Genomic DNA, 57671 nt, shown 5'->3' with positions numbered 1-57671 from the left:
GTGTTATTTCCAACGGTCTAACTTACGCATGAATTTTTTTGTATACATTTTAGATAGAATCATTTTTTGAAATTTATTCATGTCTGACTCTTGAAATCTTTTCAAGTTGTAATCATACATCTCATCAAAACTTAAATCCAATGTCCATTGACCATTTTGATAACAGTGTATACAGTATTTGAGTGATAAACTGCCATCTTCTTCAGTACCCTGTGGCGTATTTTTATCTAGAGGGATTCCGCAACTTTGACATTGTTTTTCTTTTTTCATCATATAGTGCTCCTTTTTTCTTTTGATTATAGCATGATTTTTAAATGTAGTTTTGATACGCAATATTTATTTAATTTGAACGTTGCTTTGGGATTATTTTTCATATTATTTAAATATATGGAGCGTGTTATTTGTTAATAATTATTAATTTAAAATGTTAACTTTTCGCTTATTATAATTCTTTATAAGAGTAAAAAAAGGAGAATTAATGTAGAATTGACACAGACACAAATTTATCATGGTTTTGTGTTGTGATAGAAATAAAAGAAAGGATGGATTCTATGACAAATAAAACAGTATTCGATGTCATTGACTTAGGGGTCAATTATTTACTCTCAGGCTACGAGAAGTGGGGGGTTGATGAAGTCATTGATAATAAAGCTGAAGTATTTCCAAACACAATACTTTGGCAGTATGGTCATGTTTTATCTGTATTTGAATCAGCCTTATCACTTTGTGAACAAAATGTTGTTGACGTTCCTTATTATTCAAGTATATTTGGTTATGGGTCTAGCCCAGAAAATTGGGGTGACCAAGAAATTCCAAGTTTAGATGAAATTTTTTCACATATCAAAACATTGCCAGAACGCGCTCGTACGTTAACGGACGTACAATTATCCCAAGAATTAACAGAAACTATTGCAGGCTGTGATACACTAGACGAATTGTTAACTTTAAATGCAGTACATATTCCACTGCATGCAGGTAAAATTGAAGAAATGACACGAGTGTTAAAGGCGCATAGATAAATAAAAAGCATTTGGTGAACAACGTATTCACCAAATGCTTTTTTTATTCTTGTAAATCATCAATACCTTGCGCAATAGAATCAAAAACGTGTGGAATATCATCTTTTTCTACACAACTGAATGCAATACGAATATCTGTATCATTTAATGCAATAATACCTATAGAGTAATTATCAATTAAATGGATTCTTAATGCTTCAGGATCTACACCTTTGACTTGTAAGGCCATAAAGTAACCTGAATTGAAATCGTATGGTTGCCAGAATTTTGTATATTTATCAGCATAAACCACTTCTTTAGTAACTTCATAACGTGCTTGTAATGTTTCCATGTTATGTTGAATTTCTTTATCAAAAGTTTCGTGGTTTTCTAAAACATATTTAATCGCACTCTGTGATGGCAGAGGTCCACTAGAAATATTACTACGAATAAGACCTTTAACCTTTGCTTCTAACACATTTTTAGTTGCATCGTCATTAATACCAAATGTGAGGAATCCTACACGTAAGCCCCAAGCGAAAAATTCTTTTGTAGCACCATCTAAACGGATAGGTAATAAGTTATTCAAGTGTAAGTTTGTTAATGCTGTAAATATTGATTGTGTATAAACATCTTCATAAAATAAACCATAATATGCATCATCTACTACTGCTATAACGTTTGTTCCACGTTCAGCTAATCCTTTAATTGCTTCAACAATTTGAGCGACTTCTTCTTTTGTAGGAGTGTAGCCAGTTGGGTTATTAGGGTAGTTTAAGATTAAGATAACTTTATCTTTGTCATAGCTTTCTAAAGTGCGAACAAGTGCTTCTGTTGTATAATGACCGTCTTCATCAAAGATTGAATATGTTTGAATTTCTGCGTTATGACGCGTAGAATAGACTAATTTATAATTTCCCCAATTGTGTTCAGGTAATAAAATAGTATCTTGACTGTTTACAAATAAGTCTCCTACTAATGATAAACCATGTGTTAATGCATTTGTCACGATTGGACGTGAAATATCTTTTTCAGCTAGGTCTGGATTGTCTTTTAAGATTTTTTGAGTCCATAATTGACGTAATGATTCGATTCCTTGAGGTGGTGCATAAGGGAAGATATCATCAGGTTCAAGATGATTAAATACTTCATTTAATGTATCAGCGTACATTTTACTGTCTTTATATGTAGCCATACCAATAGTAGCATTATATTGTGTTGTTTTAGCTTCAGCAGATTGTGACAGTATACCTTTTGGATAGTACATTAGTTTTCCTAAATCGGAAAGCATGTCAGCAACTTCTGGTTTTGCGTTAGATAATTTTTCATTCAAATCTAAGGCTAAAGGGTTCATATTTAATTCAACCTCTCTTTACTTTTCATTTCTTTGTACATTCTTATATTATCTTGAAATGAAATAAAGATAAAGTGTTCTTTATATTATATTTTAAATTTTTAAAATTCACAGATAAAATAGCGAACATACGTTCTATATTTATGTTAGAATATGGATAGGCCATCAATTCCTACATGCCAAACTGATTGTGGGAGGTGTAGTATATTATGTGGTGGCAAGATGCCGTAACAACTTTATTGTCAGGTAGCTTACTTGTTATTTTTCGCGTTTGGTTAGAAAACAAATGGAAAGATAAGTAGTGGCCTTACACAAAAAAACCCCCATGTCTGCTGGTACCAGACTGGGGGTTTGTGTAGTATATTCTGTGGATACACTTATAGTTTAGCATTACTTATAATGAACTGCAAACAATATATTTAAGAATATATTTATATAATCATTAACAGTATTATTTAAGTACTTTAATAATAAGATTGTTAATTTTACTAGATGTTTGGTAGAATAAACGTGTTCGAGGTGAAAAAATTTGAAGCATTTAACAAAAATATTTGTGACGATTGCGATAATTTTATTTATCGTAGGATATTATTTACAAGCTACTGGCAACGAAGGCTCAGGAATAAAGCTATTGCTAGCAGCAATTTTGTTTATGATATGTGCATTTATTAATAGAAGAAACGATCGATTGAAAAACAAAAAGAAATAACAATCGCATGCTACTAAAAGTAAATTATATTATTTTTAGTAGCAATTTTTTTGGCCTTGATTGAATTTCCGATTGAGTTGTGTATAATATGTTGTGTTTAGAACTATAATAACTATATATTTTGTACATATAAAAATGAGGTTGTTACCGTTATATTTTATTATTTAAATGTTTTTTTACTATGTTAAATTTAGTTTGTTGATTTATCGTATTTCGTAAATTAATAGGAGGTATTTATGCAATTACAAGATATTACAAAGAAGTATGGTAGTAACAATGTACTTGATCATATTGACTTTGATTTTAATGATAGTCGTATTGTGGGACTTATCGGGAAAAATGGTGTAGGTAAAACAACACTTATGAAGGTTATGAATGGTAATATTATTAACTTTCAAGGAAAAGTAGAATTAGCTAATAATGAAAATATTGGTTATTTAATAGAACATCCGAAATTATACGATAATAAATCTGGCTTATATAATTTAAAACTATTCGCCCAAGTTTTAGGAAAAGGTTTTGACAAAAAATATGCTAATCATATTATCCAAACTTTCGGCATGGAACCTTATATTAAAAAGAAAGTAAAAAAATACTCAATGGGTATGAAGCAAAAATTAGCTATTGCTGTATCATTAATGAACAAACCTAAGTATTTAATTTTGGATGAACCTACAAATGGCATGGATCCAGATGGTTCTATTGATGTGTTAACGACTATTAAACAACTTGTAAAAGAGCTTGATATGAAAATTCTCATTTCTAGTCATAAGTTGGAAGACATTGAATTAATTTGCGATAGAGCGGTATTTTTACGAGATGGCAATTTTGTTCAGGATGTTAATATGGACGAGGGTGCACCTACAGACTCAACAGTTATAATATTTGAGGATGAAGACTTTGAACAAGCACATACGTATTTGAAAGAACATTATGAAATTATTGAGTCACAACGTGCGAATAAAGAAGTTGTTATACGGGCACAACAAAGTTATCAAGCTTTACTTAAAGGCTTGGCAAGTATTGAAGTATATCCGAAATTTATTGAAACACGAAAAAGTTCATTACGTGATACTTACTTTAATATTAATCAGAGAGGTGACCAATAATGAATAGCTTTCAATTAATCAAATATGATGTGTACAGTATTTTTAGAAGCCCATTGACTTATTTAGCTTTACTTCTAACATATGGTGCAATGGCTGGAATGACTGTATTATTTGTACAGCAGTTAGATAAAGTAGACGGCAATATTATACTGGCAGTCGGCAGTTGGTTCTTCTCAATTGTAGGTTTACTTTTTGTAATTAAAACGATTACGCGAGATATTTCTCAAGGTACGTTACAATTGTTTATGAATAAAACTAAAAATAGAGTTGGATACTTTATTGCGAAAGTATGTTCAATGATAATCATCGCTTTACTTATGTCAGGATTTTTAGTGGCATTTGTTATTATTGTTCAAAATATAGTAGATGGTAAAAATGTCACTGCTGAAAAGTGCTGGGAATTATTAGTATTTTATCTTATATTCCATCTGTTTTTCGGTTTGTTATTATATTTATTTGCATTAGTTATTCCAAAGACAGCTTTAATTTATACTGTAGGAATTATTTTAATATTCCTTGTACCATTTGCAGAACCATTTATCCCAATGATTCCTAAAATTGGTGATAATATTCAAGATTCATTAAAATATATACCATTTAGCTACTTACCAAACAAAACTACATCAGATGATTTTACTTTTACGAATTGGCAATGGTTTATATCAGCAGCTTCAATCATAATTTTATTTATCGTTAATTTATTCTATGTAACTAAAAAAGATATATAAAGTAAAAAAGGTATATGCACTTCGCTCGAAGTGTATATACCTTTTTATTATTATTTGTGGCGTAATTGTTCAATGATAGATTCAAACACTGCTTTCCACATTTGTGAATCTGTTTTATAACGATTGGAGATAATCGCATGAACTTCATTTGATTTTTCTTCAAATGTTGGGTCATCTTTCGCTGGTAGATTGGCACGAGCTTCATCTACAAATTTTTGAACTTGGCGTGCACGTGGTCCCCATACAGTTTCCTGTTGATATTCATCATTTAAAAAGACGAATATAGGAATAGAACGGGCAGTGCCATTTGTTAAGTATTGATCAATTAAATTAGTATCGTCATCACGATGGAAGACTCTAACTTCTAAATTTAATAGTTCACTAATATGTTTTAAGATTGGAAGGTTCATCATAGCGTCCCCACACCAATCCTCTGTGATAACAAGTACTTTATCATAATTAGCTGCTTTAATTTTTTCGATGTTATCATTTTCTGTATTTGGCACAGAAAAAGAATTATAAATTGTTTCCACACCATCTTTATTAACAGTCATATTTTCGATGTATTCATTAAGTAGCTGACTGTCGTTAAAATAAGTCTTTAGACTTGTCATTTGTATTCCCCCTTCAATCTATTGATGTAATTATAGCAAATTAACTTATAATTGGGAAAATTATTAACTCTTAAATTTACATTATTTTTTATAGGAGTTGTAGGTGAGAGATGCAACTGTAAAATAGCTATGCTATATTTAAATAATGAAATGAATACGGTTGAAACAGGTGTAAAAAGTGAATTTCGTCAACTTTTTAGTGTGAAACGTATAGAGTAAAGTATGTGTTTGTAGTTAAAAACCGTAAATAATAGAACTATAGCAAGATGATAGTCATAATTAATGATAATTGGCGGAGATAATTTTGGACAAAATTACATTTTTAAATGAGCTCGAACAAGAACTGGAACGTTTACCAAGACAAGAACGTGATAAAATCATGTTTGAATATGAGAGTTACTTTTTTGACTTAGAGAAAAATGGGAAAAATGAATATCAAATTATGGGAGAGCTTGAATCCCCTAAAGTTATTGGAAAAGAAATTAAAGCTAAAAATGCGATTAGTTATGCAGAATATAAAACGAATGCTAAAACTATAATTAGAGCAATTATTGCTTCATTAGGTATGGGTATCTTTTCTTTATTATTAATTTTAATTCCTATGGTGTTTATAGCATGTATTATGTTTGTACTATTGCTCGTGTCTTTTATGCTGTTTATTTCACCGTTATTGTTAATTGTTCATGGTGTGATTAACCATAATATCAGTTTAGCAATTAGTAATTACCTTTTTGCATTTTCCTACAGTGGTTTAGGAATTGTACTGTTTGTATTAATTTTAAAACTTGCTGAGTTAGTTTATCGTGCAATTTTAAAATATTTAAGATGGAATATTAAAACGATTAAGGGAAGTGCTGTAGAATGAAGAAGTTGTTCATTTGTGGTCTAACCATATTCGTCGTTTGCTTCGTGTTAGCTTGTTTATTTTGGTTTTCATTTGAACAACAAGATAATAAAACGAATGAAGTATCACAAAATTACCATGATGATGAGATTGAAGATATTAATGTGGCGACGAAGAATGCAGCAGTTAAAGTACGGCAAGGTGAGAAGTTTAACATTACATATAAAGGATCGAAAGATGTAAATATTAAACGTCATGCTGATAAAGTTAATGTAACGGAAAAAAATAACAATGAAGATCATTACGGTTTGAACTTTAATCCATTTAAAAATATTCATAGTACAGTATATATTACAGTTCCTAAACAAGCCTCAGCTAATCTTGATATGGAATTACATTCGCAATTTATTCAATTAGATCAACTGCGTTTGGGTGATGTTAAAGTATATACTGAACACGGTAATAGTGAAGGGTTTAAAGTGAAAAATTCTACAATAAAAAATTTAACGTATCAGTCTGACTTTTCATCAGTAGCTATATCTGATAGTAAGATTAAACAAGGCAATCTTAAAACGCAAAATAAAATTGAAGTGACACGTAGTTTATTAAAAGATACGATCTTATTAACTGAAGATAGTAATATTATGTTAGCTGATATGAAATCCAATACAGATGTGAAAGCTTCTACGAACGAAGGAAATATTAATATTTCCTATGCACAGAAACCTCAAGATACACTGTTAAAATTAAATCCATTAAAAGGGAAATCACATGTCAACAATCCTTACTTTCAACATAATAAAGTAGGTAATGGGCAAAATATAATTGAATTATATACAAATCAGGGCGATATTTATATCGACTAAATAAAGGGACAAACGACCATTATAGTGAAGCTTCACCAAGTTGAATCACTATTGGTGTTTGTCCCTTTAGTTATTAATAAGTAGCAAATGTAAGGTCGGTATCAATGTAGCCTTTAAATGTTGAAACATCAAGTGATGTGCCATTGAGCCATTGTTGAAAATCAAAGTATGTTGGTTTGCTGTTTTCTCCTAGACTTATCCAAGCGGCTAATTGCTGAGGTTCATACATACTAGTATGTATCGTTCCAGACCAGCTATTAAATAGTTTACTGTAAATATCAAAATCAGGGTTATTAAATAATTCAAAAGCGTCAAATTTATTTAATTGGTGCTGTGTACTTTGATTCAAACGATCTAAACGTGCTTTGGACTCTTTAGTATAATTTCTATTTTCGTGAGTTAAGAGCTGAAAATGATTCGTGCATGTATTATCATATCTGACGTCAATCGAACGTGGTGATACTTCAATAATGGCATGATTTAAAGCTTTATCCATAACGATATAACTGAATGAACTACGGTGTGGTATGGTTTTCAATAATTTTATGGCATCTTCGACATCTTTGCAGTATTGCAAAATTAATCGACCTATCATATAACAGACGAAACCATCACCGGGTTTTTTACGGTGCATGAAATTATAACCCATTACTAATCCGGCTTCGTTCATACCATCCATTCTTCCTGTAACTCTTGAAGTGGGGCCAATTTGAGCTAGTCCGCCATCAGTAGGTTGAAATAATAAATATCTACCATCATAAGTAGCAGGGTGGTAATCGTAATTACGTACCATGTAATCGTTGCCTAAATAAACCGTACAGCCACTATTTTTTAACGGCGTAAAACGATAATGAGCAAAATTCAATACCATTTGGTTAGATGGTAAATTTAAAACTTCTTGCATACCTTTTATTTCTTCCCAAATATGTGGTGCATAGGTTTGGAAGATATCATAAGTCTCTTTAATATGTATATCAAAACGAGGCATACGTTTGCGCCATTCTTTTTCTCTATTTTTTAGTAAAGGTGTTTGTTGCATCCATTGAGCAGTTTTAACGCCTAAGTCAAAATGTGATCCGCGATGAGTCATTATATCTGATTGGACAAATTGCATTTTTTATACACTCCTATGAATATTATATATAACATGATTGTAACTTTATTGTAATTTGTTATTAATTGCTATTGAATAATGTAGTGGTTATTATAAACATACAACATAGAAAAATCTTTATTAGTTTATTGAGGTGATACTATGAATGAGTACTATCAAGCAGCAAAATCAGCTATGTCCGCATGGTGGAGAAACTAATAATTGTTTTCTGAGTTATCGAGTAACGACTATGATTATCATAGTCGTTTTTTGTGATTCTTGCATGTAAACATTTCACAGTTTAATCTTAATTATGATAATATAGATATGTTATTAATAAATAATATAGTCAATGTAATTTACCTATATTAACGCTTTTTACTTCTTACAATATCGTATCATAAAATTTCCTGTGATATTACTGGAATAAAAAAATGAATAATAGGTATATATTTATTGATGCTTTTAAGTGTGCTATTATTGAATATAGACATGCTATTAAATTATTGAGGTGAACAGAATGTGTAATTTTATTAAAGGTTTATTTAAATTTGTATTTGGTACAATTTTAACTGTATCACTAGTTGCTGGAATCGGTGCAGTTGTATTTGCATACATCTTCAAAAAAGATTTTGAAGACATCGAAAGCAAAACAAAAGAAATCGTATCAGACATCGAATCAAATAATTAATACTACAATAGAACACGATAGTGTTCTATTTTTTTTATAGACCCTTACTACTTTAGTAGTTAGGGTCTATTATGCAGATGAAGCATCTGCGAACCATAAAAACATACTACTTCAGTAGTTAGGGTCTATGATGCAGATGAAGCATCTGCGAACCATAAAAACATACTACTTCAGTAGTTAGGGGCTATGATGCAGATGAAGCATCTGCGAACTATAAAAGACATACTACTTCAGTAGTTAGGGGCTATGATGCAGATGAGGCATCTGCGAACTATAAAAACATACTACTTTAGTAGTTAGGGGCTATTATGCAGATGAAGCATCTGCGAACTATAAAAACATACTACTTTAGTAGTTAGGGTCTATTATGCAGATGAAGCATCTGCGAACTATAAAAGACATACTACTTCAGTAGTTAGGGGCTATGATACAGATGAATATTTGTAGTTGCATGTTGGACTAAATTGTTAATTAGTAGTGATTTGTTGAATATTAGTAATGTCTACTAATGATAATTGAACAATTTGGGAATCTGTTTTGGATTCGCCAATTAAAGTCATCTGTAGCATATCAATTTTTTTGATATAGATTGATTTGTGTTCTAACCAGCCATCACAATAATATTCAATATGAATAGGTGTATTATTGTGTAAAGATTGATGTAATTGAAAGTTGAGATTATTGAGTTGGTCATCTGATAATATAGGGCGGTCAATTTTATTTTGGTCTATAATATACTGCTGTATTCTAGTGAACTGTTCGGGTAAAGTGGCAAAAGGTGCCCATTTTACCATGCCGCGTCCCTTAGGTATACTTTGAGTTAAATATTCTCTAGGGATCTTGCGATAGTCAGTTTCATTTTTATATTTATCCGGAATCATAAAATCACCTCATCAATATTATAGAACATATGTTCGTATAAGTGAAGTGCTTTATTAATAATCTAACAATGAAATGTTGCACGTATAGATGCAGTTTTTGGCGTAACAGTATCAACGAGCTGTCACTAGCAAAATAAAAAGACGACATAAATTATGTCGTCTTAGTGTTTAGTTTGTTTTATGAAATTGCTGTATCGTGCGACCAATTTCATCTCGGACGCGTTGAAATTCTGACCAATCTTTTCCTGCTGGGTCGTCAAAACCCCAATGTTCTTTTTTTACATTTGGTGGCAGGATAGGGCAATTAGCATCTGCATCGCTACATAATGTAACCACCAAATCCGATTGCTTAAGAATATTATTATCAATTAAGTCTGACGTATGGTTGGATATATCAATATCTACTTCTTGCATTGCTTCAATTGCTTTAGGATTCACACCGTGTGTTTCAATACCAGCTGAATAGACATTCCAATGTTCGCCAAGTATTTTCTTACCCCAACCTTCTGCCATTTGGCTACGACAAGAGTTTCCAGTACAAATAAAATAAATTGTTTTTTTACGCATTATTAAAGCCTCTTTTCTTAAAATATAATTAATGTTAGGAATAAACCTAATAATGTTACAAAGAGTACCGGAATAGTAATAATGATTCCAGTTTTAAAGTATGTGCCCCATGCGATTTTTACACCTTTTTGTGTTAAAACATGTAGCCACAATAATGTTGCTAAAGAACCGATTGGAGTAATTTTCGGTCCTAAATCGGAGCCTATTACATTTGCATAAATCATACCTTCTTTAATAGACCCAACTACATTTGATTGTCCGATAGCAATAGCATCTATTAAAACTGTAGGCATATTATTCATTATTGATGATAAAAAGGCTGATATAAAGCCCATGCCCATAATACTGCTGAATAAGCCATAACTTGAAATATTAGATAATACATCGGCCAAAATTGTAGTGATACCTACATTTTTTAAGCCAAACACGACTAGGTACATACCAATTGAAAATAGGACAATATTCCATGGTGCCCCTTTAATCACTTGTTTCGTATGAACTGCATGAGACTTACGAGCTAAGAGTACAAAGATAACAGCAACTATACCAGCAATAATTGATACTGGAATATGAATAAATTCACTAACAAGATAACCCACAAGTAAAATAGCTAACACAATCCATGAAATCTTAAATAATTTTGGATCTTTTATAGCATCATTTGGATTCATAAGATTTTCAGTTTCGAAAGTTTTGGGTATAGATTTTCTGAAATATAGCCATAGTACGAGAATACTAGCAATCAAAGAGAATATGTTAGGTATAATCATTCGACTAAAGTACTCAATAAATCCGATGTCAAAGTAATCAGCAGAAACAATATTAACTAGGTTACTGACAATTAAGGGTAGAGATGTAGTATCAGCAATAAATCCACTAGCAATAATAAATGGGAATATCATTTTTTTATTAAAGCCTAAATTTCTGACCATCGCTAATACAATAGGCGTTAAGATTAAAGCAGCGCCATCATTTGCGAAAAATGCAGCTACAATTGACCCTAATAGCATGATAAAAATAAACATTTTTAACCCATTACCGTTTGAAGCTTTGACCATATGTATCGCAGACCATTCAAAAAATCCAATTTCATCTAATATTAATGAAATAAGAATGACAGCAACAAATGTTAAAGTAGCATTCCAGACAATACCGGTTACTTCTAAGACATCGGAAAAGCTAACCACGCCTGTAATGATAGCAACTACAGCTCCAATTAAAGCTGTAATACCAATATCTAGGCCTTTAGGTTGCCAAATGACAAAAAATAAAGTTATAAGAAAAATTATAATTGCTAAAGTCGTCATCATCAGCATTCACCTGATTTCATATTTTTACAGACACAGCGTGTGTTAGGTGTTGTAATGGTATTTAAGTTTTGATTGAGATCATCTAAAGTCTCGTGATTAAGTTGATACATACGTTTGTTACCATCTTTTCGTGTAGTAACTAACTCATTATCTACTAATGACTTCATATGGTGGCTTAATGTTGGTTGAGAAAATTGAAAGTGTTCTAACAAGTCACAGGCACACAGCTCACCACAAGAAAGTAAATCTATTATTTCTAATCTACTTGGATCTGATAAAACTTTTAATATTGAAGAAAGATTTTTATAAGACATCAATATACCTCCTAAACATTATATAGATTAACATCTATATAGAAGGTTGTCTATATAATTTGAAATGACTACATCAGTTCATGGCTATGCATCAAAATTTAATTGATTGTTATTCTGGTATATATTTTATAAACTAGTACTATATCAATAATGGAGGGGTTTACATGACAACAGTAGGATATGTTGGTACATATACTAAAAAAGAAGGCAAAGGGATTTATCGTTTTGAATTGAATGAAGCTACTGGTGACATAGATACCGTAGAAACTGGATTCGAACTAGAAGCGTCAACGTATATTACCCAATATAATTCTTATTTATACGCAATTACGCGTGAAGGTGATGATTGTGGCGTAGCAAGCCTTAAAATTGATGCAGAAGGGCGTTTGACATTAATTAATAAATGTTTAGCTTCTACAGCTGGTACAGGATGTTATATAGCAGTATCTCCTGATGGACAATATTTATTTGAGTCAGTTTACGGTGCTGGTGTTGCACGACTATACGAATTAAATGCTGAAACTGGGGAAGTAGTGCAGTTGATTCATGAATTGCAACATACTTATGAGGTAGGTTCTAATGAACGTCAAGACGGTCCTCATGTTCATTTCTTAGATGTCACACCGGATAACAAGTATGTAGTAGCAATGGATTTAGGAACAGACAATGTAGTGACATATACTTATGGTCAAGATGGTTTAACAGAATACGCTGTTACTAAATTTGAGCCGGGAGACGGCCCTAGACATATTACTTTTAATCAAAATAATAGTAAATATGCTTATATCGTACATGAACTATCCAATAAAGTATCCGTAGTAAAATATGAAGATGGTAAATTCGAAGAAATAGAAAAACATTTGACAATTCCCGAATCATTTAATGGTGATACTAAGTTAGCAGCTGTTAGGTTATCTCAGGACCAACAATTTTTATATATTAGTAATAGAGGTCATGATAGTATAGCGATTTTTAAAATAGTAGAAGATGGTGCATCATTAGAATTAGTAGATATTACGCCGAGTGGCGGAGAGTTTCCTAGGGACTTTAATATTGTAGCATCTGACGACTACTTAGTTTGTGCGCATCAAGAAGGCAGTTCACCATTAGTTGTCTTTAAACGAGATAAAGCAACAGGAACATTAACTCAAACAGATAATAGAGCAACGGCGCCTGAAGGTGTATGTGTTCAATTTTTAAAATAATAATAACGCTAAAAGGGAGTGGGACAGAAATCTGATTTTGAGAAAATGATTTCGTTGTCCCACCCCGGCAAGGATGACTAGCGTTGAAAAAAGCTCGGTTTGAAGCGCATTTTCAATGCAGTCAACTACTGCCCATATGAAAAAGGTTTCGAATAAAATATGGAGTGGGACAGAAATCTGATTTTGAGAAAATGATTTCGTCGTCCCACCCCGGCAAGGATGACTAGCATTGAAAAAATCTTGATTTGAAGCGCATTTTCAATGCAGTCAGCTACTGCCAAAATGAAAAGAGGTTGGAACAAATTAATATTATCCCAACCTCTTTTTAATCGTTAGTTATTGAAAAATGTTTTGATATATTTGAATTTACCTTTATAAGGTGGGAAGACAAGACTTGATTCTAAACGAGTTGTTTTGAAAATATAAGATTTTGCATGACTGAAAGTATCAAAACTGTATTTACCGTGGTATTGACCAATACCCGAAAGTCCTACACCGCCGAATGGTAAATTAGGATTGGCTAAATGCATAATAGTATCATTGATGGCACCACCACCGAAAGATAATTCATTTAAAATACGTTCTGTAGTATTTTCATCTTCACTAAATAGATATAAACTCAATGGTTTAGGTTTACTTTGTAAAGTGTTAATAATTTCATCAAAATCATCGTAAGCAATAATAGGTAAGATAGGCCCAAAAATTTCGTCTTTCATAATTGTAGAATCAAATGTAATATTATCTAAAATAGTAGGGCTAATGTAGTTCTCATTTTGATCGGTATCACCACCGAAAACAATTTCATTTTGGTGTGATTCAAGTAATTGTTGTAATCGCGTAAAATGTTTAGCGCTAACAATTCTACCGAAATCAGGAGATGATTGGATTTGTGTACCATAAAACTCTTTAATTGTAGTTTTAATAGCTTTAATAAGATCTGCTTTTACCTTTTGATTGACTAAAATAAAGTCTGGTGCAACGCAAGTTTGGCCAGCATTAATAAATTTACCAAAACAAATACGTTCGCTGGCAACTTTAATATTGGCTGTGTCGTCAACTATAACTGGAGATTTTCCTCCTAATTCTAACGTTACTGGTGTTAAATTTTTACTCGCCGCTTGATAAATGGAACGACCAACGTGTTCACTACCAGTGAAGAATATATAGTCGAAAGGTAATGCTACTAGTTGTTTTGTTACTTCTGCATCACCTTCAATAATGCTAATGTAAGCTGAATCAAATGTAGATTCAATAATATTTTTGACGACGTGTGAGACATTAGGTGTGAGTTCTGAAGGCTTCAAAATAACCGTATTACCAGCAGCTATAGCACCAATCAATGGCTCTATCAATAACTGAAATGGGTAATTGAAAGGTCCGATAATGAGTACCGTACCGTATGGTTCTTTCATTATATAGCTTTTAGTTGGAAACATGTGAAGCGGAGTATTTACTTGTTTACGTTTAGCCCAATTTTTAAGTTCTTTTCGTGCTAATTTTAAATTTTTTAGGACAAAACCGATTTCAGACGCATAAGCTTCGACTTTATTCTTTCCTAAATCTTGTTGAAAAGCGTGTAACAAGTCATCTTCGTGCGCTTTAATACTTTTACTAAGCGCCTTTAATTGTCTTTTTCTGAATTTAAAATCTTTTGTAACATGTGACTTAAAGTATTGTTTACTTTGGTTGAAAACAGTGTCGAACTGATTCAAACTAATTCCTCCTTTAAGTGTGTAAATGTATAACAGTATCATGTGAGAAAAAACTGGAACATAGTTATGTTCCAGTTTAATGTATATAAAATTAAATAGTAAAGGATATTAGCTTAATACTTCAGTAATTTGAGGTACAACTTGTTTCTTTCTAGAAACAACACCTGGTAAGAATGCTGTACCGTTTTCTAATTGTACATTAAATGCTTCGCCAACTTTATCTTTGTTGTCACCGATAACTAAGATTTTTGAATTACTGTTGATAATATCTGTCACTAATAAAACAAATAAATCATAATTTTGTTCTGTGTTTGCTGCTAACATTGCTGTAGCTAATTCATCGTGACGTTCAAAAACTTCGTCAATATCAACCGTGTTTACTTGTCCAATACGAGTTACATAGTCACCCATGTTGAATGATTTAGCATCTAATGATAATAAGTCCACTGCACTTTTATCTACTGTAGATGCACCAGCTTTTAACATTTCAAGGCCATATACTTCTAAATCAACATTTGCAATTGCTTTTAAAGCTTCAGCAGCAGCAACGTCTTCTTCAGTACATGTAGGTGATTTGAATAGTAAGCTATCTGAAATAATTGCAGAAATCATTAAACCAGCAATTTCAGGTTTGATTTCGAAACCTCTTTCTTTATACATTTTGTATAAAATAGTTGCTGTACAACCTACTGGTTCAGCGCGATAATAAAGTGGCGCAGCAGTTTCGAAGTTTGCAATTCTGTGATGATCAATAACATGTTGTACCGTAGCGTTTGCTATCGAATCCGCACTTTGTTGGAATTCGTTATGGTCAACCAATATTACATTTTGATCTGTTAAATCATCATTTAAAAGGTCTGGTGCTGTAATGTTGAAATAATCTAAAGCATGTTGTGTTTCTGGTCCGACTTCGCCTAAGCGGAAGGCTTGAGCATCTGTATTACCAGTTTGTTTTTCAAAGTCTGCCATGATGATTGCTGATGAAATTGCATCCGTATCTGGATTTTTGTGTCCGAAAATATAAGTTTTAGCCATAATTCAATTCTCCTTAAATAAATATTTAATATTATTCTAGCATGATTTATGCTTGATGTTCTACTTCAGCACCTAACGAATTTTTAAAATGTTCTAAAGCCCAACTATGACCTGTTTGGTTGAATGAAGCTACACCTCGTGCTGAAATTGCTATTTTGTAACCTAAATTATATGCTGAAATTGCAGTATGTAATACACAAATGTCAGTACATACGCCAACGATTTCTAAACGTTTAACACCACGTTCGCGTAACAGTAACTCTAATGGTGTGCCACAAAAAGAATCATAACGTGTTTTATCAATAAAATGGACATGATCATTGTATTGAATGTTTTGATAAATATCATTGACTTTACCATATAATTGTCTTCCTGACGTTCCCAATATGTTATGTGGGGGGAAGAGTTTGTTTTCTGGATGGTTATAATCGTCTTCGTGATGCAAATCCATCATAAAAAAAATAGGGCATTTATGACTATTGTAATCATCGATACGTCGTACGATGTAAGATTCAATCCTTTGTCCAGGTTTTCCACATGTAAGTTTCCCATTGTCAGCAACAAAATCATTAGAATAATCTACAACAATTAAGGCACTATTTTTCATAAATCTCTCCACGCTCCAACTTTATTAATAAGTTATACCAAAAGTATATGTGTTAGCATAACTTAAAAAAGCAAATTAATCGAGTTTAAATATTTTATATTTTGTTAATTACTAACTATCAACACACATAGTGGAAAGGAAAAAATTATGCAAATAAACGCACAAGATTTTGGCTTAGTGGGACGCAATAAACGTAAAGACACACGAGCGATTCAACAAGCATTAAACGTCGCTAAAAAATATCCCCATACTACAGTGTTCATACCTAAAGGTGAATATCATATAAGAAAAGCATTGGTCATCTATGGCAATACTACAGTTATAATGGATAACCAATGTGTGTTAAAACGATGTGGCAGAGATGCTTTAATTAAAAATGGGAAAAAACCTCGAGTGTATTATGGATATAATGGCAACAGTCATATTACTATTCGTGGTGGTGTCCTAGATATGAATGGTATACAGTACCCGTATTATAATACAGCGCTATGTATAGGACACGCACGTGAAATTTTAATTGAAGAAGTGACATTTAAAGACGTGGTAGGAGGGCATTGTATTGATGCATGCGGCTTAAATGGTGTGCATATTAATAAATGCAACTTTTTAGGGTTTAATGACCCTAAAAATAAACGCCAATTTTCTGAAGCGGTGCAAATTGATATGCAAGTGAAAGGTGCTTTTCCGAAATTTGGAGCAACAGATGGAACTACGACGCAAAATATGATTATTGAAAATTGTTATTTTGGTTCGTCTGACACGCCAGGCATGAAAGCGTGGAATCGTGCTATTGGTTCGCATGCAAGTCGTTTTGACCAATACTATACAAATATTCATATTAGACGTAATACTTTCAATAACATGCACTATTATGCATTAACCCCGTTAAAATCATACAACATTTATATTTATGATAATTTATTTCAACAGTGTGCAGGTGGGATTCGCTATCTAGCTGTTAAGGAAGGCAATATACATGCCCAAGACTTACAAGGACGGATGAGTAAAACACAGGCTGGAAATAACTTAAACATTTATCGCAATCGTTTTGAAGGTCAAATGGCGTATGATGCAGTGCATATTAGAAGTTACGATAACATAAGACATTCTAATGTTGTCATTGCTAACAATAACTTCACCCATGATTCACAATCATTACATCTTGAGGATATTGAGCATTTAATATTAACACAATATGATAAGGTCAAATTAAAAACAATAAATGTTATTAAGTAAAAGCATAAACTATAAAAATGTTTTTAGAATTTATATATATAAGTAGGTTATAATGTGATACAATCCAATTGTTATTATTAAGAATATTCAGATAATAACAAGGGGGATTATAAAATGAAACAAAATAATACTAGTAATGTGAGATCCTCGTATTATTTAACGTTCTTTTCAAAAAAGGGTAAAAATCAGTCTTATAATACGGGGCAATTAGTTGGCTTAATAGTAGGGCCGTTATTATTTGTGCTAACACTACTATTTTTCCATTCAGACTCATTATCTACACAAGGTACTTTTGTGTTAGGTATTACGCTATGGATTGCTGTATGGTGGATTACTGAAGCAATTCCAATAGCAGCAACGAGTTTGTTGCCGTTAATTTTACTACCTCTGGGTCATGTCTTATCACCTGAAGAAGTGTCAGCACAATATGGTAATGATATTATCTTCTTGTTTTTAGGTGGTTTTATATTGGCGATAGCTATGGAGCGTTGGAATTTACATACTCGTGTAGCATTAAATATCATTAATTATCTAGGAACAAGTACGGGACGAATTTTATTAGGTTTTATGATAGCAACTGGTTTTTTATCCATGTTTGTATCTAACACCGCAGCAGTGATGATTATGATACCAATTGGTTTAGCTATTATTAAAGAAGCGCATGAACTAAAAAGTAGTAAAACGAGTACAGAGAGTTTAAATAAATTTGAGCAATCTTTAGTATTAGCAATTGGATATGCAGGTACTATAGGTGGTTTAGGTACACTTATAGGAACACCGCCATTAATCATTTTAAAGGGGCAGTATCAATCTGCATTTGGTGAAGAAATTAGTTTTGCTAAATGGATGATTATTGGAGTGCCAACAGTTTTTATATTATTATTTATTGCATGGTTTTATTTAAAAAATTTAGCTTTCAAACATGATATGAAAGAATTACCTGGCGGACATGAAATTATTAAACAAAAGTTAGATGAGCTAGGGAAAATGAAGTACGAAGAAAAAGTTGTGCAAATTGTGTTTATGTTGGCGAGTTTTTTATGGATTACGAGAGAGTTTTTATTAAAAAATTGGTCTGTAACTTCAGAGATTGCTGATGGTACGATTGCGATTTTTATTGCGGTGTTATTATTCCTAATTCCTGCTAAAAATAAAGAACAACATAAACGTATCATTGATTGGAATGTGGCAAAGGACTTACCTTGGGGCGTATTAATACTATTTGGTGGTGGTTTAGCACTCGCAAAAGGTATTGCCTCAAGTGGTTTAGCTGCATGGTTAGGTGATCAGTTGAAGTTAATCCAAGGAGTGAGTCCACTCATTATCGTTATCGTAATAACATTGTTTGTACTATTCTTAACTGAAATTACTTCTAATACTGCAACAGCAACGATGATATTACCTATATTAGCTACGTTGTCGGTAGCGGTTGAAGTTAACCCATTATTGTTAATGGTACCTGCAGCAATGGCAGCGAACTGTGCTTATATGTTACCTGTAGGAACACCACCGAATGCGATTGTCTTTGGTACTGGAAAGATATCAATTAAAAGAATGGCATCCGTAGGTTTTTGGGTCAATTTAATCAGTGCATTAATTATTATTTTAGTAGTGTATTTTGTGATGCCATATGTGCTTGGTGTAGATCTCACGCAACCAATGCCACTAAAAGATTAATAGTAATGCATAGTACAAAAGTTTAGAAATATTATTATATTTAGCTAGTAATAGCATTAAGCAACAGAAAATAAGAGGATTAATCCTAAACATGGATTTGTCCTCTTAGACTGTCGATAAAGCTTCCGACTTTGTTGGCAGTTTTTTTGTGAACGCTTTCCGCGGGCGTCAGCACGTTACAAAACCGATACAAATTATATTTTATTAGTCAAAATAGGGCTCTTCGAAAACCAAGAAATAGTAATAAAGAATTATAGATGTGAATATTTTATAAAACTAATAAAACGTCAATTTCTATATCGTATCAATAGAAATTGACGTTTATTTTTTAGTCAGAGCTTTTTATGTACTGGACTCTTTGTTTAATTGATTTTATTGAAAGAACCGATAAGTTTAGTATGGAAATCTAAAGTGTTTAATATGGTAATCACTTTGTTTAAATTTTCATTCATCGAACTATCAGCTTGAACGAAGAAGTGATACATACCTAGTTGTGTTTTTAAAGGTCTTGATTCGATCCACGATAAGTTGATGTCAAATAGAGCAAAAGTATTTAAGATGCTAGCTAATAAACCAGGCTTATCATGCTTTGGAGTTATTAATAATATGGTATCTGAAGCATTAGTTGTATGTTGTGCTTGGTTACTTACGACTAAAAAGCGTGTAACGTTATGTGGGTAATCTTGGATATTTTGCATTAATGGTGAATATCCATGTGCTTCGCCACTGCCTAAAGGAGCAATCGCTCCTACGGTAGGAGTGATTTTTTCTAAACTTTTGACAGTACTATCCACATAATCGTATTGATAGCCCTGTTTTTGAATAAATTGACTCGTTTGACTAATAGCTGGCGCTATGGAATAAACCTTTTCGATATTTGTAACAGAGCTCTCTTGGTCACCGTATAATGCGAATTGAATGTCTAAGTGAATTTCACCTTGGGCATAAATGTTTTGTTGTGTCAGTGCATCGGCAACTATATTAATAGTACCTTCAATTGAATTTTCAATAGGAACTACTGCGACGCTATTACTATCGAGAGAGACAGCATTTACAACTTCATAGAGGTTTGTTTTAGGAATATAAGTCATTTCTTGTTCTGATTTGTATTGTAGAGCTGCTAAATATGAAAATGTCCCTTTAGGCCCTAAATAATATAATTTCATAGTTTGATCTCCTTAACTTTATGCATACTTTAGTGGAACGGACAGCCCCGTTTTTCTTGCTGCTTATAATGAAAATTTGGATCATTCATAATGTTTGGATAGCCATGGTGATAGTTTGATACTAATGTAGGCGATAATGACGGCACTAGCCATGACCATTTTCCAGTTACATCTCGCTTGTTTTGATATTCGTTTTGTTCAAACAAGGAGAATTGTTTAGAAGCAGTATGATGATCCACAATAGATACACCAGCTTGCTTAAATGAATGATATACTGCGTGATTCAATTCGACTAAAGTACGATCTTTATTGAACGAATTATTTTTAAGTGTATCAAATTCAAGCGCTTCTGCAACAGATTCTAATAAATTATAGCGATAACTATCAGTAAAATTACGGACTGCAATTTCATTAACCATATACCAGCCGTTGAATGGTGCAGTTGGATACGTAATTCCACCAATCTTCAAATCCATGTTTGAAATGATAGGTACTGCATACCATTTTAATGCTAATGACTTGAGTTTCGGATACTGATCATGAGTTATTGCAACTTCTTTAATAATTTCAGACGGATATTCATAATAAGTTACTGGTTGATTTGGCATTGCATAAATTAGAGGTAAGACATCAAAATTTGTATTATTGCCTTGCCATCCCAATTGCTGAGCTAAAGCGGTCACTTGCTTTTCTGCTGGATCACCATAATCATCGTAACCAGCATAGCGAATAAGTTGATTGTTGAAAATTTTAGGTGGGTGCTCAGGATGATAGATTGTAATAAAAGGTTTGATTTTACCGTTATTTGTAGCTTCATTAATATGATGATTGATAGAAGCGATAAAAGTGTCTTCATCATCGACATCTCTAGCATCTTGAACTGTCAAAGTATTCCAGAAAAAACGTCCAATACAACGGTTAGAATTACGCCAAGCCATTTTTGCGCCGTAACTTAATTCCTCATACGTATGTGTATAGGAGCCTGTGTCAGTTATTTCTGCGGAGATTGCTGTTAAACGTTCGTTTAAGCTTTGATTATCATAATTTAACTCTGAGTACATCTGAGTAATAAAATTCTTGGCTTCTGTTAACATTTTTTAACACCTCAAAATTAAGTATAATTGATTTTGCTAAAAGGTATTGAGATAAATTAAAAAATGTCACTAATTTGTCGATTGAATGGTCATAAAACACACAAATTTTAAAAATGCTATATATCAATGATTTATGATAAACTAAGAAAAAAGGTTGATTGGAGAGATAATCTGTGCAGCAATTTGAGGATGATACGCTTACATTACATAATGATTTATACCAAATAAATATGGCAGAAACATATTGGCATGATGGTATTCATGAACGTAAAGCAGTGTTTGATTTGTATTTTAGAAGTATGCCTTTTAATAGTGGATATGCAGTATTCAATGGTTTAAAACGAGCTATAGAATATATTAAAAATTTTAAATTTTCCGAGTCTGATATTGAATACTTAAAATCTATAGGCTACCAAGAAGATTTTTTAGCATATTTACAAGAACTTAAATTTACTGGTAACATCCGTTCAATGCAAGAGGGAGAATTATGTTTTGGTAATGAACCATTAATGCGAGTAGAAGCGCCATTGATTCAAGCGCAATTAATAGAAACAATGCTCTTGAATATAGTTAATTTCCATACTTTAATTGCGACTAAAGCAAGTCGTATTCGTCAAGTTGCAAATGATGATGTATTAATGGAATTTGGTACGCGCAGAGCACAGGAAGCAGACGCAGCAGTTTGGGGAGCTCGTGCTGCATATATTGGTGGTTTTAATTCAACAAGTAACGTACGGTCTGGAAAATTATTTGATATTCCAGTGTCAGGAACACATGCACATGCAATGGTGCAAACATACGGTGACGAATATATTGCTTTTAAAAAATATGCTGAACGCCATAAAGACTGCGTATTTTTAGTGGATACATTCCACACTTTAAAATCAGGGGTACCAAATGCGATCAAAGTCGCAAAAGAATTAGGTGATCAAATTAATTTTGTAGGTATCCGATTGGATTCTGGTGATATAGCATATTTATCAAAAGAAGCACGTAGAATGTTAGATGAAGCTGGCTTTACAGATGCTAAAATCATAGTCTCTAACGACCTAGATGAACAAACGATAACAAGTTTAAAATCACAAGGTGCTAAAGTTGATTCGTGGGGAGTAGGGACGAAATTAATTACTGGTTATGATCAACCTGCCTTAGGTGCTGTATATAAATTAGTGGCTATAGAAGATGCAGATGGTAATTACGTAGATCGTATCAAATTATCAAATAATGCTGAAAAAGTAACCACACCGGGTAAAAAGAATGTGTACCGTATTATTAATAAAAAGACGAATAAAGCTGAAGGTGATTATATTACCTTGTCTCATGAAGATCCTAATGCAGAATCACCGTTGAAATTATTCCATCCTGTTCATACGTACAAAATGAAATTTATAAAGTCCTTTGTTGCTAAAGATTTACATCATGATATTTTTGAAAACGGGAAGTTGGTTTATGATGTACCTACAGAAAGAGAAGCACAGCTCTATTTGAAAGATTGTTTATCTCATCTATGGGAAGAAAATAAACGTTATTTAAATCCACAAGAATATCCTGTAGATTTAAGCACTGCATGTTGGGAAAATAAACATAAACGTATATTTGAAGTTGCAGAACATGTGAAGGAGATGGAGGAAGAAAATGAGTAATTTACAAGATATTGTCGTCAACGAAATGAAAGTGAAGCCAGAAATTGATAGTGAACTGGAAACACGAAATATCATTCAATTTATTAAAAATTACGTACAATCACATGGATTCATTAAATCACTTGTATTAGGGATTTCTGGTGGACAAGATTCAACCTTAACTGGAAAATTAGTACAAATAGCTGTAGAAGAGTTAAGAAATGAAAACAGAGAATGTAAATTTATAGCTGTAAAATTACCATATGGGCAACAACAAGATGCTGCTGAAGTTGAAGATGCTTTGAAGTTTATAGCACCTGATGAAATCGTAACAGTAAATATTAAACCGGCTGTTGATCAAAGTATTGCGTCATTAGAAGAGGCCGGCATTCAGTTAACAGATTTTCAAAAAGGAAACGAAAAAGCACGTGAACGAATGAAAGTACAGTTTTCTATAGCTTCAAATCAATCAGGCATTGTTGTAGGAACTGATCATTCTGCAGAGAATGTCACAGGATTTTATACTAAATATGGTGATGGAGCAGCAGATATAGCACCTATATTTGGTTTGAATAAAAGACAAGGAAAGCAATTATTAGTCTATTTAAATACACCTGAACATCTCTACAATAAAATCCCTACCGCTGATTTAGAAGACGACAAACCACAATTACCAGATGAAGCGGCATTAGGTGTTACGTATGAACACATCGATGATTATTTAGAAAACAAAAAAGTGCCAGATGAAGCCCAAAATATAATTGAAAATCACTATATCAACAATGCACATAAAAGGGAATTAGCCTATACACGTTATAGTTGGCCTAAAAACCCACAATTTTATAGTGACAAATTTTAATGCTACTGATACACTAATTTAGATTTAAAGTATTGAAAGAAGGAGTAAGTCATGTCAGTTATTGCATCAAATCCGTGGCTCATGGTATTAGCGATATTTATAATTAACGTAGCGTATGTAACATGTCTAACAATGCGAACGATATTAACGTTAAAAGGCTATCGATATGTCGCGGCAATAGTAAGTTTTGTCGAAGTACTTGTTTACGTTGTTGGTTTAGGACTAGTGATGTCTAGTCTAGATCAAATACAAAATATTGTTGCTTATGCCTTTGGTTTCTCTATCGGTATTATTGTAGGTATGAAAATAGAAGAAAAATTAGCGTTAGGTTATACAGTTATTAACGTTACATCATCTGCATATGAATTAGATTTACCAAAACAATTAAGAGATTTAGGTTATGGTGTTACACACTATACTGCATATGGTCGTGATGGTAATAGACTGATTATGCAAATATTAACACCGCGAAGATTTGAATTTAAGTTAATAGAGACCGTTAAACAAATTGATGACAAAGCCTTTATTGTAGCTTATGAACCAAGAACGATTCACGGTGGTTTTTGGGCTAAAGGTCTTAAAACTAAAAAACTTAAACAATATGATACAGATGAAGTGGAAAGTATATGAAAAAACAACAAAAATTTACAGTTGAAGAACATGAAACAATAGAACAATGTTTGCAACGTATAAGAGAAGCAGGCTATATGCCTGTTAAACGTATAGAAAAACCTGTCTACAAAGAAAATAAAGATGGCAGTGTAGAAGTATTAAAGCAAAACATCGAATTTGTAGGTAAAAAAATAGAATAATTAAGCAATGGTTGAGTTAAAGTTATAGAAAAGCTACTCAACCATTTTGTTTTTAAATGTACACTTAAAAACCTTATACTTTTTAAGTTGATTCTGTTAAACTATAGTTGAAGGTACTAAACACGAACTTTATACGAAAACATTTTGATAATGTACATGTTTTGGAGTTTGTTACATAAAATCTTATAGATGATAGGAGTTTAATGAAATGATAGAACGTTATTCAAGAGAAGAGATGTCAAATATTTGGACAGACCAAAATCGTTATGAGGCTTGGTTAGAGGTTGAAATTTTAGCTTGTGAAGCTTGGAGTAAACTAGGTCATATACCAGAAGAAGATGTTAAAAAAATTCGTGACAATGCACAAGTAAATGTTGAACGTGCACAAGAAATAGAACAAGAGACACGTCACGATGTTGTTGCTTTTACAAGACAAGTTTCTGAAACACTTGGTGAAGAACGTAAATGGGTACACTATGGTTTAACATCTACAGATGTAGTAGATACTGCATTAAGTTATGTCATCAAACAAGCAAATGATATCATCGAACAAGATTTAGAACGTTTTATTGAAGTTTTAGCACGTAAAGCAAAAGACTATAAATATACTTTAATGATGGGTCGTACACACGGCGTACATGCTGAACCGACAACATTCGGCGTGAAAATGGCATTGTGGTATACAGAAATGCAACGTAATCTTGAAAGATTTAAGCGTGTAAGAGAAGAAATTGAAGTCGGTAAAATGAGTGGTGCAGTTGGTACTTTTGCGAATATTCCACCAGAAATTGAAGCACATGTTTGTGAACGTCTTGGCATTGGTGCAGCACCAGTTTCAACACAAACGTTACAACGTGATAGACATGCATATTATATTGCTACACTAGCATTAATAGCAAGTTCAATGGAAAAATTTGCAGTAGAAATTCGTAATTTACAAAAAACTGAAACACGTGAAGTGGAAGAAGCATTTGCAAAAGGTCAGAAAGGTTCATCAGCAATGCCACACAAACGTAACCCAATCGGTTCTGAAAATATTACAGGTTTATCTCGTGTTATTAGAGGCTACATTACTACAGCATATGAAAATATCCCATTATGGCACGAAAGAGATATTTCACATTCTTCTGCAGAACGTATTATGTTACCAGATGTAACGATTGCATTAGATTATGCTTTAAATAGATTTACTAATATCGTAGATCGTCTGACAATTTATGAAGATAATATGAAAGCAAATATAGATAAAACGTACGGTTTAATTTTCTCACAACGTGTGCTATTATCGTTGATAAATAAAGGTATGGTACGTGAAGAAGCCTATGATAAAGTTCAACCTAAAGCTATGGAATCATGGGAAACGAAAACACCATTTAGAACATTAGTTGAACAAGATGATACAATCACGTCACTTTTATCTACTGAAGAACTTGATGAGTGTTTTAATCCGGAACATCATTTAAACCAAGTTGATACAATTTTTGAACGTGCAGGATTAGTTTAAAATAGCGTGATTACAGCGTCTTATAAAGAATTTCAATTTTTTAAGGGAAATTACTACATTTTAATGCGTTAGTACGTTAAAATGAGATTAAATTGAAATGTACAGGGGTTGTTTTATATGCAAATTGAAAAATTAAGAGGACAAGCGTTAGACGAATTATTTGATGCAATATTAACGCTTGAAACACGCGAAGAATGTTATCAATTTTTTGATGATTTATGCACAGTTAACGAGTTGCAATCATTGTCTCAAAGATTACAAGTGGCAAAAATGATTAAACAAGGATTTACTTATGCTACGATTGAACAAGAATCCGGCGCATCGACAGCGACAATTTCAAGAGTAAAACGATCATTACAATGGGGCAATGACGCCTACACTATGATTTTAGATAGAATGAATATTGAAACTGCAGATTAGTATAACTGAATTATGTGAAGATGTTTCTGTTTGGTCACTTTAATAGTATACAGACAGTTACTAATGCAACCTCAAAGAGTCAACAACGAAATGTTGACTCTTTTTGTAGTGGCATAATATAATCTGTAGCTGAATAAAAAGCATAAATGAACTAGATCGTGCAAGGGGGATAATAAGTGAAGAAAAAAACTTTTAGTCTCGTGTTAGTTATTTTGATAGTTAGTTTCACAGTGTTTATTGTGCAATTATTTATTACTGTTAGTAGTAATAAGAGTAATCAATATACTGCTTATGTTAAGCCAGAAAATGCATTGCCAATCTTAACAACTGAAGACGGAGTAACTAAAGTAAATGGACACGTTTTAGTTAATGAACAATATAGTTTGCCGGAAACTTATAACCCAGGTGAAAGTAAACATGCACGTCGTCAGTTAAATAAATTGTTAGCACAAGCTGAAAAAGAAGAAATTGATTTAAAATATAGAAGCGGTTTTAGAAGCTACGAAGAACAACAAAAACTCATCAAGCAAGCGATTAAACAAGATGGCCGACAGAAAGCATATGATTATACTGCGAAACCTGGTCATTCTGAACATCAAACAGGACTTGCTTTTGATGTTGGAACAGATGCCCCTTTATCCAATTTTAAGAAAGAATTTGGTCACTCTAAAGAAGGGCGCTGGCTAGCAAAGCATGCTAAACAATATGGATTTATTATACGTTATCCTAAAGGGGAAGAAGATTGGACAGGGTATGAATATGAACCGTGGCATTTAAGATATGTGGGTGACAGTTTAGCTCATACAATACATGAAGAACAGACTAGCTTAGAAAAATATTATAATTTAAAATAATATGGCATTTAACGACGGTTTTTTATTAAATGCAGCTACAAAATCATCTTAAAATTTAAGGTGATTTTTTGTTGCAATTTTAGAACTCAAATCATAAAAATGCTATAATCAGATGTATGCTATAAGAAGGAGTAACATGCAATGTATAACATTAAAGAATGGCAACATATTTTTAAATTAGACCCAGCAAAAGATATAAGTGATGCGGACTTAGAGTCCATTTGTGAGTCCAATACAGATGCTATAATAATTGGTGGTACTGATAATGTTACTGAAGATAATGTTATTCATTTAATGAGTCGCGTTAGGCGTTACCCATTACCTTTAGTATTAGAAATTTCTAATATAGAAAGTGTAATGCCTGGTTTTGACTTTTATTTTGTGCCGACAGTGCTAAATAGTAACGATGTCACATATCATAATGGGATATTACATGAAGCGTTAAAAACCTATGGACATATGATTGATTTTAATGAAATGGTTTTTGAAGGATATGTGGTGTTAAATTCAGACAGTAAAGTGGCTCGAAAAACACAAGCAACTACGGATTTAACAATTGAAGATGTTGAAGCGTATGCACAAATGATTAACAACATGTATAAATTACCAATCATGTATTTAGAATATAGTGGACAATATGGAGATGTCGAGATTGTACGCAGTGCCGCAGAAATGCTTACTGAAACTCAGTTGTTTTATGGTGGTGGGATAGTTGATTTAGATACTGCAACTGAAATGGCAACGTATGCAGATACAATTATAGTTGGAGACATCATCTATCAAGACATAAAAAAAGCGTTAAAAACAGTGAAAATAAAGGAGTTACATAAATGAATTCGTTAGTAGAGAAAATGAATGATGAACAAAGTTTAGCGGTGAGAACCACAGAAGGTCCATTATTAATCATGGCAGGTGCAGGTTCAGGAAAAACACGTGTGTTAACACACCGAATTGCTTATTTATTAGATGAGAAGGATGTATCACCGTATAACATTTTAGCAATTACATTTACTAATAAGGCTGCCAGAGAGATGAAAGAGCGTGTGGAATCACTTGTCGGGGAACAAGCTGAAGTGATATGGATGTCAACGTTTCACTCGATGTGTGTACGTATATTACGTAGAGATATTGATAGACTTGGTATAGAACGCAATTTTACAATTATTGATCCTACTGATCAAAAGTCAGTAATTAAAGATGTGTTAAAACAAGAAAATATTGATAGTAAAAAATTCGAACCACGCATGTTTATTGGAGCTATTAGCAATTTAAAAAACGAATTAAAAACACCTGAAGATGCACAAAATGAAGCAACAGACTATCATTCACAAATGGTCGCAACTGTTTACAGTGGTTATCAACGTCAATTGTCACGTAATGAAGCGTTGGATTTTGATGACTTAATCATGACAACAATTAAATTGTTTGAACGTGTTCCAGAAGTATTAGAATATTATCAAAATAAATTTCAATATATACATGTGGATGAGTATCAAGATACTAATAAAGCACAGTATACTTTAGTACAACAATTAGCGAGTAAATTTGAAAACTTATGTGTTGTAGGGGACTCAGATCAATCTATTTATGGATGGCGTGGTGCTGATATCCAAAACATTCTATCTTTCGAAGAAGATTACCCACAAGCAACAACAATATTTTTAGAACAAAATTATCGTTCAACTAAAACCATCTTAACAGCTGCGAATGAAGTAATAAAAAACAACTCTGAGCGTAAACCTAAGGGTCTATGGACTGGCAACACTGAAGGTGAAAAAATTCAATACTATGAAGCGACAACTGAACGTGATGAAGCGGAATATGTTGTACGTGAAATAATGAAACAGCAAAAAAAGAATAAAAAGTACAAAGACATGGCGATATTGTATCGTACAAATGCGCAATCACGTGTGCTTGAAGAAACATTTATGAAATCGAACATTCCATATACGATGGTAGGCGGTCAAAAGTTCTATGACCGTAAAGAAATTAAAGACTTATTAAGTTATTTACGAATTGTAGCAAATAGTAATGATGATATTAGTTTACAACGCATTATTAATGTACCTAAAAGAGGTATCGGTCCATCCTCAGTAGATAAAATTGCTAATTATGCACGTCAAAATGACATTAGTATGTTTGATGCATTAGGTGAAGTCGATTTTATCGGCTTATCCAAAAAAGTAACTCAAGAATGTATTACTTTTTATGAATTAATGCAGAACCTCATTAAAGAACAAGAATTTTTAGAAATAAGTGAAATTGTAGAAGAAATTTTACAAAAATCAGGGTATAGAATGATGTTAGAAAAAGAACAAACACTTGAATCTCGTAGTCGCTTAGAAAACATCGATGAATTTATGTCAGTTCCTAAAGATTATGAAAAAAACACCCCTTTAGAAGAACAATCGTTAATTAATTTTTTAACTGATTTATCATTAGTAGCTGATATTGATGAAGCGCAAATTGAAGATGGTGTTACTTTAATGACAATGCACTCTGCGAAAGGTTTAGAATTCCCAATAGTCTTTATAATGGGAATGGAAGAATCTATCTTTCCACACATTAGAGCAATTAAAAGTGATGATGAGCACGAAATGGAAGAAGAGCGCAGAATTTGTTATGTAGCGATTACTCGTGCAGAAGAACAATTATTTATTACCCATGCAACGTCTAGAATGTTGTTTGGACGATCACAGTCAAACTTACCTTCTCGTTTCTTAAGAGAAATCCCAGAAGAATTATTAAATAACACTTCAAGAACGTCTGCACAAAGTCATAAAATTAATACTGCAACTAAAAAACCTGAAAAACGAGGATTTAGTAAAAGTGTTCGTCCTTCTAAAAAACAGGTAAGCACAAATGAATGGCATGTAGGTGACAAAGTGACGCATAAGTCTTGGGGAGAAGGCATGGTTAGTAATGTAACTGAGAAAAATGGTTCAGTTGAATTAGACATTATATTTAAATCCGAAGGTCCTAAAAGATTATTAGCGCAATTCGCACCTATTGAGAAGAAGGGGGAATAACTTCATGAGTCAACAAATTGAACAACGTGTTGAAACGTTACGACAATTATTGAATCAATATAGTTATGAATACTATGTAAAAGATCAACCTTCAGTACCAGATAGTGAATATGATAAGTTGTTACACGAGTTGATTGATATAGAAGCAGCACATCCTGAAATGAAAACTGCAGATTCTCCGACCGTTAGGGTGGGAGGAACTGCACAATCAACGTTTGAAAAAGTAAAACACGATACCCCTATGTTAAGTTTGGGAAATGCTTTTAATGAAGAAGATTTAAGGAAATTTGACCAGCGAATACATGACCAAATAGGCACAGTAGAGTATATGTGTGAATTGAAAATTGATGGGTTAGCAGTGTCATTAAAATATGAAAATGGTGTATTTGTAAAAGGTCTAACTCGTGGCGATGGCACAACGGGTGAAGATATTACAGAGAATTTAAAAACCATTCATGCCATTCCATTAAAAATCAAGAAGCCACTTACATTTGAAGTTCGCGGTGAAGCATATATGCCTAGATCCTCATTTTTAAAATTAAATGAAGAGAAGGCTCAAAACGATGAACAGCCATTTGCTAACCCTCGAAATGCTGCAGCAGGCTCACTAAGACAATTGGATGCACGTTTAGCTGCCAAAAGAAAGCTCAGTGTGTTTTTATATAGTGTAAATAATTTTACGGAATTTGATGCAACTACACAAAGTGGCGCTTTAGATGAATTAGATGAACTTGGTTTTAAAACGAATCAAAAGCGTAAAAAAGTTGGAACTATTGACGAAGTATTGGAATTTATATCTTATTGGACTGAGCAACGTGAATCACTGTCTTACGATATTGATGGCATAGTCATTAAAGTGAACGATATTGAACAACAAGAAGAAATGGGATATACACAAAAATCACCACGGTGGGCAATTGCATATAAGTTTCCTGCTGAAGAAGTAGTTACTCAATTACATGATATTGAATTGAGTATTGGACGTACAGGAGTAGTAACACCAACGGCGATTTTAGAGCCAGTTAGAGTCGCTGGCACAACAGTATCAAGAGCTTCATTACATAACGAAGATTTAATTCATGAAAAAGATATTCGAATTGGTGATAGCGTAGTAATCAAAAAAGCAGGCGATATTATACCAGAGGTCGTATACAGTATTGTCGAAAGGCGTCCTGAAGGTGTTGAAACATATCATATGCCGACACATTGTCCTAGCTGTAATCACGAATTAGTCCGTATTGAAGGAGAAGTTGCGTTAAGGTGCATAAATCCTAAGTGTCAGGCACAATTAGTTGAAGGACTAATACATTTTGTATCTCGCCAAGCTATGAATATTGATGGTCTAGGTACAAAAATTATTCAACAGCTTTATGAAAATAATAAAATTAAAGATGTAGCGGATATTTATTATTTAACTGAGGAAGATTTGTTGCCATTAGAGAGAATGGGGACTAAAAAAGTAAGTAACTTATTATCAGCTATTGAAGCCTCAAAAGAAAATTCACTCGAACAGTTATTGTTTGGTCTAGGTATTAGACATTTAGGTGTAAAAGCCAGTCAAGTGATTGCAGAGAAATACGGTACGATTGATAAATTATTTGATGTTACGGAAGAAGAACTTATTGAAATTCATGATGTAGGTCACAAGCTAGCGCAATCTGTTGTAACGTATTTAGATAACGAAGATATTCGTGCACTCATTAATAAATTAAAAGAAAAACATGTTAATATGGATTTTAAAGGGGTCCGTACAACTAATATAGAAGGACATCCTGACTTTAAAGATAAGACAATTGTGTTAACTGGCAAATTACATCAAATGACTAGAAATGAAGCTGCACAATGGCTAGAGTTACAAGGTGCCAAAGTAACTAACAGTGTAACTAAAAAAACAGATGTCGTTATTGCCGGTGATGATGCAGGATCTAAATTAGCGAAAGCGGAAAAATTCGGTACTACGGTATGGAGTGAAAATGACTTTATCGCAAAACAAAAAGAAATTATGAATTAGAGGAGATAGTGCATGAAACGGACATTATTACTAATCATCTCAGCAATTATCGTATTATCAGCATGTGGCAATTCGGAAGAAAATAAAAAAGACTCAGATAATTCCAATGAGCAAGCAACAGAAAATAAAAAAGGCTCTGTGAAGGAAATAGCGACAGATAAAAATGTACAAGGTAATAATTATAGAACAATTTTGCCATTTAAAGAGAGTCAAGGTCGTGGTTTGCTTCAAGACAATATGGCAAACAGTTACAACGGTGAGGATTTCGAAACAGGCTTATTAGAGTTAAGTAAACAAGTTTTTCCTACAGATGACTACTTATATCAAGATGGCCAATATCTAGATAAAGATACTACTAATGCCTACTTACAGCCGAAATATACTAAAGATGAAATAGACAAAATGGATAAAGATGAACGTGAAGAAAAAAATGCTAATGAAAATTTAGGGTTAAACCCATCACACAAAGGTGAGACGGACCCTGAGAAAATTGCAGAACAATCTCCAGCATATTTATCTAATATTTTAGAACAAGATTATTATGGTAGCGGTGATACAAAAGGTAAAAACATCAAAGGTGTGACAATTGGTTTAGCAATGAATGGTACATACTATTATCAAAAAGAAAAAGATGGGGAAACATTCAGTAAAAATCTAGATGATAAAGAAATCAAGAAACAAGGAAAACAAATGGCTAGTGAAATATTAACAAGATTACGTGAAAACAAAGATTTAAAAGATATTCCAATTCATTTTGCCATTTATAAACAATCTGGAAAAGATGCAATCATACCAGGTGAATTCATTGCAGGGACAACTGTAGAAAAAAGTAAAACGAAAATTAACGAGTGGAATGATATTAACCAAGAAACGGTATTATTACCTTCTGATGAAGCAGGAGAATTAGACGACAATTTGAATGAGAACTTTAAACAATTTAATGATAATTTACAGTCATACTTTAGTAATTTCACACAAGCTGTAGGTACAGCTAAGTTTGAAAATAAAAAAATTAAAGAACTTGTTGTCGATTTACCAATAGATTACTATGGTAGAGCTGAGACAATAGGTATTACGCAATATGTAACAGAACAAGCAGATAAATATTTCAAAGATATAGATGAATATGAAATTCATATAAAAGATGGCAACAGTTCGAAAGCTTTAATTAGTAAATCTAAAGATGATGATGAACCACAAGTTCATATTTACAAAAATAGTAATTAGCATATATTCACAATATGCATACAAAAACGAAAGCGCATGTAGTATGTATCATTTCTAGAAGATAGTAATGTCTATGATTGTAAACAAAAGAAAATTGTAAGTTAAATATGTGAGTTTATATTTAAGGGAGTAAGATTGAAGTCAACAATGAACGCGTAGACTTCAATCTTACTCCTATTTTGAATTGAATATGAAAGGCACATCGGACAGAGTAATATTTATTTGTAAAAATAAGTAACAATTACTAAATAATGCAGATGAAGTTAGTAATAAATTGAATATTTATTAAAATACTTAGATTTTTAAGGCGAATTTTGGTACAATTTTGTAATGAATGAGTAAAAGGAGGCTTTTTATTTAATGGCTAAAGTTACACGTGAAGAAGTTGAACATATAGCAAATTTAGCTAGACTTCAAATTTCAGAAGAAGAAACTACAGAAATGCAAGAAACGTTAGAAACAATTTTAAATTTTGCCAATCAAATAGATTCTGCAAAGACAAGCGATATTGAACCAACATATCATGTCCTTGATTTACAAAATGTATTAAGAGAAGACAAAGCGATAGAGGGTATTCCTCAAGAGCAAGCATTAAAAAATGCAAAAGAAACGGAAGATGGACAATTTAAAGTACCATCTATCATGAATGAGGAGGACGCTTAAAATGACCATCCGTTACGAATCTGTGGAAAACCTAATAACTTTAATTAAAAATAAAGAAGTAACACCATCACAAATTGTAAGTGATATATATGATGCAATTGAAGAAACAGATCCTACAATAAAATCATTTTTAGCTTTAGATAAAGAAAATGCATTACAAAAAGCTAAAGAATTAGATGACTTACAAGCTAAAGATCAAATGGAAGGTAAACTTTTTGGTATTCCAATGGGAATCAAAGATAACATTATTACTGAAGGTGTCGAAACGACATGTGCTAGTAAAATGTTAGAAGGCTTTGTACCGATATATGAATCAACAGTGATGAATAAATTGAAAGCTGAAAATGCTGTATTAGTCGGGAAAGTAAATTTAGATGAATTTGCAATGGGTGGTTCTACAGAAACTTCTTATTTCAAGAAAACAGTAAACCCATTCGATCATACAGCTGTACCTGGTGGTTCTTCTGGTGGCTCTGCAGCAGCAGTAGCAGCTGGTTTAGTTCCATTTACATTAGGTACTGATACAGGAGGTTCCATTCGTCAACCTGCAGCATATTGCGGCATAGTTGGGATGAAACCTACATACGGAAGAGTATCACGTTTTGGACTTGTAGCATTTGCCTCTTCATTAGACCAAATTGGACCATTAACGCGCAACGTTAAAGATAATGCATTAGTGCTTGAAGCTATTGCTGGTGTTGATGAAAATGATTCAACAAGTGCACCAGTTGAAAATGTGGATTTCACTTCTACTATTGGTCAAGATATTAAAGGATTAAAAATTGCGTTACCTAAAGAGTATTTAGGTGAAGGAATTGATGAAGAAGTTAAGGCATCAGTTAAAACTGCAGTAGACATTTTAAAATCATTAGGTGCCACTGTTGAAGAAGTATCATTACCAAATACGAAATACGGTATTCCATCATATTATGTAATTGCATCATCAGAAGCATCATCAAACTTATCTCGTTTTGATGGTATTCGTTATGGTTATCATTCACCAGAAGCAAACTCACTTGAAGAATTATATAAAATGTCAAGAAGTGAAGGCTTCGGCGAAGAAGTAAAACGTCGTATTTTCTTAGGAACATTCGCTCTAAGTTCTGGATACTATGATGCATTTTATAAAAAATCACAAAAAGTTAGAACATTAATTAAAAACGACTTCGATAATATCTTTGAAGATTATGATGTAGTAGTAGGACCAACAACACCTACAACTGCTTTCAACATTGGAGATGAAATTGACGATCCTTTAACAATGTATGCAAATGACCTATTAACTACACCAGTTAACTTAGCTGGGTTACCAGGTATTTCTGTTCCTTGTGGTCAATCAAATGGTCGCCCAATTGGCTTACAATTCATTGGTAAACCGTTCGATGAAAAAACGTTATATCGTGTCGCTTATCAATATGAAACTAAATTTAATCTTCATGATGAATACGAAAACTTATAAGGAGTGGAAATAATGCATTTTGAAACTGTTATCGGACTTGAAGTCCACGTTGAGTTAAAAACCGAATCAAAAATGTTTTCACCAGCCCCTGCACATTTTGGAGCTGAACCAAACTCAAATACTAACGTAATTGACCTTGCATATCCAGGTGTATTACCAGTTGTTAACAAACGTGCAGTCGATTGGGCTATGAGAGCTGCAATGGCTTTAAATATGGATATTGCAACTGAATCTAAATTTGATCGTAAAAACTATTTTTATCCTGATAATCCAAAAGCATATCAAATTTCTCAATTTGACCAACCAATAGGTGAAAATGGTTATATTGATATTGAAGTAGATGGTGAAACAAAACGTATTGGTATTACACGTTTGCATATGGAAGAAGATGCTGGGAAATCCTCACATAAAGATGGTTACTCACTTGTTGATTTAAATAGACAAGGTACACCATTAGTTGAAATTGTATCAGAGCCAGATATTCGTTCTCCTAAAGAAGCATATGCATACTTAGAAAAACTACGTTCTATTATTCAATATACAGGTGTTTCTGATTGTAAAATGGAAGAAGGTTCATTACGTTGCGACGCTAATATATCATTACGTCCATACGGGCAAATGGAATTCGGTACAAAAGCTGAATTGAAAAACTTAAACTCCTTTAACTATGTGCGTAAAGGTTTAGAATATGAAGAAAAACGCCAAGAAGAAGAATTATTAAACGGTGGAGAAATCTTACAAGAAACACGCAGATTTGATGAATCAAATGGCAAAACAATTTTAATGCGTGTTAAAGAAGGTTCAGATGACTATCGTTACTTCCCAGAACCAGATATCGTACCGCTATACGTTGATGAAGCGTGGAAAGAACGTGTACGTCAAACTATTCCAGAATTACCAGATGCACGTAAAGCAAAATATGTTTCCGATTATGGTTTACCAGCATATGATGCCCACGTCTTAACACTGACAAAAGAAATGTCAGATTTCTTTGAAGGTGCAGTAAAAGCTGGAGCAGATATTAAATTAACATCAAACTGGTTAATGGGTGGGGTAAATGAATATTTGAATAAAAATCAAGTAGAATTACAAGACACTCAATTAACACCAGAGAACTTAGCTGGCATGATTAATTTAATAGAAGATGGCACAATGAGTAGTAAGATTGCTAAAAAAGTCTTCCCAGAGCTAGCAGAAAATGGTGGCGATGCAAAACAAATTATGGAAGACAAAGGATTAGTACAAATCTCTGATGAAGCAACATTATTAAAATTCGTCAATGAAGCGTTGGATAATAATGAACAATCTGTTGAAGATTATAAAAATGGTAAAGGCAAAGCTATGGGATATTTAGTTGGCCAAATCATGAAAGCTTCTAAAGGACAAGCAAACCCACAATTAGTTAATCAATTATTAAAACAAGAATTGGATAAACGTTAATTGTAAGTTAAATCTATAGTTATTTTCAGTTACCTGCGAGCACAATAAATTACTCGCAGGTAACTTATTGTGTAAAAAATTTGAGTTGAGACAAAAATATATAATTGAAATGCTTTCAACTCGTTTCTAAATCCTTTAATATAGAAGATGAGTATACTAAGTTGAGGGATAAATTATGAGAAAAAAAGCTAGAATTATTTATAATCCAACGTCAGGCAAAGAGCTTTTTAAAAGAACATTGCCAGACGTTTTAATTAAACTAGAAAAAGCAGGATTTGAAACAAGCGCTTATGCTACCGAGAAAAGTGGAGACGCAACTGAAGAAGCCCAAAGAGCTTTGCAAGGAAATTATGATGTATTAATAGCTGCAGGTGGAGATGGTACTTTAAATGAGGTCGTTAATGGGATTGCTGAACAACCCAACAGACCTAAATTAGGTATTATACCTATGGGGACAGTCAATGACTTTGGACGCGCTTTACATTTGCCTAATGATATCATGAGTGCTATTGATGTTATTATCGATAATCACATAACTAAGGTCGATATAGGAAAAATGAATAACAGATATTTTATAAACTTAGCTGCAGGTGGCCAATTAACACAAGTATCTTATGAGACACCTAGTAAGTTGAAAACAATTGTTGGACCATTTGCTTACTATATCAAAGGCTTTGAAATGTTACCTCAGATGAAGGCAGTTGATTTAAGAATCCAATATGACGATGAAGTTTTCCAAGGTGAAGCTTTACTATTCTTGCTTGGGTTAACTAATTCTATGGCTGGCTTTGAAAAGTTAGTACCTGACGCTAAGTTAGATGATGGCTATTTTTCACTTATTATAGTTGAGAAAGCAAACCTAGCAGAATTAGGACATATTATGACTTTGGCTTCTAGAGGAGAACATACTAAACATCCGAAAGTTCATTATAAAAAAGCAAAAGCAATTAATATTTCTTCATATACAGATATGCAGCTAAATGTTGATGGAGAATATGGAGGCAAATTACCTGGTAACTTTTTAAACTTAAAGCAACACATCGAAGTATTCACACCTAGTGATGTAACAATCAGTGAGTTAACAGAGCAATAATAAATGTAATATACGAGCACGTAGTTTAATAATAAGAGGTTAGGTAAATATCTAAAAACATCCTAGCCTCTTTTAGTATGGAGTGAATGACTGTGAATACTATTCAAAAAAACGAAGTAAGAACTGGAAAAGTAGTGGACCTAACACATGAAGGACATGGTGTAGTAAAAATTGATCGTTATCCTATTTTTGTGCCTAATTCTTTAATTGATGAAACGATTGAATTTAAAATTATCAAGGTAAAAAAGAATTTTGCCATAGGTAAATTACTAACAATAGCGACAACAAGCCCTGAGCGAGTGGAACCACCTTGTGTGTATTACTATAAATGCGGTGGCTGTCAGTTACAACATATGAGTTATGAAGCACAATTAGCGATGAAAAAAGAACAAGTTATCACATTATTTCATAGAAAAGCTAATTTTAACTCAACAATTATAGGCGATACTATTGGGATGACTAATCCATGGCGATATAGAAATAAATCACAAATTCCTATTGGGAAAAATAGTGATGACCAAGCAATAATGGGCTTTTACCGTCAGAGAAGTCACGATATTATTAATATGGACGAGTGTCTAATACAAGATGAACAACATCAACACATGATGAATTTTATTAAACAATGTTGTAATGAATTAAATATTAGTATTTATAATGAAAAAACAAAAAAAGGTTTGTTGCGTCATTTAGTAGTTCGTACTGGTCATCATACAAACGATTTAATGGTGATTTTAGTCACTAATGGAAAACAATTCCCGCAAGCTCAACAACTTATTTCACGTTTAATACAGAACTTTCCCCAAGTGACGAGTATTAAGCAAAATATTAATACGACACATTCTAATGTCATTATGGGTGATCAGTCATATACATTATATGGTGAAGATAAAATCATTGATACTTTAAGTGAAATTACATTTAAAATCAGTGATCAATCCTTTTATCAAATCAATTCTGCTCAGACTGAAAAACTTTATCAAAAAGCTATTGATTATGCTAATTTAGCAGGAAATGAAATAGTACTAGATACGTATTGTGGTATTGGTACAATCGGATTATATATGGCTCCTAAAGCAAAACATGTTTATGGTGTCGAAGTAGTCAAAGAAGCAATCGAGGATGCTAAGCAAAATGCTCAACTTAATGAATTTGAAAATACAACTTTCGTCTGTGGTAAAGCTGAAGATGTTATCTTACAATGGAAACAAGAAGGAGTACACCCAGATGTTGTGATGGTAGACCCTCCAAGAAAAGGCTGTGATGAAACATTTTTAAATACATTATTAGCCTTAGAACCCAAAAAAATAGTCTATATATCTTGTAATCCTTCTACACAACAACGTGATGCACAAATACTTGCAACAAAATATAATCTTACCCAAATTACACCAGTCGATATGTTTCCACAAACAACTCATGTAGAAACAGTGGCGCTTTTTGAACGCTTGACATCTAACGAATGATGCAGTGTAAAATGTTTCAATATGGAAAAGTTTATTAAAACTATATTACAGACAATTTATTTTATTGAATTTTATAATATAGGCATTTATAATCAAAATTGAAATTAATATTAATGTGATTGAGTGAGGAGGGTGAATAGTGTTTAAAGTTAGTTTGTTTTCAAATAAAAAGGCGCTAGAGCGCTTTGCATTGTTTCAACTTGCGGTTATTATGATTACCATTTTGTGTTCATATAAAATTGCTTATGCGTATACGCATATCATAGAACAAAATTTAATATTGAATATACTTTTCGGTGTGATTGGATTTGTAGTTGTAGCAGTTATACATGAATTTATTCATAACTTGTTATTCCGAGGTTTTTCCAAAGGAAATAAGCCTATTCATCGCTTCCACTTTGGCATAATATCAACACATATGCCTAACGTTTACTTTAAAAAATGGCAATATGCCATAATCATGCTTACACCGTTAGTTGTTATAACAACAGTACTTTCAATATTATTCTTATTCTTTTCTTATTCATCATTAATATTTATTGGAAGTTTTCATATAGGTTATTGTCTTCTTGATTTATATTTTGTAATGGGAGTATTAAATAATAAAGTGAAATACATTGAAGACACTGAAGAAGGTCTAATTTATTACACAGAATCACCATTACAAGAAGTACAATCAGAAACAAAATAATAGTACAAATGATTCACTCCAACATGTCAGTAGGACAAGCTTTTGGAGTGTTTTTTGTTTGATTGTATTATAATTTAACTGGTTGATGATACATGGATGAACAAATTATTGTGCAGGAGGGAAAAGTTATGCATGAAAGACGAATAATTCATATTGACATGGATTACTTTTTTGCACAAGTTGAAACGAGAGATAATCCATCTTTAAAAGGGAAACCAGTCATAGTAGGTGGTAAAGCAAGTGGACGAGGTGTAGTGTCTACGGCTTCATATGAAGCAAGGAAATATGGTGTTCACTCAGCAATGCCTATGGCTCAAGCGCATAAATTGTGTCCCAATGGTTATTATGTAACGCATCGTTTTGAAGCATATAGAGCGGCCTCAAAAATTATTATGAGCATTTTTAAAAGTTATACTGAAATTGTTGAGCCACTATCATTGGATGAAGCATATTTAGATATAACACATTTAGTGAGACCTGACTTACCAGCATCAACGATTGCACAATTTATCAGACGTGATATATGGGAGCAAACACAGCTCACAGCATCTGCAGGTGTTTCATACAATAAATTTCTAGCAAAATTAGCGAGTGGTATGAATAAACCTAATGGCTTAACAATTATTGATTATCATAATGTGCATGATATTTTAATGGGCTTAGATATTGGAGACTTTCCCGGTATTGGAAAAGCAACTAAACAGAAAATGCACGACCATGAGATTTTTTGTGGCCGAGATTTATATGAACAAAGTGAATATAATTTAGTGCGGTTGTTTGGGAAGCGAGGTCACGGCTTATATAATAAAGCCCGAGGTATCGATCATAATTTAGTAAAGCCTACGCGAATTCGTAAATCAGTAGGTACTGAACGTACTTTTGCTACAGATATGAATGATGATGAGGCAATACTGCAAAAGGTATGGGAACTGAGCACTAAAACAGCTGAAAGATTAGCAAAATTGCAAAAGTCGGCCAAAACAGTAACCGTAAAAATTAAGACATATAAATTTGAAACATACTCTAAGCAAAGAAGTTTGAGAGAGCCAGTGAGGTCTGAAACAGATATATACAATATTGCGTATGCCTTGTTTACAGAATTAAAAGAAGCGGATGTGCCGATTCGGTTAGTAGGAGTAACTGTTGGAAATTTAGAAAAAACGACATTTGAAAATATGACGATATATGATTATTTAAATTAATCCTTATCTTGTAATTGTTTACCATAGACGTTTAACATGGCTTGTAAGTTATCATAGTGTTTTAATAGGCGAAACGTAATCATAGCACAAGCTTTAGCGTCGTTAAGCGCATCATGATGTCCATGAAAATCTAAATTATAAAATTTCATCATATGGTTTAACCCATAACGCGAGTTACTGACAGTACGTCGTGCTAATTGCAATGAGCAAAAATACGTCATAGCTGGTGTATCACAGTGAATATACTTGATACTTTCATGTAGTACAGTCATATCAAAAGAAGCATTATGAGCTACCACTGGTAATTGATTGATAAATTGCATCATATAAGGATATACTTCTGCGAAAGTTGGAGCTGATTTGACATCACTACTTTGTATACCATGAACTGCTATGTTTTGTTGTGAAAAGTAATCATGAGGATTGACGAGCGTATAAAAAGTTTCTACGATTTCATGGTTCACAACTTTGACCATACCTATAGAACAAATACTAGTACGTTTTCCATTTGCAGTTTCAAAATCAAGTGCTACGAAGGCATTATCGTTCATTAGCTTTAAATCCTTTCTGTGTAAAAATGAGTTTTAGACATATTACTATAAAAAAATAGTTCACGAGGTATTTTAACATACAATAGATAATATTTATTATATAATAAACATGAGATTGTGACAGCAGTGCTTAAAATCTGAGTCCTCATTATAGGTACTTCAAACAATAATCACACGTCCCAACCTCATGGTAATGTATCGTATTAATTTATTAGATGAAACTTATTATTCCTCTTCATCAAAAGAACGTGCAGCAAGCTCTTTTTCATATAGATATAACGTATTGTGGTCATCGCCAATGCGTTTTAAGTAATCAATATGAGTTTCAAACATTGATTCTTCTTCTACTTGTTCATCTAAGAACCAGTTTAAAAATGAAATAGTAGCATAATCTTTATCTTTGTTCGCGATATCTGATAAGTTGTAAAATCTACGAGTAACATCTTGCTCTTGAGTTAGTCCATCTTCAAAAGTTTCTAAGATACTTTTGAATTCTGATTTAGGAGCTGATATAGCAGAAAATACGGCATGCTCACCACGATCATTGATATAATCATAAATTTTCTTACCATGGAAACGTTCTTCTTTTGCTTGTTGGATATAAAAATTTGCAAAACCTTCATAGGACTCTTTATCACAGTATGCAGCCATTGCCATATAAGCATGTGCTGCAAAAAATTCATGGTTCATTTGTTCATTTAAAGCATTTAACAATTCTTTATTTAACATAAATAACAGCCTCCTATTGATGTAATTGGTACAAGTATAGCAAAACCATTGTTTTTAGTAAATAATAATAATTACAATCTGTGTATTGTCAAACCTTTTTAATTGAGAATGGTTTGGAAAGCATTTAAATCGTGTTATAATATTTTAGCGAATAATTAAGGGAGGAAACTTATGAGACATTGGACTGCAACTCGATTAGCCAAATTGGCAAGGTCAGCTAGTAGAGCTGTCGGTAAGAAAGGAACAGACTTACCTGGCCAAATTGCGCGAAAAGTGGATAAAAATATATTGAAAAATTTAGCTTCAAAAGTAGATGAAATTGTATTTATTAGTGGTACAAATGGGAAAACAACTACATCTAATTTAATTGGTCACACTTTAAAGAAAAATGATATTGACATCATACATAATAATGAAGGAGCTAACATGGCTGCTGGTATCACTTCAGCATTCATATTACAAAATACGGCTAATACAAAAATAGCTGTTATTGAGATAGACGAGGGTAGTATTCCAAGAGTATTAAAAGAGATGACTCCGACAATGATGGTATTTACTAACTTTTTCAGAGATCAAATGGACCGTTTTGGTGAAATTGATATAATGGTTAATAATATTGCTAAAGCAATTGAAAATAAGGGAATAAAATTATTGTTAAATGCAGACGATCCTTTTGTTAGTAGATTAAAAATAGCGAGCGATACAGTTTTATATTATGGTATCGAAAAAAATGCCCATCAATTTGAGCAAAGTACAATGAATGAAAGTAAATATTGTCCAAACTGTGGAAAATTATTACATTATGACTATATACATTATAATCAAATTGGACATTATCACTGTGCGTGTGGGTTCAAGCGTGAACAACCTAAATATGAGATTTCTGAATTTACATTATCACCATTTATAAATATGGTAGTGAATGAAACCACTATGAACATGAAAATAGCAGGAGATTTTAACGCATATAACTCATTAGCTGCTTACACAGTTTTACGAGAATTAGGTTTAGAAGATGACCTTATTCGTAAAGGCTTTGAAACATATACATCACAAAATGGACGCATGCAGTATTTTAAACATGGGGAAAAAGAGGCCATGATTAACTTAGCTAAAAACCCTGCAGGTATGAATGCCAGTCTGTCAGTAGGTGAAGAAATAGAAGGTAGCAAAGTATATGTTCTAGGTTTAAATGACAATCCAGCAGACGGTCGAGATACATCATGGATTTATGATGCAGATTTTGAAAAGTTATCACGTCAAACTATCGAAGCAATAATTGTAACTGGGAATAGAGCAGAAGAATTACATTTACGATTAAAGCTAGCTGAAATAACGGCTCCAATTATCGTAGAAAAAGATATTCACAAAGCGTCAGCACTAACAATGAATTATGCTAGTTTTACAGTAGCAATTCCAAATTATACTTCATTAGCACCTATGTTAGATCAGTTAAATCGTTCTTTTGGGGAGGCAAACTAAATGAAAGAACTGACCATTTATCATTTCATGCCAGATAAATTAAATTTATATAGTGATATTGGCAACATTATCGCATTAAAACAACGGGCAAAACAACGCAATATAACAATTCATGTCGAAGATATAAACCAAACTGAAGGTGTAACTTTAGAAAATTGTGATTTATTCTTCATTGGTGGTGGAAGCGACAGAGAACAAGCGCTAGCAACCCAAGAATTAAGTAAAATTAAAAACACTTTAAAAGAAGCTATTGAAGATGGTATGCCAGGCTTAACAATTTGTGGCGGTTATCAATTTTTAGGTAGTAAATATATAACACCAGACGGTACAGAATTAGAAGGCTTAAATATTTTGGATTTTTACACACAATCTAAAGAAGAGCGTTTGACTGGTGATATTGTAATAGAGAGTGACACATTCGGTACTATTGTAGGGTTTGAAAATCATGGTGGTCGAACATATCATTCGTTTGGCACTTTAGGTAAAGTCACACATGGATTCGGCAATAATGATACAGACGGCAAAGAAGGTATTCATTATAAAAACTTATTAGGTACATATTTACATGGACCAATATTGCCTAAAAATCACGAATTAACAGATTACTTATTAGAAAAAGCATGTGAGAGAAAAGGTATTACTTTCGAACCAAAACAATTAGACAATACAGTAGAAGAAGCGGCAAAACAAGTTATAGTTAAGCGCGTGAAAAATAATAAAAAGTAGCTATTAATAAAACCACTAAGTTTACTTACTTAGTGGTTTTTAGATTGTCTACTAAGTTTATGGCTTTGTTGGCAGTTTTTGTGCACGCTTTCCGCGGGCACTGCCTCATCCTGTAGTCTTCGGCTGGTGCTCTTCCCGCAGGAGTCGGCCCAAAGCACTGCCAATATAATAATATATAAATTAAAAGATAAAAAAGAGTGATTTGAGAGAAGATTGGGCGATGCAAAAGAACAGTATAGTTTGCTCGATGGACGATATATGGATTCCAAAGTTTTCATAAATAACACACTAATTTGTCCTGCCATGAACCTTAAAAAATTAGCAATGTAGTTAGTAAAATAAATGATGAACGCCTGATAGACACTACTTTTATGAAAAAACTATATAGATAAAATAAACAAATACCCCCTTTGCAAATTAATGTGAAGGAGGTGTTTATGTTTTGAAAGTCTAAGTAAGCATACTTAGTGGTTTTTCATATGTATTATGATTACGCATAGCGTTCATCTAAAATACGATAAATCAATAAAATTTCGTAAATGATGTGACTTTTAAGTTGATGTTCATCGAATTCATCCAGTCCTTTAACTGAATTTTTTAATATAGAAGCACTTTGCTTTTCTCTTTTGAAATGACCTGTTGCTATTATTTGGTTAATACTATTTGCAATGGATAAGATTGCGTATTTTTCTTCAATATCAAAGCCAATTGCTGTGCGTTTAGGTAGATATATAATGTTCGATAAATGAGAAATAAAAAGGCGATCTGTTTGTGCTAAAGTTTGAAGTTTTTTTAATTTTATCCATTCTTGCTTATCGTTTTTATGATATGCTAATTCATCGTTTTGATAATTAATTAAAGTTTCTATTTTTTTGCTCGCATCTAATAATTGGTTAAGTTGTTGGTTTGACTGTTCGGATTTAAATTGACTGAGTAATAATTGTTGCATGCGATTACTATATAAACTGTACATTTTAGACTCAGTCTCTTTAATTAGTTGATCAAGTTGATTATAATATTTTGGGGGCAAGATAATAAAATTGACTAATGCCGCAGTACTTAAACCAATAAAGGCAGTTAGTAATCTAGAAAAGAAATTAAAAATATATGCGTCATGTATACCAGGTATCATTGCAACTGCTGTCAAAGTAGCAACAGTAGTACCTGCATGTAAATTTAAGCGGGTACAAATTAAAATGGTAAACATAGTACTTAACGCATAGGATAATGGAGATTGATCACCGAATAGGTAAGTAAATATAACAGCTAAAAGTGCACCAATAACAGTGGCAGGTAGTCTTTTGTATCCTTTTTTTATTGACGCTTTTGCAGTAGGTTCAATTGTTACGACTGCTGTCAATATAGCAAAAATAGGATTTAAATTTAGCAGCATACAGAAGAGCGCTGTTAAGAATGTTGCTAGTCCTGTTTTAAGTGTACGTGCACCAATAATATTTTTATACCATTTATCGTTCATAGTTCAAAACTCCTAATCGTAATAACCAGATGTGTAAAACTGTTTATGTAATTTGAAAAGTTAAAATGTTAAACTAGTATGTATTCTAATACTGTAAGTTATTATATCAAAATTTTTCTGCTATAATAATAAGTAATATAATTTTATAAAAAGGATCGGGATAAAATGATTGTAAAAACAAATGAAGAATTACAAGCCTTGAAAGATATTGGGTATATTTGTGCTTTAATAAGAGATAAAATGCAAGAAGCAACAGTACCTGGTATTACAACAAAAGAATTAGATGATATCGCAAAAGAATTATTTGAACAACATGGAGCATTATCTGCACCTATACATGACGAAAACTTTCCAGGACAAACATGCATTAGCGTAAATGAAGAAGTCGCACATGGTATTCCTGGCAAACGTGTCATTCGTGAAGGAGACTTAGTAAATATTGATGTTTCAGCTTTAAAAAATGGTTACTATGCAGATACAGGTATTTCATTTGTAGTAGGTGAAGCAGACAATCCAATGAAACAAAAAGTATGTGATGTGGCATTAGAAGCATTCGATGCGGCTATGACGAAAGTTAAACCTGGAACAAAATTAAGTCAAATAGGTAAGGCAGTACATGCTACAGCACGTAAAAATGATGTTACAGTTATTAAAAATTTAACTGGTCATGGCGTAGGGCAATCATTACATGAAGCACCAAGTCACGTGATGAATTACTATGATCCAAAAGATAAAGCTTTATTAAAAGAAGGCACAGTTATTGCTGTTGAACCATTCATTTCATCTAATGCAACATTTGTTACAGAAGGCAAAAATGAATGGGCATTTGAAACAAAAGATAAAAGTTATGTTGCCCAAATAGAACATACTGTAATTGTCACGAAGGATGGCCCATTATTAACAACTAAAATTGATTAATAATGTTCGGTCTAAAGTCTTAATGTAATATGGTTCCGGAGCCTATAGGATTGGTTCCGGTAATTTTTTATAATGAAATCTAATCAATGATGAGGTGGTTTCATGAATTATATTACAACTTATTTAAATCGTGTGTGTCAACAAACAATGGAAGTTAGTTTAAACACATACCGTGAACATTTAGATCAAAAACTTAAAAGTATCGAACGCTATATTAACTATTTAGTGCAAAAAAGGGACTACATAGGTAAGATGATTGACAGTCTCGCATTAAGATTAGAAAATAAATATATCGATATGATTGAAGAAGAATATATTGACTGTGCAGAAGAAATTGAACATGATGATATTGAAGCAATAAAACAAAAGTTAAATGTAATGGAAGCTGACTATGCACGTATTGAGACAGATTTATCACTACAAGCAAAAGAAAAAATCAACACAGAAACAGAATGTGATTTAATTGAACGCATAAGTTTAGTCGCTTAAAGAAAGGTGGCGAACCATGACACATAAGTATATATCGACAGAAATGTTGATTATCTTTACAGCATTGATGATTATAGCCAATTTTTACTATATCTTTTTTGAGAAAATTGGCTTTTTATTAGTGTTGTTATTAGGATGTATCTTAGTTTATGTAGGCTATGTATATTTCCATAAGATAAGAGGGTTGTTATCTTTTTGGATAGGTGTGTTATTAATTGCTTTTACGTTGCTATCAAATAAATATACGATCATTATTTTATTTATCTTTTTAGTAGCTTTGATTGTAAAGTATCTTATTTACAAATTCAAACCTTTAAAAGTTGTTGCAGCTGAATCTGAAGTGGACAATCCAGAATTTATAAAACAAAAATGGTTTGGTGAACAACGTACACCTGTGTATGTATACAAATGGGAAGATTTACAAATACAACATGGTATTGGCGATATACACATTGATATGACAAAAGCAGCCAACATTAAAGAAAATAATACTATTGTAGTAAGACAACTCATTGGTCGCATTCAAATTATCGTACCACTTAATTACAATTTGAATTTCCATTTTAGTGCTTTGTATGGCAATGCTTATCTCAATGATAAATCATATAAAATTGAAAATAATAACATTAAAATTAATGAAGAAACCAAAGAAGAAAATTACAATGTAAATATATACGTATCTAGTTTAATAGGAGATGTTGAGGTGATTTATAGATGAATCACTACATTAGAGCAATAGGCTCTATGCTAATATTAGTATATAGTACATTAATTGCTTTTTTCTTTATAGATAAAATATTTGTAAATATTATGTATTTTCAAGGTATGTTTTATACCCAAATATTTGGTATTCCAGTATTTTTATTTTTAAATTTGCTCATAATTTTATTATGTATCATTGTAGGATCGGTTTTAGCTTATAAAATAAACCAGCAAAACCATTGGCTACAAACACAAATTGAACGTTCAATTGAAGGAGAAACAGTAGGGATTAATGACCAAGATATAGAACTTTATAATGAAACTATAGAGCTCTATCAAACGTTAGTTCCACTCAATCAAGAAGTACATAAACTGCGAATGAAGACCCAAAATTTAACAAATGAATCTTATAATTTAAACGATGTCAAAGTTAAAAAAATAATCGAAGATGAACGACAAAGATTGGCTAGGGAATTACATGATTCAGTGAGTCAGCAACTTTTTGCAGCTAGCATGATGTTATCAGCTATCAAAGAATCTCAATTAACACCACCTTTAGATCAACAAATCCCTACATTAGAAAAAATGGTACAAGATTCTCAACTAGAAATGAGAGCATTATTACTACATTTAAGACCAATTGGTTTAAAAGATAAGTCTCTCGGAGAAGGTATTAAAGATTTAGTTGTCGATTTACAGAAAAAAGTACCAATGAAGGTCATACATGACATTGAAGATTTTACTGTACCTAAAGGTATTGAAGATCATTTGTTTCGTATTACGCAAGAAGCGATATCCAATACATTACGTCATTCCAACGGTACAAAAGTAACAATTGAATTATTTAATCAAGAAGCATATTTATTATTACGTATTCAAGATAACGGTATTGGTTTTAACGTAGATGATAAAGCTGAACAAAGTTATGGATTGAAAAATATGCGGGAGCGTGCATTAGAAATAGGTGCCACATTCCATATTGTATCGCTGCCTGATTCAGGTACTAGAATAGAAGTGAAAGCACCATTAGATAAGGAGGATATAGATGCCAATTAAAGTATTATTTGTAGATGACCATGAAATGGTTCGTATTGGAATTTCTAGTTATTTATCAACACAACAAGATATAGAAGTAGTAGGCGAAGGTAAGTCAGGTAATGAAGCAATTGAATTAGCACATAAGTTACAACCCGATTTAATATTAATGGATTTAGTTATGGATGATATGGATGGGGTAGATGCAACTGCGCAAGTAAAAAAAGACTTACCGCAAATTAAAGTAGTTATGTTAACAAGTTATATTGAAGATAATGAAGTATATCGTGCGTTAGATTCAGGTGTAGATAGCTATATTTTAAAAACTACAAGTGCAAGTGATATTGCCGAAGCGGTGCGTAAGACATATCATGGTGAGGCTGTGTTTGAAGCAGAAGTATTAGTGAAAATGCGTAATCGTATGAAACAACGTGCTGAGCTTTATGAGATGTTGACAGAGCGAGAGATGGAAATATTATTGTTAATTGCTAAAGGTTATTCTAACCAAGAAATTGCTAGCGCATCACACATTACTATTAAAACAGTTAAAACACACGTAAGTAATATATTAAGTAAATTAGAAGTACAAGACCGTACACAAGCAGTAATCTATGCATTCCAACATAATTTAATTCAATAAAAAAGCAAGTCACCGGCATTTTAGATAAATGCGAGGTGACTTGCTTTTTTATTATATAGCTTAAGAAAAATTAGCTTCGTCATCTTTATTTTGTTCAATAGCTTGCATTGTGCGTTCTTCAGGTGTTGGTCCTGAGATAATTTTACGTTGGTGAATAATTGCATTAATTTCAGCGCCGATAATAATAATAAAACCAGTAATATATAACCAAAGCATTAAAATGATAATCCCTGCAATACTACCGTATGTTTTAGAATAATTCGAGAAATTAGAAACGTAATAGCCGAATAAAAATGACCCTACTATAAAGACAATCGTCGCAAATACAGCTCCTGGAATAACAGAAGATATTTTAATTTTGACATTAGGGGCTAATGTATATAGCACCATAAATGCCAATAAGACGATAATAAATGGTAACACAATACGAACAATACTAAAGAGCCAACTGATTTGTTCTCCTAGACCTAGAGGTCCAAATAATAATGAACCAATTTGTTCGCCAAATGCTGGTAAAATCATGGCAATTGGTAAAATAATAATCATGGCTAATGTGAAAACGACGCTTAATAATTTAGCAACGACAAAATTACGACTATCTTCAACATCATAGGCAACATTAAATGAATTCATTAATGCTGTCATACCGTTAGATGCAGACCACAGAGATAAAATTAAACCAACAGATAGTAAGCCGCCACTGGCATTATCCATTATGTCTGATATTAAATGAGATACTTGTTCAGCATAGTCGGGTGGCATGTTTTGGCTTATCATATTTTGAATTGTTTCTTGCTTTACGCCAACTACAGGTACGATTGTTAATAGAAAGATTAACATTGGGAAAAGAGAAAGCATAAAGTAATATGATAATTGTGCCGCTAAACCAGATGCATCGTCTTTACCAATTCGATAAACTAAATACGACAAAAAGTTCGAATCTTTTGTATATTTGGCTGGCTTATTTATACGTGAGACAAAGAATGCTTGGTTGTCTTTTTTAGTATCTTTGGAGTGAAATTCATTAGGTGTAACGTATGTACGATCAGTTTCAACCTTGTTAGACTTGTTATTTTTATTATGTTCCTTATTTTTAATAGAATTTAAAAATTTAGAAGTTGTAGGTTTGTTCTTTGACATATCTGATCTCCTTAACTTTTTAATGACTACTAATAATATACTGTATAAATTAAAATAGGTAAATACATTATTATGATATTAAAAAATAATTGTTAACCATATAAAATTTTAAGACAATGTAAATAATAACAGTGCGATAATTGTTTAGTAAAAGGCTGGGACATTATAAATGTTCCAGCCTTAATGAATGTATTGAATATAAATTCTATGCTCAAGATTAAAGCACGAGCTTGTTAAATACGTGATCAAGTCATTGCATAGCTCATGCTATAGAGAAACTTAACCATTAAGACGGTTATTTTTCTTTTCTACAAATGTATCTTTAGCATCTTTTAAAGATTTTTCTAATTCAGGATTATTACGTCTGATTTCTTCAATCGCATCTTTCCAATATAGAACTTCATCTTTAATATTGCTAATTGCAGATGGTTTGCTTTGACGGTTACCATTTTTAGCATCTTGAATAGATTGTTTTAATGATTCACGTGTTGATTTGTCAGCTAAAGTAGCTGCACCGCCAATAACTGCACCTAATAATATACCTGGAACTAATTTATTTTTCATTGTGTGTTACCCCTCTCTTAAGTTAGCGTCTTTTACAATATAATCAATTAAGTTATCACAAGCTGATTGCACCATTTCAAAAACACCTTCAAAGTTATTAGTGTAATAAGGATCTGGTACATCACTTTCTTCCATACTACTAAATTCTAGTAATTTGAACAACTTTCCTTTGATAGATGGATTAATTTTTTTAATATTTTCGACATTACTTTGGTCCATCGCTATAATATAGTCGAAATCATCATTCGGTTCAAACAATTCACTAATCATTCCATCAGTTGGAATATTTTGACTTTGCAATATTTGTTGCGTACCTTCGTGTGGTGGTTGACCTAAATTCCATTTACCCGTTCCACGAGATTTTACACGTATCCCCGTGATGTTTCTATCTTGTAAGCGTTGCTTCATAATACCTTCTGCCATCGGAGAACGGCAAATATTGCCTAAACAGACAAATGCAACTGTTACCATAACTGATTACCTCCATATTAATTACTACATACACTTATTTTACCGGTTTTTGATGTATTTCTAAAGGTGAATCGTCATAAAAATTTTACATGATTGCATTATTTGATAAAATAAATTGATAAAGAGGTGATATAAATGACTAATAAAAATGAACAAATGATAATAGAAATTAGAGAGCGTCTAAATTTAGTTAATCAAAGCGTCATTGACCCAGCTAAATTTGAAGGTGCAGATGAAAAAGAAATACAGGAAATTCATAGTTATGTAACAACGAAATCTTCATTTACACCAAGTGAAGCGACTGCTATTGCGGATGCATTAGGCCAAATACGTAAATAAGGAGTGTTAGCATGTCTGACTTACAATATAAATTACAACAATACGCTCAACTATTAGTTGATGTAGGAATGAATGTACAACAAAATCAACCAGTATATATTCGCTCTAGTGTTGATGCATTAGAATTAACGCATTACATAGTTGAAGCAGCTTATAAAAGAGGTGCTTCAGATGTCAAAGTCGAATACAGTGATGATCGTTTGACACGTTTAAAATTTGAACATGAAACAACTGAACATTTTGAACATAATGAAGTTAAATCTTATGAAGTAGATAAAAGAATGGATTATGCACAACGTGGTGCTGCAAATTTAGCACTTATAACGCAAGATCCGGAATTATTAAATGGCATTGAAGCTGACAAATTAGCAACGTATCAAAAAGAATATAGTCTTGCCTATAAAGGATATATGGAAGCAAGCCAGAAAAATGAATTCCCGTGGTGTGTCGCTGCATACCCATCTAAAGCATGGGCTAAAAAAGTATATCCCGAATTGTCTGAAGAAGAGGCATACTATAAATTTATTGATGAAGTACTAGATATTGTCAGAGTTGATGGTAATGATCCTACTGAAAATTGGCAACAACACGTAGCTAATTTAAGTAAGCATGCTCAAAGATTACAAGATAAAAATTATTCTGCTTTAAGATATGAATCAGAAGGAACAGATTTAACTATCGGCTTGCCTACAGGTCATATTTGGGAGGATGCCACTAGTTACACAAGCAAGGGACAAGCATTTGTAGCTAATATACCAACTGAAGAAGTGTTCACAGCGCCACATCGTGAACGTGTAAATGGGTATGTTACTAATAAATTACCATTAAGTCACAATGGTAATATTATAGACGGCTTTAAGTTAACTTTTAAAGATGGAGAAGTTGTCGATGTTTCTGCAGAACAAGGTGAAGAGGCTCTAAAAACATTGTTATCTACTGATGATGGGGCTAAGCGTTTAGGTGAGGTAGCATTAGTACCGGATGATTCTCCTATTTCTAATCGTAATACAGTATTTTTCAATACGTTGTTTGATGAAAATGCTTCTTGTCATATAGCATTAGGTTCAGCATACGGTTTTAATATTGAAAATGGTACAGAAATGACTACCGAAGAAAAAGTTGCAAGTGGATTGAATGACTCACTTATTCATGTTGATTTTATGATTGGAAGTGACGATTTAACTATCTATGGCATCACACAAGATGGTACAGAAGAACTTGTTTTTGAACAAGGTAATTGGGCTAAGTAAGGATTATAGTTAATTCGAGTATGGGGAAGGGAAATGAATATGAAAAAAAGAACAAGTAAGCCAATGTCTGAAGCTAGAAGTGTAAAAGCTCGACAAGTATTTCCGCAGGACACTAACCATCATCATACGATGTTTGGTGGTATGTTGATGGCCAATATTGATGAAATTGCTGCGATTACTGCAATGAAACATGCGAATGCACAAGTTGTAACAGCATCAACGGATTCAGTAGACTTTTTAATGCCAATTAAAACAGGCGCAATATTATCTTATGAAGCAATGGTAAGTCACGCTGGTTCTACATCTATGGAAATATGTGTACAAATCATTGTTGAAGATTTAATAAAAGGTGAGCGCCAGTTAGGAGCATTAAGTTTTTTAACTTTTGTTGCTTTGGATGATGAAAGTAAGCCAACAACAATTCCAGAAGTGTACCCGGAAACACAAACAGAAAAATGGTTTTACGACTCTGCTAGTGTTCGTGTTAAAAGAAGAAAAGAGCGTAGAATTGAAAGTAAAGAAACAATTGAATTTTTAGAGAAAGTACAACATATAGAATAATGAGATAAGTTGAAATTTAAAGTAATAACAATATAAAAAGCCAATTCAAGCAATTGAATTGGCTTTTTTATAGTTAATTATATAATTGATGCATGTGCTTTTCATTTTCTTTAAAATTCGCAGTTGGATAATACATATTTTTAACTAAAACATTAGGTCCTAAACATTTAAATGCAGGACAATGACAATTTAAACTTTGAGCTAATGGAGAATTTAACCATTTTTCGAAGACAGTAGGCAATTTATCATGTTTGATGTTAGATATTGTACCTGTCTCATCACCAAAATCCGTTACAATCACATTTCCAGTAAAAACATTTACGTTTAATCGATTACGACCATCTGGATCATTACGCATAGTAACATTTTTACTTTGGCGTAAACGCTCTAATAAAGCTTGGTCGTCATCATCATTAATACACGGATAAATAGGTAATGTACCAAATAACATCCAAATGTTGTCGTCGCGAATATCCAATAACTGATGTATGGCTTGTTTCATCTCTTGTAATGACAATACATTTAATTCACTGGCAAAATCCGCGGGATACATCGGATGGATTTCATGTCTACTACATTTCATATCTTTCACAATTTCGTTATGTATCTTTGTTAAATAGGGTAAAGTACTTTGATTTAACATTGTTTCTGCTGAAATAAACATGCCTTGATCCGACAATGTTTGAGCGTTATTGAGCATTTGGTCATAAAGTTTGAGCTTGGCTTTTAAAGGTGGTTGTTTTTCCATTGCTCCAAATCCTACAGTGGCAAATTCATCTAATGTACCCCAATTATGAGAGATATGCATCACGTCGATATATTCTGCAATGTCTAAATAACGATCTTGAGGTAGGGTGAGATTTGAATTCATTTGTACGTATATACCTCGATCATAGGCATATTTCAATAAAGGTTTAACTACTTGCTTGATAGATTTTTTTGAAAACATAGGTTCTCCACCAGTAATCGACATCGTTTTTAAATGTGGGATTTCATCTAAACGACGATAAATAATGTCCATAGGTAAGGGGTCAGGATCTTGCGTTTGTAGTGTATAACCAACAGCACAGTGACTACAACGCATATTACATAGGTTTGTAGTGGTAAACTCTATATTACTTAAAGTGAGTTGATTATGCATATCGATATCTGTATAGGCTTCCCAAGGGTCATTGTTTATGCTAATGGGCTGTTTAGTACGGATTTGGTGTATCGTCATTACTAATCCTTCTTTCCTTCATATTCATTTTATCTGTTCTATTGTAAACAAAATCCAATGCGACTGTATACCACATAACGTCAAAAAGTTGTAAAAATTAAACTGTAATATAATATATCGGCTATCATTATTAGTTCAGAACATGTTAATATGTAATTATCATATATAAAGGAGTTAACATTCAATGGATGAAAATCAAACTATGAATCAAATCAAAAATAGATTAGAGCAATTTATTGATGACATTGATCACGTAAATCCTAACGAAGTTAAAGTTGAAGATATAGATGAGTGGATTGGTTTATTAGATCAACTAGAAGAAAAAGTTAAATCAGTATCTAAGTAAAGAAGTAATACCGATAATGTTTAAAAATTGTCTTTTTTGGTTATATCATATTATATAACGGCAAAGAGAAAGGTGATTTTAAATGGCAAAAAAAGTAGCAATTATACTTGCAAATGAATTTGAAGATATTGAATTAACAAGTCCAAAAGAAGCAATCGAAGAAGCTGGCCATGAAACAGTGATAATTGGCGATGTTGCTAACCATGAAGTAGTAGGTAAACATGGCGAAAAAGTAACGATTGATGTAAGCATTGCTGATGCTAAACCTGAAGACTATGATGGTTTATTAATTCCTGGAGGATTTGCACCTGACCATTTAAGAGGTGACGAAGAAGGAAGATATGGCACATTTGCTAAATATTTCACGAAAAATGACGTGCCAGCATTTGCGATTTGCCATGGACCTCAAATACTCATAGATACTGATGATTTAAAAGGAAGAACGTTAACTGCAGTGTTAAATGTGAGAAAAGATCTTTCAAACGCTGGGGCACAAGTTGTAGATGAATCAGTAGTTGTAGATAACAATATCGTTACAAGTCGTACACCTGACGACTTAGATGACTTTAATAAAGCAATTGTTGAGCAATTAAAATAACAATCGTTAACAAAATTTAATTTAAATATTCATTATGGATTTAAGAGGCTAGGACAATATTGATACGTCCTAGTCTCTTTTCATATGGGCAGTAGCTGACTGCATTGAAAATGCGCTTCAAACCAAGCTTGTTTCAACGCTAGTCATCCTTGCCGGGGTGGGACGACGAAATCATTATTTCAAAATCAGATTTCTGTCCCACTCCCTTTTAAGTGTGACCATCTCGATCAATTAAAGGTTTAATATCTTGAAAACCTTCACGATATTCGGCT

61 protein-coding genes are annotated in these 57671 nt (G+C 32.6%); 41 read left to right on the top strand and 20 right to left on the bottom strand.

The window, feature by feature from the left end:
• Nucleotides 1-3: 3 nt before the first annotated feature.
• Nucleotides 4-270, bottom strand: a complete 267-nt coding sequence (locus tag JVU85_RS12430; protein WP_002509130.1) for a zinc ribbon domain-containing protein — start codon at nucleotides 268-270, stop codon at nucleotides 4-6.
• A gap of 281 nt (nucleotides 271-551) precedes the next feature.
• Here JVU85_RS12430 and JVU85_RS12425 point away from each other — a divergent pair, with 281 nt between their 5' ends.
• The gene (locus JVU85_RS12425) at nucleotides 552-1019 is read left to right on the top strand and encodes a bacillithiol transferase BstA (RefSeq protein ID WP_002509131.1); all 468 of its coding nucleotides are present in this window, start codon (nucleotides 552-554) and stop codon (nucleotides 1017-1019) included.
• Between the two features lie 43 nt (nucleotides 1020-1062).
• On the opposite strand, the gene JVU85_RS12420 is transcribed toward JVU85_RS12425, so the two are convergent.
• Nucleotides 1063-2352, bottom strand: coding sequence for an aminotransferase class I/II-fold pyridoxal phosphate-dependent enzyme (locus tag JVU85_RS12420; protein WP_002509132.1), 1290 nt, complete (start codon nucleotides 2350-2352; stop codon nucleotides 1063-1065).
• Between the two features lie 209 nt (nucleotides 2353-2561).
• Between JVU85_RS12420 and JVU85_RS13975 the strand changes: the two genes are divergently transcribed.
• The 4 genes from JVU85_RS13975 (at nucleotide 2562) to pmtD (ending at nucleotide 4898) form a co-directional block, all read left to right on the top strand.
• Complete coding sequence (locus JVU85_RS13975) at nucleotides 2562-2654, top strand: Trp-rich small protein (RefSeq protein WP_002509133.1); 93 nt, start codon at nucleotides 2562-2564, stop codon at nucleotides 2652-2654.
• A gap of 227 nt (nucleotides 2655-2881) precedes the next feature.
• On the top strand, nucleotides 2882-3061 hold the full coding sequence (locus JVU85_RS12415; RefSeq protein ID WP_002509134.1) for an SE1626 family protein: 180 nt from the start codon (nucleotides 2882-2884) through the stop codon (nucleotides 3059-3061).
• Between the two features lie 236 nt (nucleotides 3062-3297).
• A complete protein-coding gene (pmtC, locus tag JVU85_RS12410) occupies nucleotides 3298-4170 on the top strand; it encodes a phenol-soluble modulin export ABC transporter ATP-binding protein PmtC (protein ID WP_021459229.1) in 873 nt (290 codons plus the stop codon).
• Nucleotides 4170-4898: a phenol-soluble modulin export ABC transporter permease subunit PmtD gene (pmtD, locus tag JVU85_RS12405; RefSeq protein WP_002509136.1), complete on the top strand. Its 729-nt coding sequence runs from the start codon at nucleotides 4170-4172 to the stop codon at nucleotides 4896-4898. The genes pmtC and pmtD overlap by 1 nt, the downstream gene beginning before the upstream one ends.
• A gap of 50 nt (nucleotides 4899-4948) precedes the next feature.
• Here pmtD and JVU85_RS12400 read toward each other — a convergent pair whose 3' ends face one another.
• Entirely contained in the window at nucleotides 4949-5512 is a 564-nt protein-coding gene (locus JVU85_RS12400; RefSeq protein WP_002509137.1) for a thioredoxin family protein, read from the bottom strand.
• Nucleotides 5513-5816: 304 nt separating this feature from the next.
• Here JVU85_RS12400 and JVU85_RS12395 point away from each other — a divergent pair, with 304 nt between their 5' ends.
• Together JVU85_RS12395 and JVU85_RS12390 are read left to right on the top strand one after the other, a co-directional pair.
• Nucleotides 5817-6377 (top strand): HAAS signaling domain-containing protein, encoded by a 561-nt coding sequence (locus JVU85_RS12395; protein WP_002509138.1) that lies wholly within the window; start codon nucleotides 5817-5819, stop codon nucleotides 6375-6377.
• Entirely contained in the window at nucleotides 6374-7222 is an 849-nt protein-coding gene (locus JVU85_RS12390; RefSeq protein WP_002509139.1) for a DUF4097 family beta strand repeat-containing protein, read from the top strand. Before JVU85_RS12395 ends, JVU85_RS12390 begins: the two co-directional genes overlap by 4 nt.
• A gap of 73 nt (nucleotides 7223-7295) precedes the next feature.
• Here the strand turns inward: JVU85_RS12390 and JVU85_RS12385 are convergent, their stop codons facing one another.
• Complete coding sequence (locus tag JVU85_RS12385; RefSeq protein WP_021459227.1) at nucleotides 7296-8336, bottom strand: C45 family autoproteolytic acyltransferase/hydrolase; 1041 nt, start codon at nucleotides 8334-8336, stop codon at nucleotides 7296-7298.
• Between the two features lie 499 nt (nucleotides 8337-8835).
• Here JVU85_RS12385 and JVU85_RS12380 point away from each other — a divergent pair, with 499 nt between their 5' ends.
• The gene (locus tag JVU85_RS12380) at nucleotides 8836-9006 is read left to right on the top strand and encodes a hypothetical protein (protein WP_002509141.1); all 171 of its coding nucleotides are present in this window, start codon (nucleotides 8836-8838) and stop codon (nucleotides 9004-9006) included.
• A gap of 467 nt (nucleotides 9007-9473) precedes the next feature.
• Here JVU85_RS12380 and JVU85_RS12375 read toward each other — a convergent pair whose 3' ends face one another.
• From JVU85_RS12375 to JVU85_RS12360, 4 genes are all read right to left on the bottom strand, one after another.
• Nucleotides 9474-9887, bottom strand: a complete 414-nt coding sequence (locus JVU85_RS12375) for a YolD-like family protein (protein WP_002509142.1) — start codon at nucleotides 9885-9887, stop codon at nucleotides 9474-9476.
• A gap of 168 nt (nucleotides 9888-10055) precedes the next feature.
• Entirely contained in the window at nucleotides 10056-10454 is a 399-nt protein-coding gene (arsC, locus tag JVU85_RS12370) for an arsenate reductase (thioredoxin) (RefSeq protein WP_002509143.1), read from the bottom strand.
• 17 nt (nucleotides 10455-10471) lie between these two features.
• Entirely contained in the window at nucleotides 10472-11764 is a 1293-nt protein-coding gene (gene arsB / locus JVU85_RS12365) for an arsenite efflux transporter membrane subunit ArsB (RefSeq protein WP_167752551.1), read from the bottom strand.
• Nucleotides 11764-12078, bottom strand: coding sequence for an ArsR/SmtB family transcription factor (locus JVU85_RS12360; RefSeq protein WP_103388389.1), 315 nt, complete (start codon nucleotides 12076-12078; stop codon nucleotides 11764-11766). The genes arsB and JVU85_RS12360 overlap by 1 nt, the downstream gene beginning before the upstream one ends.
• 164 nt (nucleotides 12079-12242) lie before the next feature.
• On the opposite strand from JVU85_RS12360, the gene pglS reads away from it, so the two are divergent.
• Nucleotides 12243-13283, top strand: coding sequence for a 6-phosphogluconolactonase (gene pglS, locus JVU85_RS12355; protein ID WP_002509146.1), 1041 nt, complete (start codon nucleotides 12243-12245; stop codon nucleotides 13281-13283).
• A 332-nt stretch (nucleotides 13284-13615) separates the two neighbouring features.
• On the opposite strand, the gene JVU85_RS12350 is transcribed toward pglS, so the two are convergent.
• The 3 genes from JVU85_RS12350 to JVU85_RS12340 all read right to left on the bottom strand — a co-directional run bounded on the left by JVU85_RS12350 (nucleotide 13616) and on the right by JVU85_RS12340 (nucleotide 16637).
• The gene (locus tag JVU85_RS12350; protein WP_193325401.1) at nucleotides 13616-14995 is read right to left on the bottom strand and encodes an aldehyde dehydrogenase; all 1380 of its coding nucleotides are present in this window, start codon (nucleotides 14993-14995) and stop codon (nucleotides 13616-13618) included.
• Between the two features lie 108 nt (nucleotides 14996-15103).
• Nucleotides 15104-16030 carry a manganese-dependent inorganic pyrophosphatase gene (locus JVU85_RS12345; RefSeq protein WP_002509148.1) on the bottom strand — a complete coding sequence of 309 codons (927 nt, stop codon included), beginning with the start codon at nucleotides 16028-16030 and terminating at the stop codon, nucleotides 15104-15106.
• A gap of 46 nt (nucleotides 16031-16076) precedes the next feature.
• Nucleotides 16077-16637, bottom strand: a complete 561-nt coding sequence (locus JVU85_RS12340; RefSeq protein ID WP_002509149.1) for a cysteine hydrolase family protein — start codon at nucleotides 16635-16637, stop codon at nucleotides 16077-16079.
• Nucleotides 16638-16784: 147 nt separating this feature from the next.
• On the opposite strand from JVU85_RS12340, the gene JVU85_RS12335 reads away from it, so the two are divergent.
• Both JVU85_RS12335 and JVU85_RS12330 read left to right on the top strand, forming a co-directional pair.
• Entirely contained in the window at nucleotides 16785-17873 is a 1089-nt protein-coding gene (locus JVU85_RS12335) for a glycosyl hydrolase family 28-related protein (protein WP_002509150.1), read from the top strand.
• Nucleotides 17874-17987: 114 nt separating this feature from the next.
• Nucleotides 17988-19550: an SLC13 family permease gene (locus JVU85_RS12330; RefSeq protein ID WP_002509151.1), complete on the top strand. Its 1563-nt coding sequence runs from the start codon at nucleotides 17988-17990 to the stop codon at nucleotides 19548-19550.
• A 362-nt stretch (nucleotides 19551-19912) separates the two neighbouring features.
• Here the strand turns inward: JVU85_RS12330 and JVU85_RS12325 are convergent, their stop codons facing one another.
• Complete coding sequence (locus tag JVU85_RS12325; protein WP_002509152.1) at nucleotides 19913-20716, bottom strand: prephenate dehydratase; 804 nt, start codon at nucleotides 20714-20716, stop codon at nucleotides 19913-19915.
• A gap of 29 nt (nucleotides 20717-20745) precedes the next feature.
• Nucleotides 20746-21810, bottom strand: coding sequence for a nitric oxide synthase oxygenase (locus tag JVU85_RS12320; RefSeq protein ID WP_002509153.1), 1065 nt, complete (start codon nucleotides 21808-21810; stop codon nucleotides 20746-20748).
• Between the two features lie 173 nt (nucleotides 21811-21983).
• Here JVU85_RS12320 and JVU85_RS12315 point away from each other — a divergent pair, with 173 nt between their 5' ends.
• The 18 genes from JVU85_RS12315 (at nucleotide 21984) to dinB (ending at nucleotide 42162) form a co-directional block, all read left to right on the top strand.
• Nucleotides 21984-23453, top strand: coding sequence for a nicotinate phosphoribosyltransferase (locus JVU85_RS12315; protein WP_002509154.1), 1470 nt, complete (start codon nucleotides 21984-21986; stop codon nucleotides 23451-23453).
• On the top strand, nucleotides 23446-24291 hold the full coding sequence (gene nadE / locus JVU85_RS12310) for an ammonia-dependent NAD(+) synthetase (RefSeq protein WP_002509155.1): 846 nt from the start codon (nucleotides 23446-23448) through the stop codon (nucleotides 24289-24291). Before JVU85_RS12315 ends, nadE begins: the two co-directional genes overlap by 8 nt.
• Nucleotides 24292-24342: 51 nt before the next feature.
• Entirely contained in the window at nucleotides 24343-24921 is a 579-nt protein-coding gene (locus tag JVU85_RS12305) for a DUF2179 domain-containing protein (RefSeq protein ID WP_002509156.1), read from the top strand.
• A complete protein-coding gene (locus JVU85_RS12300; RefSeq protein ID WP_002509157.1) occupies nucleotides 24918-25103 on the top strand; it encodes an NETI motif-containing protein in 186 nt (61 codons plus the stop codon). Before JVU85_RS12305 ends, JVU85_RS12300 begins: the two co-directional genes overlap by 4 nt.
• A gap of 208 nt (nucleotides 25104-25311) precedes the next feature.
• Nucleotides 25312-26607, top strand: coding sequence for an adenylosuccinate lyase (gene purB / locus JVU85_RS12295; RefSeq protein WP_021459038.1), 1296 nt, complete (start codon nucleotides 25312-25314; stop codon nucleotides 26605-26607).
• Between the two features lie 117 nt (nucleotides 26608-26724).
• Nucleotides 26725-27027: a YerC/YecD family TrpR-related protein gene (locus tag JVU85_RS12290; protein ID WP_002509159.1), complete on the top strand. Its 303-nt coding sequence runs from the start codon at nucleotides 26725-26727 to the stop codon at nucleotides 27025-27027.
• A 176-nt stretch (nucleotides 27028-27203) separates the two neighbouring features.
• Nucleotides 27204-27881: a M15 family metallopeptidase gene (locus tag JVU85_RS12285; RefSeq protein ID WP_002509160.1), complete on the top strand. Its 678-nt coding sequence runs from the start codon at nucleotides 27204-27206 to the stop codon at nucleotides 27879-27881.
• A gap of 141 nt (nucleotides 27882-28022) precedes the next feature.
• The gene (gene pcrB / locus JVU85_RS12280) at nucleotides 28023-28715 is read left to right on the top strand and encodes a heptaprenylglyceryl phosphate synthase (RefSeq protein ID WP_002509161.1); all 693 of its coding nucleotides are present in this window, start codon (nucleotides 28023-28025) and stop codon (nucleotides 28713-28715) included.
• Nucleotides 28712-30910 carry a DNA helicase PcrA gene (pcrA, locus tag JVU85_RS12275; protein ID WP_002509162.1) on the top strand — a complete coding sequence of 733 codons (2199 nt, stop codon included), beginning with the start codon at nucleotides 28712-28714 and terminating at the stop codon, nucleotides 30908-30910. Before pcrB ends, pcrA begins: the two co-directional genes overlap by 4 nt.
• 4 nt (nucleotides 30911-30914) lie before the next feature.
• Nucleotides 30915-32921, top strand: a complete 2007-nt coding sequence (gene ligA / locus JVU85_RS12270; RefSeq protein ID WP_021459036.1) for an NAD-dependent DNA ligase LigA — start codon at nucleotides 30915-30917, stop codon at nucleotides 32919-32921.
• A gap of 12 nt (nucleotides 32922-32933) precedes the next feature.
• Nucleotides 32934-34148 carry a CamS family sex pheromone protein gene (locus tag JVU85_RS12265; RefSeq protein WP_021459035.1) on the top strand — a complete coding sequence of 405 codons (1215 nt, stop codon included), beginning with the start codon at nucleotides 32934-32936 and terminating at the stop codon, nucleotides 34146-34148.
• A 360-nt stretch (nucleotides 34149-34508) separates the two neighbouring features.
• The gene (gene gatC / locus JVU85_RS12260) at nucleotides 34509-34811 is read left to right on the top strand and encodes an Asp-tRNA(Asn)/Glu-tRNA(Gln) amidotransferase subunit GatC (protein ID WP_002509165.1); all 303 of its coding nucleotides are present in this window, start codon (nucleotides 34509-34511) and stop codon (nucleotides 34809-34811) included.
• A 1-nt stretch (nucleotide 34812) separates the two neighbouring features.
• Nucleotides 34813-36270 carry an Asp-tRNA(Asn)/Glu-tRNA(Gln) amidotransferase subunit GatA gene (gatA, locus tag JVU85_RS12255; protein WP_021459034.1) on the top strand — a complete coding sequence of 486 codons (1458 nt, stop codon included), beginning with the start codon at nucleotides 34813-34815 and terminating at the stop codon, nucleotides 36268-36270.
• 12 nt (nucleotides 36271-36282) lie between these two features.
• Entirely contained in the window at nucleotides 36283-37710 is a 1428-nt protein-coding gene (gatB, locus tag JVU85_RS12250) for an Asp-tRNA(Asn)/Glu-tRNA(Gln) amidotransferase subunit GatB (RefSeq protein ID WP_002509167.1), read from the top strand.
• A 175-nt stretch (nucleotides 37711-37885) separates the two neighbouring features.
• Nucleotides 37886-38803, top strand: a complete 918-nt coding sequence (locus JVU85_RS12245; RefSeq protein WP_002509168.1) for a diacylglycerol kinase — start codon at nucleotides 37886-37888, stop codon at nucleotides 38801-38803.
• Nucleotides 38804-38895: 92 nt separating this feature from the next.
• On the top strand, nucleotides 38896-40269 hold the full coding sequence (gene rlmD / locus JVU85_RS12240) for a 23S rRNA (uracil(1939)-C(5))-methyltransferase RlmD (protein WP_021459033.1): 1374 nt from the start codon (nucleotides 38896-38898) through the stop codon (nucleotides 40267-40269).
• A 139-nt stretch (nucleotides 40270-40408) separates the two neighbouring features.
• The gene (locus tag JVU85_RS12235) at nucleotides 40409-40960 is read left to right on the top strand and encodes a DUF3267 domain-containing protein (protein WP_021459032.1); all 552 of its coding nucleotides are present in this window, start codon (nucleotides 40409-40411) and stop codon (nucleotides 40958-40960) included.
• Nucleotides 40961-41088: 128 nt separating this feature from the next.
• The gene (gene dinB / locus JVU85_RS12230) at nucleotides 41089-42162 is read left to right on the top strand and encodes a DNA polymerase IV (protein ID WP_002509171.1); all 1074 of its coding nucleotides are present in this window, start codon (nucleotides 41089-41091) and stop codon (nucleotides 42160-42162) included.
• On the opposite strand, the gene JVU85_RS12225 is transcribed toward dinB, so the two are convergent.
• Together JVU85_RS12225 and ftnA are read right to left on the bottom strand one after the other, a co-directional pair.
• Nucleotides 42159-42713: a 3'-5' exonuclease gene (locus tag JVU85_RS12225; RefSeq protein ID WP_002509172.1), complete on the bottom strand. Its 555-nt coding sequence runs from the start codon at nucleotides 42711-42713 to the stop codon at nucleotides 42159-42161. The genes dinB and JVU85_RS12225 overlap by 4 nt on opposite strands.
• Before the next feature lie 225 nt (nucleotides 42714-42938).
• Complete coding sequence (ftnA, locus tag JVU85_RS12220) at nucleotides 42939-43442, bottom strand: H-type ferritin FtnA (RefSeq protein WP_002509173.1); 504 nt, start codon at nucleotides 43440-43442, stop codon at nucleotides 42939-42941.
• Nucleotides 43443-43613: 171 nt separating this feature from the next.
• Here ftnA and murT point away from each other — a divergent pair, with 171 nt between their 5' ends.
• Nucleotides 43614-44924 carry a lipid II isoglutaminyl synthase subunit MurT gene (murT, locus tag JVU85_RS12215; RefSeq protein ID WP_103388396.1) on the top strand — a complete coding sequence of 437 codons (1311 nt, stop codon included), beginning with the start codon at nucleotides 43614-43616 and terminating at the stop codon, nucleotides 44922-44924.
• Complete coding sequence (gene gatD, locus JVU85_RS12210; protein ID WP_021459029.1) at nucleotides 44925-45650, top strand: lipid II isoglutaminyl synthase subunit GatD; 726 nt, start codon at nucleotides 44925-44927, stop codon at nucleotides 45648-45650.
• Nucleotides 45651-46140: 490 nt separating this feature from the next.
• On the opposite strand, the gene JVU85_RS12205 is transcribed toward gatD, so the two are convergent.
• Complete coding sequence (locus tag JVU85_RS12205) at nucleotides 46141-47127, bottom strand: FUSC family protein (protein ID WP_135024393.1); 987 nt, start codon at nucleotides 47125-47127, stop codon at nucleotides 46141-46143.
• Between the two features lie 165 nt (nucleotides 47128-47292).
• Between JVU85_RS12205 and map the strand changes: the two genes are divergently transcribed.
• The 5 genes from map to vraR all read left to right on the top strand — a co-directional run bounded on the left by map (nucleotide 47293) and on the right by vraR (nucleotide 50911).
• Nucleotides 47293-48045 (top strand): type I methionyl aminopeptidase, encoded by a 753-nt coding sequence (gene map / locus JVU85_RS12200; RefSeq protein ID WP_002509177.1) that lies wholly within the window; start codon nucleotides 47293-47295, stop codon nucleotides 48043-48045.
• A 102-nt stretch (nucleotides 48046-48147) separates the two neighbouring features.
• The gene (locus JVU85_RS12195) at nucleotides 48148-48534 is read left to right on the top strand and encodes a hypothetical protein (RefSeq protein WP_002509178.1); all 387 of its coding nucleotides are present in this window, start codon (nucleotides 48148-48150) and stop codon (nucleotides 48532-48534) included.
• Between the two features lie 16 nt (nucleotides 48535-48550).
• Entirely contained in the window at nucleotides 48551-49252 is a 702-nt protein-coding gene (gene vraT, locus JVU85_RS12190; protein ID WP_002509179.1) for a cell wall-active antibiotics response protein VraT, read from the top strand.
• On the top strand, nucleotides 49249-50292 hold the full coding sequence (gene vraS / locus JVU85_RS12185) for a sensor histidine kinase VraS (RefSeq protein ID WP_002509180.1): 1044 nt from the start codon (nucleotides 49249-49251) through the stop codon (nucleotides 50290-50292). The genes vraT and vraS overlap by 4 nt, the downstream gene beginning before the upstream one ends.
• Nucleotides 50282-50911, top strand: a complete 630-nt coding sequence (gene vraR, locus JVU85_RS12180) for a response regulator transcription factor VraR (protein WP_002509181.1) — start codon at nucleotides 50282-50284, stop codon at nucleotides 50909-50911. Before vraS ends, vraR begins: the two co-directional genes overlap by 11 nt.
• 60 nt (nucleotides 50912-50971) lie before the next feature.
• Here the strand turns inward: vraR and JVU85_RS12175 are convergent, their stop codons facing one another.
• From JVU85_RS12175 to JVU85_RS12165, 3 genes are all read right to left on the bottom strand, one after another.
• The gene (locus JVU85_RS12175; protein WP_142019533.1) at nucleotides 50972-52051 is read right to left on the bottom strand and encodes a YihY/virulence factor BrkB family protein; all 1080 of its coding nucleotides are present in this window, start codon (nucleotides 52049-52051) and stop codon (nucleotides 50972-50974) included.
• 279 nt (nucleotides 52052-52330) lie between these two features.
• Nucleotides 52331-52615: a hypothetical protein gene (locus JVU85_RS12170; protein ID WP_002509183.1), complete on the bottom strand. Its 285-nt coding sequence runs from the start codon at nucleotides 52613-52615 to the stop codon at nucleotides 52331-52333.
• A 6-nt stretch (nucleotides 52616-52621) separates the two neighbouring features.
• A complete protein-coding gene (locus JVU85_RS12165) occupies nucleotides 52622-53086 on the bottom strand; it encodes a low molecular weight protein-tyrosine-phosphatase (protein ID WP_002509184.1) in 465 nt (154 codons plus the stop codon).
• 135 nt (nucleotides 53087-53221) lie between these two features.
• Between JVU85_RS12165 and JVU85_RS12160 the strand changes: the two genes are divergently transcribed.
• Genes JVU85_RS12160 through JVU85_RS12150 form a run of 3 tightly spaced genes read left to right on the top strand, consistent with a single transcriptional unit; the run spans nucleotide 53222 to nucleotide 55236 of the window.
• A complete protein-coding gene (locus tag JVU85_RS12160; protein ID WP_142019535.1) occupies nucleotides 53222-53425 on the top strand; it encodes a DUF1128 family protein in 204 nt (67 codons plus the stop codon).
• An 11-nt stretch (nucleotides 53426-53436) separates the two neighbouring features.
• Nucleotides 53437-54675 carry an aminopeptidase gene (locus JVU85_RS12155; protein WP_112369296.1) on the top strand — a complete coding sequence of 413 codons (1239 nt, stop codon included), beginning with the start codon at nucleotides 53437-53439 and terminating at the stop codon, nucleotides 54673-54675.
• Nucleotides 54676-54714: 39 nt separating this feature from the next.
• Nucleotides 54715-55236, top strand: a complete 522-nt coding sequence (locus JVU85_RS12150) for an acyl-CoA thioesterase (RefSeq protein ID WP_239441217.1) — start codon at nucleotides 54715-54717, stop codon at nucleotides 55234-55236.
• Between the two features lie 73 nt (nucleotides 55237-55309).
• On the opposite strand, the gene yfkAB is transcribed toward JVU85_RS12150, so the two are convergent.
• Nucleotides 55310-56455, bottom strand: a complete 1146-nt coding sequence (gene yfkAB, locus JVU85_RS12145) for a radical SAM/CxCxxxxC motif protein YfkAB (protein ID WP_002509188.1) — start codon at nucleotides 56453-56455, stop codon at nucleotides 55310-55312.
• Between the two features lie 184 nt (nucleotides 56456-56639).
• Between yfkAB and JVU85_RS12140 the strand changes: the two genes are divergently transcribed.
• Nucleotides 56640-56801, top strand: coding sequence for an SE1561 family protein (locus tag JVU85_RS12140; RefSeq protein WP_002509189.1), 162 nt, complete (start codon nucleotides 56640-56642; stop codon nucleotides 56799-56801).
• 82 nt (nucleotides 56802-56883) lie between these two features.
• Complete coding sequence (locus tag JVU85_RS12135; protein WP_002509190.1) at nucleotides 56884-57399, top strand: type 1 glutamine amidotransferase domain-containing protein; 516 nt, start codon at nucleotides 56884-56886, stop codon at nucleotides 57397-57399.
• Nucleotides 57400-57671: the final 272 nt, after the last annotated feature.

Origin of the sequence: Staphylococcus sp. GDY8P72P, assembly GCF_016890655.1 — a bacterium.
Classification (GTDB): domain Bacteria; phylum Bacillota; class Bacilli; order Staphylococcales; family Staphylococcaceae; genus Staphylococcus; species Staphylococcus arlettae.
The sequence above is the reverse complement of the archived record's forward strand: the minus strand, read 5'-3'. Positions and strand labels throughout refer to the sequence as shown.

Excerpts from the sequence above, each read along its gene's own strand:
- JVU85_RS12430 (WP_002509130.1), bottom strand. The coding sequence starts at position 270 with ATGAAAAAAGAAAAACAATGTCAAAGTTGCGGAATCCCTCTAGATAAA.
- JVU85_RS12425 (WP_002509131.1), top strand. The coding sequence starts at position 552 with ATGACAAATAAAACAGTATTCGATGTCATTGACTTAGGGGTCAATTAT.
- JVU85_RS12420 (WP_002509132.1), bottom strand. The coding sequence starts at position 2,352 with ATGAACCCTTTAGCCTTAGATTTGAATGAAAAATTATCTAACGCAAAA.
- JVU85_RS13975 (WP_002509133.1), top strand. The coding sequence starts at position 2,562 with ATGTGGTGGCAAGATGCCGTAACAACTTTATTGTCAGGTAGCTTACTT.
- pmtC (WP_021459229.1), top strand. The coding sequence starts at position 3,298 with ATGCAATTACAAGATATTACAAAGAAGTATGGTAGTAACAATGTACTT.
- pmtD (WP_002509136.1), top strand. The coding sequence starts at position 4,170 with ATGAATAGCTTTCAATTAATCAAATATGATGTGTACAGTATTTTTAGA.
- JVU85_RS12400 (WP_002509137.1), bottom strand. The coding sequence starts at position 5,512 with ATGACAAGTCTAAAGACTTATTTTAACGACAGTCAGCTACTTAATGAA.
- JVU85_RS12390 (WP_002509139.1), top strand. The coding sequence starts at position 6,374 with ATGAAGAAGTTGTTCATTTGTGGTCTAACCATATTCGTCGTTTGCTTC.
- JVU85_RS12385 (WP_021459227.1), bottom strand. The coding sequence starts at position 8,336 with ATGCAATTTGTCCAATCAGATATAATGACTCATCGCGGATCACATTTT.
- JVU85_RS12380 (WP_002509141.1), top strand. The coding sequence starts at position 8,836 with ATGTGTAATTTTATTAAAGGTTTATTTAAATTTGTATTTGGTACAATT.
- JVU85_RS12375 (WP_002509142.1), bottom strand. The coding sequence starts at position 9,887 with ATGATTCCGGATAAATATAAAAATGAAACTGACTATCGCAAGATCCCT.
- arsC (WP_002509143.1), bottom strand. The coding sequence starts at position 10,454 with ATGCGTAAAAAAACAATTTATTTTATTTGTACTGGAAACTCTTGTCGT.
- arsB (WP_167752551.1), bottom strand. The coding sequence starts at position 11,764 with ATGATGACGACTTTAGCAATTATAATTTTTCTTATAACTTTATTTTTT.
- JVU85_RS12360 (WP_103388389.1), bottom strand. The coding sequence starts at position 12,078 with ATGTCTTATAAAAATCTTTCTTCAATATTAAAAGTTTTATCAGATCCA.
- pglS (WP_002509146.1), top strand. The coding sequence starts at position 12,243 with ATGACAACAGTAGGATATGTTGGTACATATACTAAAAAAGAAGGCAAA.
- JVU85_RS12345 (WP_002509148.1), bottom strand. The coding sequence starts at position 16,030 with ATGGCTAAAACTTATATTTTCGGACACAAAAATCCAGATACGGATGCA.
- JVU85_RS12340 (WP_002509149.1), bottom strand. The coding sequence starts at position 16,637 with ATGAAAAATAGTGCCTTAATTGTTGTAGATTATTCTAATGATTTTGTT.
- JVU85_RS12335 (WP_002509150.1), top strand. The coding sequence starts at position 16,785 with ATGCAAATAAACGCACAAGATTTTGGCTTAGTGGGACGCAATAAACGT.
- JVU85_RS12330 (WP_002509151.1), top strand. The coding sequence starts at position 17,988 with ATGAAACAAAATAATACTAGTAATGTGAGATCCTCGTATTATTTAACG.
- JVU85_RS12325 (WP_002509152.1), bottom strand. The coding sequence starts at position 20,716 with ATGAAATTATATTATTTAGGGCCTAAAGGGACATTTTCATATTTAGCA.
- JVU85_RS12320 (WP_002509153.1), bottom strand. The coding sequence starts at position 21,810 with ATGTTAACAGAAGCCAAGAATTTTATTACTCAGATGTACTCAGAGTTA.
- nadE (WP_002509155.1), top strand. The coding sequence starts at position 23,446 with ATGAGTAATTTACAAGATATTGTCGTCAACGAAATGAAAGTGAAGCCA.
- JVU85_RS12305 (WP_002509156.1), top strand. The coding sequence starts at position 24,343 with ATGTCAGTTATTGCATCAAATCCGTGGCTCATGGTATTAGCGATATTT.
- JVU85_RS12300 (WP_002509157.1), top strand. The coding sequence starts at position 24,918 with ATGAAAAAACAACAAAAATTTACAGTTGAAGAACATGAAACAATAGAA.
- purB (WP_021459038.1), top strand. The coding sequence starts at position 25,312 with ATGATAGAACGTTATTCAAGAGAAGAGATGTCAAATATTTGGACAGAC.
- JVU85_RS12290 (WP_002509159.1), top strand. The coding sequence starts at position 26,725 with ATGCAAATTGAAAAATTAAGAGGACAAGCGTTAGACGAATTATTTGAT.
- pcrB (WP_002509161.1), top strand. The coding sequence starts at position 28,023 with ATGTATAACATTAAAGAATGGCAACATATTTTTAAATTAGACCCAGCA.
- pcrA (WP_002509162.1), top strand. The coding sequence starts at position 28,712 with ATGAATTCGTTAGTAGAGAAAATGAATGATGAACAAAGTTTAGCGGTG.
- ligA (WP_021459036.1), top strand. The coding sequence starts at position 30,915 with ATGAGTCAACAAATTGAACAACGTGTTGAAACGTTACGACAATTATTG.
- JVU85_RS12265 (WP_021459035.1), top strand. The coding sequence starts at position 32,934 with ATGAAACGGACATTATTACTAATCATCTCAGCAATTATCGTATTATCA.
- gatC (WP_002509165.1), top strand. The coding sequence starts at position 34,509 with ATGGCTAAAGTTACACGTGAAGAAGTTGAACATATAGCAAATTTAGCT.
- gatA (WP_021459034.1), top strand. The coding sequence starts at position 34,813 with ATGACCATCCGTTACGAATCTGTGGAAAACCTAATAACTTTAATTAAA.
- gatB (WP_002509167.1), top strand. The coding sequence starts at position 36,283 with ATGCATTTTGAAACTGTTATCGGACTTGAAGTCCACGTTGAGTTAAAA.
- JVU85_RS12245 (WP_002509168.1), top strand. The coding sequence starts at position 37,886 with ATGAGAAAAAAAGCTAGAATTATTTATAATCCAACGTCAGGCAAAGAG.
- dinB (WP_002509171.1), top strand. The coding sequence starts at position 41,089 with ATGCATGAAAGACGAATAATTCATATTGACATGGATTACTTTTTTGCA.
- JVU85_RS12225 (WP_002509172.1), bottom strand. The coding sequence starts at position 42,713 with ATGAACGATAATGCCTTCGTAGCACTTGATTTTGAAACTGCAAATGGA.
- ftnA (WP_002509173.1), bottom strand. The coding sequence starts at position 43,442 with ATGTTAAATAAAGAATTGTTAAATGCTTTAAATGAACAAATGAACCAT.
- murT (WP_103388396.1), top strand. The coding sequence starts at position 43,614 with ATGAGACATTGGACTGCAACTCGATTAGCCAAATTGGCAAGGTCAGCT.
- gatD (WP_021459029.1), top strand. The coding sequence starts at position 44,925 with ATGAAAGAACTGACCATTTATCATTTCATGCCAGATAAATTAAATTTA.
- JVU85_RS12205 (WP_135024393.1), bottom strand. The coding sequence starts at position 47,127 with ATGAACGATAAATGGTATAAAAATATTATTGGTGCACGTACACTTAAA.
- map (WP_002509177.1), top strand. The coding sequence starts at position 47,293 with ATGATTGTAAAAACAAATGAAGAATTACAAGCCTTGAAAGATATTGGG.
- JVU85_RS12195 (WP_002509178.1), top strand. The coding sequence starts at position 48,148 with ATGAATTATATTACAACTTATTTAAATCGTGTGTGTCAACAAACAATG.
- vraT (WP_002509179.1), top strand. The coding sequence starts at position 48,551 with ATGACACATAAGTATATATCGACAGAAATGTTGATTATCTTTACAGCA.
- vraS (WP_002509180.1), top strand. The coding sequence starts at position 49,249 with ATGAATCACTACATTAGAGCAATAGGCTCTATGCTAATATTAGTATAT.
- vraR (WP_002509181.1), top strand. The coding sequence starts at position 50,282 with ATGCCAATTAAAGTATTATTTGTAGATGACCATGAAATGGTTCGTATT.
- JVU85_RS12175 (WP_142019533.1), bottom strand. The coding sequence starts at position 52,051 with ATGTCAAAGAACAAACCTACAACTTCTAAATTTTTAAATTCTATTAAA.
- JVU85_RS12170 (WP_002509183.1), bottom strand. The coding sequence starts at position 52,615 with ATGAAAAATAAATTAGTTCCAGGTATATTATTAGGTGCAGTTATTGGC.
- JVU85_RS12165 (WP_002509184.1), bottom strand. The coding sequence starts at position 53,086 with ATGGTAACAGTTGCATTTGTCTGTTTAGGCAATATTTGCCGTTCTCCG.
- JVU85_RS12160 (WP_142019535.1), top strand. The coding sequence starts at position 53,222 with ATGACTAATAAAAATGAACAAATGATAATAGAAATTAGAGAGCGTCTA.
- JVU85_RS12155 (WP_112369296.1), top strand. The coding sequence starts at position 53,437 with ATGTCTGACTTACAATATAAATTACAACAATACGCTCAACTATTAGTT.
- JVU85_RS12150 (WP_239441217.1), top strand. The coding sequence starts at position 54,715 with ATGAAAAAAAGAACAAGTAAGCCAATGTCTGAAGCTAGAAGTGTAAAA.
- yfkAB (WP_002509188.1), bottom strand. The coding sequence starts at position 56,455 with ATGACGATACACCAAATCCGTACTAAACAGCCCATTAGCATAAACAAT.
- JVU85_RS12140 (WP_002509189.1), top strand. The coding sequence starts at position 56,640 with ATGGATGAAAATCAAACTATGAATCAAATCAAAAATAGATTAGAGCAA.
- JVU85_RS12135 (WP_002509190.1), top strand. The coding sequence starts at position 56,884 with ATGGCAAAAAAAGTAGCAATTATACTTGCAAATGAATTTGAAGATATT.